Here is a 40745-nt window from a genome sequence, read left to right on the forward strand (position 1 = left end):
GCAGCCTTCAGCAGGGCGGTCTGCCGATTGACGTGGCAGAGACCATTTCCTTCCTGGCCTCGGACGCCGCCGCGGGTATCAACGGACAGGTAGTCCGGGTTTGCGGACAGAACATGGTGGGAGCATGACCGACACCCAGCTCAGCGAGATCCCGGCGCTCGGAAAGCTCTACGTGGGCGCGGTGGGCTCAGCCGCCAGGGCGAGGCTTTCCTCGGCGCAGGCGCCGCAGACGCTGCCTACCGACAGGCACACCGTCCGCGGCGCACGGGTGGACCTGGAACGGCTGGCGGACTTTCAGCGGCTTGTGCTGCACAGTGCGTCGGATTACCTGCCGTCGGGCTACGTTCACACCTTCGCGTTTCCGGTGGCCATGAGCCTGATGGCACGGGAGGACTTCCCGCTGCCGCTGCTGGGCATGGTCCACCTGAGCAACCATGTGCAGCATCTGCGGCCGATCCACTACAGTGAGCCGCTGACGGTTACCGCGTGGGCTGAAAACCTTGCCGGGCACCGTGCCGGAACGCAGGTGGAGCTGATCGCCGAGGTCCGCGCGACCGAGTCCGGGGACGTTGTGTGGCTCGGCCGGTCCACCTACCTGGCCAAGGGTGTTTTCCTGCACCGCTTTGACCGTCCGGGACCGCGGGCCGCGCACCCGGATTTTGTTCCGCCGCAGCCCACGGCCCAGTGGCGGCTGGGTGCCGACGCTGGCCGCAACTACGCCATGGTGTCCGGCGATTTCAACCCCATTCACCTCAGCCGGCTTTCGGCGAAGGCGCTGGGCATGAAGAAGTCACTGGCGCACGGCATGTATCTTGCGTCCCGCGCGGTGGGCGACATCGTGGCAAACCGCCCGGAGCCGTACGAGTGGACCATCGACTTTGAGTCTCCGGTCTTCCTGCCGGGCACAGTTTCGCTGTCGATCTCAGATACGGATGGCGACGGCGGATACACCGGCTCCACCTTCGTGGCCTGGAACAGCCGGTCCAGGCGGCGGCACTTCGGCGGAACAGTACTGCCGCTGGCGGACGCAGCGGCAGCAGGCGATGCGGAGCAGGCCCGGCCGGCGGCGCCGAACCGGCTCTCACCCAATACCTAGACTGCTAATGTTCCCTCATGACTGAAGCTGACCTGTTGCTCGTTGCTGCCAAGGAACTGGATGCGGCGGATCCGCTGGCCGGTTTCCGGGACAGCTTCCTGGAGGCCGATGGCGTCCACTCCTATCTGGACGGAAATTCGCTGGGACGGCCCCTGCGCGCCACTTCAGATCGGCTGCAGGACTTTGTCCGGCACCAGTGGGGCGGCAGGCTTATCCGCGGCTGGGATGAGCAGTGGCTCGATCTGCCCCAGCGCATCGGTGACGCGCTCGGTGCGGCGGCGCTCGGGGCCGCGCCCGGCCAGTGCACCGTGGCGGATTCCACCACGGTGCTGCTCTACAAGCTGGCGCGGGCGGCCGTCGCTGCCCGTCCGGGCCGGACGGAGATCGTGCTGGATGCGGACAACTTTCCCACTGACCGGTACGTCATGGAGGGTATCGCGCGTGAGTGCGGGCTAACCCTGCGCTGGGTTCCCACGGCTTACGACGGCGGCGTCACGGCTGAGGCGGTGGCGGCGGCGGTGGGGCCGCAAACCGCCCTGGCCGTCTTCAGTCATGTGGCCTACCGGTCCGGGTACCTTGCGGATGCCCAGGCGATTACGGCCGTGGTCCAAGCAGCCGGTGGGCTGGTCCTGTGGGACCTGTGCCATTCGGCGGGTGCCGTGCCGGCGCAGCTGGATGGCTGGAACGTGGACTACGCCGTGGGCTGCAGCTACAAATACCTCAACGGCGGTCCCGGCGCTCCGGCCTGGGCCTACGTGGCGGCCCGGCACCAGGAGGAGTTCAGTCAACCGATCCAGGGATGGTTGGGCAGCGCGGATCCCTTTGGCATGGCGCAGGGATACGTGCCGGCCCCCGGCATCCGGCGGCTGGTCTCCGGAACGCCGCCGGTGCTGGGCATGCTCCCCATGCAGGACATGATCGCCCTCGTTGCCGAAGCGGGAATCGACGCCATTCGGGCAAAATCGGTGGCCCTAACCGAGTATGCGCTGACGGCTGTGGATAAGCTGCTGGCGCCGCACGGCGTCGTTGTTGCCTCGCCGCGGGAAGCGGAACGGCGGGGCAGCCACGTCACCATTGACCATCCGGCGTTCAAAGCCGTCACGGCCGCCCTCTGGGAACAGGGCATCATTCCCGACTACCGCAATCCCTCGGGCATCCGATTGGGGCTCTCACCGCTGTCCACATCCTTCGAAGAAACTTATCTGGGGATTGCGGCCATCACCGCCGAGCTGGCCCGGTAACGGATCCGTAGCGCCCGGCCACTCAAGGAATCAGAGCCCTGATGAGCCGGCGCTCTTCCGTGGCCGCCCGGCCCTGCAGCTGGGGGCTTGCAGCTGTATCTCTGATCAATCTGGCCTCCCTCGTGTGGCCGCGGAACGGCTAAGGGGCACGGCGTGTTCCGGAGGGAATTGACAACAGGGGCCTGCCGGGAGCCATAATGTTAGCGCTCACGCTGATATGTGATCCACTTCTCATTTTTTACCGGCCCAGGCCGCGGTGAGAAAGAAAAGCCGCTTCGAAGATCCGGCAGCTTCCCCGTTAGACAGAGACGTCCATCGAAAGGGCTCCTTCGTGAAAATCCGTAAACTCCTCCTTAGCCTGACGGCCGGCATTCTTGCCGTCTCCGTTGCCGGCTGCGGCTCCGGATCAGGCCGCGGCGGCGCTGATTCCGATGCCGCCGATTCCGGCGACAACGCCGGCGCGCTGGTGGGCATCGCGATGCCCACCAAGACCTCCGAACGCTGGATCAAGGACGGCGACTCCATCAAGGCCTCCCTTGAAGACCTGGGCTACGAAACGACGCTGGAATACGCCGACGACGACATCCCCACCCAGGTCCAGCAGGTTTCGAACATGATCACCAAGGGCGCCAAGGTGCTGGTGATCGCCGCCATCGACGGCACCGCGCTCAGCGATCAGCTGGACAATGCCGCAGCCGCCGGTATCAAGGTCATCGCCTATGACCGCCTGATCACGGGCAACAAGAACGTGGACTTCTACACCACGTTCGACAACTACACCGTGGGAGTCCAGCAGGCCACATCGCTGCTGACGGGACTGGGAATCCTGGATGCCGACGGCAAGGACACCGGCGCATCGGAGCCCAAGAACATTGAGCTCTTCGCCGGCAGCCCGGATGACAACAACGCCAACTTCTTTTACGACGGCGCCATGGACACCCTCCAGCCCTACATCGACAAGGGCACGCTGGTAGTCAAGAGCGGACAGACCGGCTTCACCCAGATCGCCACGCTGCGCTGGGATCCCGCCACTGCCCAGAAGCGCATGCAGAACCTGATCGCCAGCACCTACTCCGGCGGCGAGAAAGTAGACGGCGTGCTGTCCCCGTACGACGGCATTTCGCTGGGCATCATTTCAGCCCTGACCGGATCCGGCTACGCGCCGGATGCCCTGCCGGTCATCACGGGCCAGGACGCCGAAGCAGCCTCGGTGAAGTCGATCATGGACAACCAGCAGTACTCCACGATCTTCAAGGACACCCGCGCCCTCGGCGAGCAGGCAGTTGCCATGGTTGATGACGTGCTCAAGGGCGAAGAGCCCGAGGTCAACGACACCGATACCTACGACAACAAGGTCAAGATTGTTCCGACCTTCCTGCTGGATCCGATGGTGGTCACCAAGGACAACTACGAGGAAGTTCTCGTGGACAGCGGCTACTACCAAGCCTCAGACCTGTCATAACGCCGACCACCGCGGAATCCGGGGGCGGGAGCAGATGCTGCCGCCCCCGGGGTCCGCCGGTAAGGACACGAACGTGAACGAAAACATTCTTTCCATGCGGGGAATCACCAAGACCTTCCCCGGCGTCAAGGCACTGCAGGATGTCTCCCTGGATGTGCGTCAGGGGCAGGTGCATGCTATCTGCGGTGAAAACGGTGCCGGCAAGTCCACCCTGATGAAGGTGCTCTCCGGTGTCTACCCCGCAGGTACCTACGAGGGCGAAATCCTGCTGGAGGGCGAGCTGCAGGAGTACCGGGACATCAAGGATTCTGAAGCAGCGGGGGTGGTGATCATCCACCAGGAGCTGGCGCTCAGCCCGTTTCTGTCCATTGCGGAGAACATCTACCTGGGCAACGAGCAGTCCAAGGGCGGATTCATCGACTGGCATCGCACCAATCTGGAAGCCGCCAAGCTCCTGGAGCGTGTGGGCCTCACCGAGAACCCCGCGACCCGGATCCAGGACATCGGCGTAGGCAAACAGCAGCTGGTCGAAATCGCCAAAGCCCTCTCCAAGCGGGTCAAGCTCCTGATTCTGGATGAACCTACCGCAGCGTTGAACGATGAAGATTCCGAGCACCTGCTGGGCCTGATCAAGGACCTGCGCTCAGACGGAATTACCTGCATCATCATCAGCCACAAGCTCAACGAGATTAAGGCCATTGCCGACGCCGTCACCATCATCCGTGACGGCCGCACCATCGAGACCCTGAACATGCACGACGACGACGTCTCCGAGGAGCGCATCATCCGCGGCATGGTGGGCCGGGACCTGGACAGCAGGTATCCGGAGCATGTTTCGACCATCGGCGATGAAGTCCTTCGGGTGGAGGACTGGACCGTGCACCACCCGCTGGACCGTTCCCGCCGGGTGGTGTCCGAAGCCAACCTTTACGTTCGGGCGGGCGAGATTGTGGGCATTGCCGGTCTGATGGGCGCGGGCCGCACCGAACTGGCCATGAGCATCTTCGGCCACAGCTACGGACACAACATCACCGGACGGGTCTTCAAGAACGGCCGCAAAGTCACCATGAAAAACGTGGGCCAGGCCATCCGCCACGGACTGGCCTATGCCACCGAGGACCGCAAACGGTACGGGCTGAATCTGATCGAGGACATCAAGCGCAACATTTCCGTGTCAGGGCTGAATAAACTCTCGGTCCGCGGCTGGGTGGACCCCTACCGGGAGCACCTGATGGCGGAGAAGTACCGCACCAGCATGAACATCAAGGCGCCCTCGGTCACTGCACTGACCGGAAAACTCTCCGGCGGAAACCAGCAAAAAGTGGTGCTGTCCAAATGGATCCACACCAACCCGGACGTGCTGATCCTCGACGAACCCACCCGAGGCATCGATGTGGGGGCAAAGTATGAGATTTACACCATCATTAACGAGCTGGCAGACCAGGGGAAGGCCATCATCGTCATTTCCTCGGAGTTGCCCGAACTGCTGGGAATCTGCGACCGCATCTATACCCTCGCCGAGGGCCGCATCACCGCTGATGTCCCGCGCGAAAAGGCGAGTGCCGAATACCTCATGCAGTACATGACCCGCGACGCCAGGACTCCTGTCGCCGCGACAGAGAAGGAAAGCCAATGAGCACTCTCACCGATCAGGGATCGTCCACCGGCGCTCCCGCCTCGAAGGACCGGCCACAGGGAATTGTCGGCTCGGCCCTGAACTACCTGACCGGGCAGCTGCGCCAGGTGGGGCTGTTCATCGCACTGATCGCCATCATCATCTTCTTCCAGATCACCACCAACGGGATCACGCTGGCGCCGATCAACGTCTCCAACCTGATTATCCAGAACAGTTACATCCTGATCCTCGCCGTGGGCATGGTGCTTGTCATCATTGCCGGGCACATCGATCTCTCGGTGGGCTCCGTGGTGGCGTTCACCGGTGCCGCAGCCGGCGTCATGATCACCCAGTGGGGACTTCCCTGGTGGCTGGCGGCGGTTCTGTGCCTGGTCCTCGGAGCCGCCGTCGGCGCCTGGCAGGGCTTCTGGATTGCGTACTTTGGCATACCGGCCTTCATTGTGACCCTGGCCGGCATGCTGACGTTCCGCGGCTTGACGCAGATTGTGCTGCAGAACAAGCAGATTTCACCGTTCCCGGACCAGTTCCGCGATCTGGGCAGCGGATTCCTTCCCGATCTGGGCGGCGGCACCACCTTCCTGGAGCCGCTGACCGTCATCATCGGCGTGCTCTCGGCCGCCGCGCTGGTGGGCTCGGGCATCCGCCAGCGGATGATCCGCCGCCGCCACCAGCTGGTGGATGAACCGATGCTCTGGTTCGCCGCCAAACTGGTTCTGACCGCCGGGCTGATTCTCTTCATCACCTACCTGCTGGCCAGCTACCGCGGAACGCCCATTGTGCTGGTCATCCTGGGCGTGCTCACAGTCGGCTACTCGGCGGTCATGAACCGCAGCGTGTGGGGCCGCCACATCTATGCCATGGGCGGAAACCTGCACGCTGCTGAGCTCTCGGGCATCAACACCAAGCGGACCACATTCACCGTGTTCATCAACATGGGTGTCCTGGCCGCACTGGCGGGACTCGTGTTCACCGCGCAGCTGAACCTGGCCAGCCCGAAAGCGGGCGAAGGGTTTGAGCTGGATGCCATCGCCGCCGTCTTCATTGGCGGGGCGGCCGTCACCGGCGGCATCGGGCGGGTCACCGGAGCCATTATCGGCGGCCTGATTATCGGCATCCTGAACAACGGCATGTCCATCATGGGCGTTGGCACCGAGTACCAGCAGCTCATCAAGGGTCTGGTCCTGCTCGCCGCCGTAGCCTTTGACGTCTTCAACAAGCGCCGCGGTTCCGCCTCCATTACGTAGCGCTGACCCGGTACCACTCCAGGCACAGCTGTGGCCGGCACCCGATCCGATCGGGTGCCGGCCACAGGCATGTTCTTCCGCGGGGGCACGCGGTACGACGGCGGTGAAGGCTAGGAGTTAGCCTTCACCGCAAGGACGGGGCAGTCCGACTGCAGCAGCACCCGCTGTGCCGTGCTGCCCAGGAGCATCTTGCCCACCGGTGTGCGGCGGCGCAGGCCCAGGACAATCAGCTGAACCTGCGGATCTTCGGCAGCCTTGAGGATCTCCTCGGCCGGATCATAGTCTCCTACCGGGTGGATGAGCACAAACTCCGTCCCCGCAGCGCGCAGCTCCTTTTCCAGGTTCTCCACCGCTGCCTGATTGGCTTCTTCCTGCTGCTGGTGGTGGAGTCCGTGGCGCGGGGACCCCACATTCACGATCACCAGGGTGGTGGACTGGGCAGCGGCTTCCCGGCGGGCAGCCTCCAGGGCTGCTCCGCCCTCCGGAGTGGGAAGAAAACCGACGACGATACTCATGGTGCTCCTGACATAGGAAAGGGAAACGGGTGGGAGGCTTTAGCCCCGGAGTTCTTCGGCATCCGTAAACCGGGTTTTCTTGGCGCGCACGGCCCGGTTCCAGAACCAGGTCAGGACCCACAGCAGCAGGCCCAGGACCAGCAACAGTCCGGCGATCTGATACTCGATCGGATCCTGCGCCCAGGGACCCAGAAGGAACGCGCAGCTGAAGACGCCAACGTAGGGAAGGAAGCCGGGAGAACGGAAGTGCTTGCCTTCATGCGGAGTGCGGCGCAGGACCAGGCAGGCAATGTTCACCACAGTAAACACGGCCAGCAGCAGCAGGGCGGTGGTGCCGCCCAGCGCGGTCACAGTTTCCTTACCCATGAAGTTGGTGACAAGGATGATCAGACCCACCGCGATCGCGGTGGTGAACAGGATTGAAGCCCACGGTGTGCGGCGGCCCGGAAGCACCTTGGAGAGCGAGCGGGGGAGCACATCCTGTTTGGCCATGCCGTACAGCAGCCGGCTGGCCATCAGCATGTTGATGAGAGCAGTATTGGCCACAGCGAAGATGGACAGGAACGGATAGATGACGTCCACCGGGAGGTTAGGCGCACCGGCGCGGACCACCTCCAGCAGCGGTGTTGCGCTGGCGGACAGCTGGCCCACAGGGACAATGGCTACGGCCGCAATGGACACCAGCAGGTAAACAATCAAGGTGATGCTCAGGCCCGTCAGCATGACCTTCGGAAAAATCTTTGCCGGGTCCCGGGTTTCCTCGGCCATATTCACCGAGTCTTCAAAGCCCACCATGGAAAAGAATGCCAGCGAGGTGGCCGCGGTCAGCGCCAGGAAGACACTCTTGTTCCCTTCAGTTTCAAAGACCATCACACGAGAGAAATCAACATTGCCCTGCGCCATTGCCCAGAAACCAATCAGGATGACGATCAGCAGGCCGGTGAGCTCAATAATCGTGAGGACCACGTTGAACTTTATGCTCTCACCCACTCCGCGCAGGTTAATCGCCGCAAGCATCAGCATGAAGATAACCGCCACCCAGGTCACCCCGGTCTGTCCCCACTCCAGGTTGAATCCCACAATGAAGTTCTCGGCCAGGAATTTCGCGGCCGTTGACGCCGAGGTGATGCCGGAGCTGAGCACAGCGAACGTGACGATGAAGGTCAGGAAATGGATTCCAAAGGCCTTGTGCGCGTAAAGCGCGGCCCCCGCAGCCTGCGGGAATTTGGTCACGAGCTCCAGATAGGACAGGGCCGTGATCGTGGCGACGGCGAAGGCCACCAGGATGGGCGCCCAGGCGGCACCGCCAATCTCGCCGGCAACCTGGCCGGTCAGGGCGTAAACACCGGTTCCAAGAATGTCACCGACGATGAAGAGTAGAAGGAGTTTGGTCCCCATCACCCGCTTGAGTTCGGGCTCGCCCGCGTTGGTCTGTGTTTCGGCCATAACGGCTTTCCTGCTTTCTGGATATCTTTCATGCGGTCCGGGTGGGACCGCAAAAGGGCCTGCGGCCCGTGTCCGGTATTCTCTTCGCTGCGAAGCGGCAAAGCAATGTTACGGGAATCGACGGCACGGCTGGTAAGCGAAGCAGGCTTATGCCGGCCCGGGGTTTCGATGCTTGGGACTCCCTTTGCCGGGGCCACCCGGACGGGACATTACCCGTACCCCGGCAATGCGGCGGCGCTGAAGGCTAAGAACCTCAAGCTCAGCGCCCGGAGCCTGGACCACGTCGCCGGGCCGGGCAATCCGCCCCAGCCTTTCCATAATGAATCCGCCAACCGTTTCATACGGTCCTTCCGGAAGGGAAATGCCGGTGAGGCGTTCAAATTCCTGCAGGATGAGGGCTCCGTCAACCACCAGGTCACCACGTATCCGGCGGTGCCGGTCTTCGGGCTCCCGCGAGGTGTCATACTCGTCGTAAATCTCGCCCACCAGTTCTTCTACCAGATCCTCCAGCGTCACAATGCCGTCCGTTCCGCCGTATTCGTCCGCCACCACTGCAATGTGGCTGCCGCCCCGGCGCATTCTGGACAGCGACGGGACAACCGCGGCAGTGCCCGGAAGAAAGAGGATGGGGCGGGCAATGTCTCCCAGAGTCCGCGCCGGCTCGCCACCCGCACCATCGCGTCCGCCGCCGCCGTTCCGGTCACTGCCTCCCCGCAGCAGGTCACGGACATGCACAAAGCCGATGACGTCGTCGGGGGAGTCCCTGATCACCGGGTATCTGGAGTAGGGCAGTTGATGCACAGCTGTCCGCGCCTGCGCCACCGTGAGGTCCGCTGCGAGGAACTGAACCTCGGGCCGCGGACGCATCACTTCCTGCAAGAGTCGGTTGCCGGCACCGAAGACATCCGAGAGGATCCGGCGGCTGTCCTCGGCCAGGACCGGACTCGCAGCCACCATGTCCCACAGCTCCTGTGACGACACCGGCGGGGTTTTGACGTTCGGATCTCCGCCCAGCAGCCGGACCACGGCATCCGTGGACACCGACAGCAGTTTGATGACGGGGCGCATCACCACGGCGAACACGTTCAGGGGAGGCGCAAGGAGCCTGGTGAAACGCTCTGCATTCTGCATGGCCAAACGCTTGGGAACCAGCTCACCGAAGACCAGGGACAGGTAGGCAACGGCCAGGGTGAGGAGAATGAAGGCGGTTGCATTCGCCGCGGCGGAAGGAAACCCGAGTCCACGCAGCGCGGGCGTCAGCGCGGGCGCCAGCGCCGAGGCGCCGTAGGCAGCGGAGAAAAACCCCGAAAGCGTGACTCCGATCTGGATGGAGGAGAGGAAGAGGTTTGGATTGCGGGCCAGCTCCGCGATTTTCCTGCCGCCGGGTCCGGATGCCTCTATCCGGCTGATCTGGCTTTCCCGCAACGACACCAGGGCCATTTCCGTCCCGGCGAAGACGCCCCCCAGCAGGACAAAAAACACTACGAGAAGCGCATTGATGAGCGTGCTGTCATCCATGTTCAGAGCGTACCGGCGGCCGGCGCCTGTTGACACGGCAGAGCGCCGGCTACGGCCCGTTTCCGCTAAGCCGGGACCGAACGCTGAGGTGCGGCAACAGGCGTCAACGATTGACCAGTTTCTGAGGCGGGGATGACAATTGATACCAGTACGCGTTTCCCGACACAGCTGCAGCCGGTCACCGTACCGGCGCAGCGCGTCCTACCGAAAGTGGTCGGCATCATGAGTACTGTCCAGCAGCCAGTTGCATCCTCCGGCGCGACCGATTGGGTTCGTTTTGCCGGCGTCATCCTGCTCGTCAACGGCATTTTCAGTGTTGTCCAGGCACTTGTGGCACTGATCGGCTCCAACGTCTACTACACGGTGGTGGACGGGACGTTGTTCCTCTTCGACACCACCGGGTGGGGCTGGTGGAACCTGTTCATTGGAGCCCTCCTTATCGTGACGGCATTCGGACTGTTTGCTTCGGCAACCTGGGCCCGCATGGCCGGCGTAGTTCTTGCCGTGGTCAGTGCAGTGGTCCAGCTGCTGCTGGTCCCGGTGCAGCCCTGGTGGTCGCTGATTGTCATAGCCGTTGACGTGCTGATCATTTACGCCATTGTTGCCCATGGTCATGAAAAGGTCCGGGCCGCGCATTAATCCAGCTGCAGCAGGTTGAAGCCCACAAGAAACACACCGACGGCCAGCGCAACGCCAGCGGTGACGGTACGCCCGTTGCGCTGCATCCAGGCATGCAGCGCCGCGAGCTGGTCCTGCGCCCGGTCGGGGGACCGCAGCCACACCAGAATGGGCCCGACGACGGCGGATTGGGCCACCGCAGCATAGGCAAGGACCAGCAGGGTTGCCTCCACCGGAGACAGGTTCCGAACACCGATCAGCCCGCCGGCAGCCACCGCCAGGAGAATCGCTTTGGGACGCAGATTCAGGCCCACGCCCAAGGCCGCGAACTGCCAGACCCGGGCGGAGTCAAACCGGGTCCGCAGATTTTCCAGTCTCCTGCCCGCGCTCACCGGCGGCTTCCGCCGGAACAGATACACGGCATAGACGGCGAGCCCGGCGCCGATCAGGACGCCCAGAAAAGCCGGGACCGTAATCTGGTCCAGACGTGGACGCCCCGGAAGGAACCGAAGCCCAAGCGCTGACAGGCCCACCACAATGATGGAGCCGGCGAGGCTGCCGAACAGGAACGGCAGCGCGCCGTGCCTGGGCCTTGGCGAGAGCAGGATCATGATGGTGATGCTCACCGGCACCGAACTCACAGCGCCCGCAACAGCAAATGAGGCCAGGGACATGATCAGGGTCAGCATGGCTGCCCGGACGGCGTCATGTTGCGGGGGAAGCGCCGGGACGCGCGCGCCGGACCCTGCGCCTGCTGCGCCGCCCCGAGCGGGAGCGGTGCGCACGGATGGCTGCATCCTCCTCTTCCAGCAACCGTTCAAGGTCTTTCCGGTCGTCCGTCATTGGGCGCCACCAGCTCAGTGAGGGGTCGGAGTCCAAGAGAAGCGTTCGGGCCAGCAGTGTGAGCGGCACCGCCAGGATGGCGCCGACCGGGCCCAGGACCACAGCCCAGAAAAGCACCGAAAGAAAAGTCAGTGTTTCGCTGAGGTTCACTGCGTTGCCGATGAACTTCGGCTGCACTATGGATTGGACTACGGCATTGATTCCGCCAAAGAGAACCACCACGGCAACAACCGTGGGCCAGCCTCCGGTGAGGAAGCCGAAAAACAGCGGAGGAATAAGGGCTATGAAGTAGCCCACATTGGGAATGAAGCTGCAGACAAAGGACAGCAACCCCCAAAGCAGGGCGCCGGGGACGTGGAGGATCAGCAGCACCAGCCAATTGAACAATCCCTGCGCCAGTCCCAGGACGGTGGTAGCAACCATGTACCGCCGGACTCCTGAGGCGAAACCGTCCAAGGCTGAGACAAGAGCCGGACGGTGCACTTTCAGGTGGGACAGCAGCGCCGGTGCACGCGAGCCGTCCAAGGCCATGAGGATGAGCAGCGTGAGGATTATCACCAGGATGCCTGCCAGGTTGGTGATACTACCCAGGAGCCCACCGAGAAATCCGATGATGCGTCCCGGGTTAAACCCGGCCTCAACGGCTTGCACCTGCTCGGGACCAAACCCGGCCGCGGTAAGCCAGCCGGAGATGGAAGCGCCGGCCTGCGTGATCTGGGGCGCGAACTGCGGCAGCAGCGCGGAGAACTGTGCGAGGGCCGCGATAAGGGCGCCGGCAAAACCGGCCAGCAGCACAAACACTGCAGCGATGCTGGACCCCGTCGCGATCCCCCGCGGAATTCCGTGGTGCTGGAGCCACTGCCGCAGCGGATGCACGCACAGCGTCAGGACGAACGCCAGGAAAGCCGGGGTGAAGATGGCGCTGATCGCGGCCAGACCAAAGGCGGCAAGCGCTGCACAACCCAGCATGACCAGGATCACGGCGCTGCGTGGGAAGACTGGTCCGGCTGGACCAATTCCCGCTGGATCCGCTGCCATGGGCTCCTCCTTCTATCTGGAGGTAGTCTAGGCAGCCCTGTGCCCGGCCTGAAGGGAAGGAGGCATTTTCTGCTGCCGGACGGACCAGAGAGGATCGCTCCGGAGCCTGCGCAGGGGCCGGATACAAAAATACCCCTCGGAATCCAGGGATTCCGAGGGGTAGATATTGTGCGCGGAGGGGGACTTGAACCCCCACCCTCGTTAGAGGACTAGCACCTCAAGCTAGCGCGTCTGCCATTCCGCCACCCGCGCTTGGGTGTTCGCCGCAAGCTCTTTAGTCGTTCAAAAGCTGCGGAAGCAACGGGAAAAACTCTAACACGGTTTTGGTCGGAACCGTAAATCGGTGCTGGTCAGCACTCCGGTGGCTAGGCTGGCAGCAATAACTTCGAAGGAGAACTATGTCTAAGTCCACTGCGTCTGTGCCCACCGCGCCCCAGCGAACTGCCGAAGATGAAGTCACCCGGATCTGCCAGGACCTCATCCGGTTTGACACCTCCAACTTCGGCGATGGATCCGGGCCGGGGGAGCGCGCGGCCGCCGAGTACACGGCCGGGCTCATTGAGGAAGCCGGCCTGCAGGCCGATCTCTTTGAATCTGCTCCCGGCCGCGCGTCGGTGGTCACCCGAATGGAAGGCAGCGATTCCTCCCTTCCAGCTCTTGTGGTGCACGGCCACCTGGACGTGGTGCCCGCCCAGAAGCAGGACTGGTCCGTGGATCCGTTCAGCGGCGAGGAACGCGACGGTCTGATCTGGGGGCGCGGCGCCGTGGATATGAAGGACATGGATGCCATGATCCTGTCGGTGCTGCGCGACATGGCGCGCACCGGTACCAAACCCCGCCGGGACCTCATTTTTGCTTTCTTCGCAGACGAGGAAGCCGGCGGCGAACACGGTGCCGGCTGGGCGGTGGAGAACCGCCGTGAACTGTTCGACGGCGCCACCGAAGCCATCTCGGAGGTGGGAGGTTTTTCCGCCACCATCGGCGGCAAACGCACCTACCTTCTGCAGACCGCGGAAAAGGGAATTTCCTGGCTGCGTCTGGTTGCCCACGGCCGGGCCGGACACGGCTCCCAGATCAACACCAACAACGCCGTCACCCGGCTGGCCCGCGCAGTCGCCACCATCGGCGAACACCCGTGGCCGATCGAACTCACCGACACCACCCGTGCCTTCCTGGACGGGGTCACCGAGCTCACCGGCGTCGAATTCGACCCGCAGAACCCCGAGCGCCTGCTGTCGGAGCTGGGCACCGTGGCCCGATTTGTGGGCGCCACCCTGCAGAACACCTCCAACCCCTCGGTGCTGAAGGCCGGCTACAAGCACAACGTCATTCCGGGGACCGCCGAGGCACTGATCGATGTGCGTACCCTCCCCGGACAGGAGGAACAGGTCCTTGCCATCATCAAGGACCTGGCCGGCCCTGGAATCGATGTGAGCTATGAGCACAAGGATGTGTCCCTGGAAGTTCCCTTCAAGGGGAACCTCGTGGATTCCATGATCGGCGCGCTCCAGGCGGAGGACCCCGGCGCACCGGTGCTGCCGTACACGCTCTCCGGCGGCACCGACAACAAGTCGCTGAGCCGGCTCGGGATCACCGGGTACGGGTTTGCCCCGCTGCGGCTCCCCGAGGACCTGGACTTTACCGGGATGTTCCACGGCGTGGACGAGCGGGTTCCTGTTGATTCCCTGAAATTCGGCACCCGGGTCCTTTCCCGCCTGCTGACCGGTTACTAAAACCTGAAGTTATCCCAGCCTCAAAAGACCTGCACAAGGAAAGACCGCCGCATGAACGTCACCGACATCCTCTCCTCCGAACTCCTGGAACGCCTGCGCGGACGGGCTGCAGGCTACGACCGCGACAACCGCTTCTTCACTGAAGATCTGGAGGACCTGCGCAGCGCAGGTTACCTGGCCATGTTCGCCCCGCAGGCAGCGGGCGGCGCCGGTTTCACCATTTTGCAGGTGGTCCAGGCCCAGCGCCTGCTGGCCATGGCCGCGCCCGCCACCGCATTGGCCATCAACATGCACCACGTCTGGTGCGGGGTGGCCCACCTGCTGGCACTGCGCGGAGATCATTCCCTGGATTTCATCCTCAACGACGCAGTTAAGGGCGAGGTGTACGCCTTCGGCGTTTCGGAACCGGGCAATCCCGCCGTGCTCTTTGATTCGAAGACGGCGGCAGTGCCGCAGGGAAACGGCTCCTATGCGTTCACCGGCACAAAGATCTTCACCAGCCTTTCTCCGGCGTGGACCCGGCTGGGGATTTTTGGACGCGACGATTCCGAGCCCGACGAACCGCGGCTGGTCTTTGGCTTCGCGCCGCGGGGGACCGCAGGGATCACCAGCAAGGATGACTGGAACACCATGGGCATGAGGGCCAGCCAGTCCTGCACCACCGTCCTGGACCATGCTGTCCTCTCGGCCGGCCAGCTGGTCCGCAAAACTCCGGTGGGCCCGCACTCCGATGCCTTTGTGTTCGGCATCTTTGCGCTCTTCGAAACCCTGCTCTCGGCCGTGTACACGGGGGTGGGGGACCGCGCCGTCGAGCTGGCGGTTCAGGCGGCGCAACAGCGTACGACGGCGGCCGGCGGCAGCGGCGCCCACGATCCCCACACGCGCTGGAAGGTCGCCGATGCGGCCATCCGGATGGACGGGATCCATCCGCAGCTCGAAGCCATAGCCCGCGACCTGGAAGAGGGCGCGGACCACGGCAGCCTGTGGTTTCCGCGGCTGTCCGCACTAAAGTACCGGACCACTGAAACTGCGCGTGCCGTCGTGGAAACCGCGGTGCGGGTGGCCGGCGGCCGGAGCTATTCCAAGGGGGCTGAACTGGAACGGCTCTACCGCGACGTGCTCGCCGGGATCTTCCATCCCTCCAGCGAGGACGCGGTGCACGCCTCGGTTGCCAACGTCTGGCTGGGGCCGCTGCCGGAACAGGCCGGCTGATACAAATACGGCCGGTTGCCGCCGGGTCCCGGATCAGGCAGTGCGGCGGACCCGCATGATGCGCCTGCGCAGCCAGAACCTGCGCGCTCCGCCGCGGTAGATGCAGCTGCGCTGCAGCTCCCACTTGCCGTATTCAGCGTGTTCGGTGATGATCCTGCGGGCCTCGGAGATTGAATCTGAGGGGTTCACAGATACCACCAGGTACTCGTAGTCCCGGACGTTTTCGTCTGGCCGGCGCACGCCTGGCCGAAGAATTTGTTCTCGCATTTCCCTCCAATTTTGCTCACTTTACCGCTAACGTCTAGGGCATGAGCATAGATCCGCACGTGGCGCTCCAATCCCTTGTGGCCGCACTTGAAGAGCACTTGACGGCGTCCTCGCAGCGCCGCGGGGACAAGGACCCGATGGTGGAAGCGGCGTATCTGGCCGTTGCGGATGCCTTTGAGGTTTACGAAGAAGTCCTCTATGACGCCTACGGCGAGGTCACCCCGCTGGAGATCTACGAAGACGATGATGACGAGTTCGACGTCGGATTCGAGGACAACGGCGAGGGGGCCAGTGAGCCTTCCTCGGGTATGCAGCCGGGGTCCTAGAAAACCCCTGAGCGCCGCCGCGCCGGAAGCGATGGCGCAGTCCCTGTCACGGCCCGTCTCCTGAGCCGGCGCACAGGGAGTCTTCGCCGGTGGCCTAGAGTAATTCCTTGTGAATTGGTTTGAAGCGCTCTTCCTCGGTCTCATTCAAGGCCTGACTGAATTTCTTCCCATCTCCTCCAGCGCGCATCTGCGGATTGTGGGTGAGCTGCTGCCCGGTGCCCAGGATCCGGGAGCGGCCTTCACCGCCATTACGCAGCTTGGCACGGAGACGGCTGTGGCTGTCTATTTCTGGAAGGACATCGTCCGGATTGTGAAGGCCTGGTTCGCCTCACTGAGCGGGCGTGTGCCGCGCAATGATCCGGACGCCCGCATGGGCTGGCTGATCATTATCGGCACGCTGCCGATTGTGATTCTTGGCCTGCTCTTCCAGGACCAGATTGAAAGCACCTTCCGCAGTCTGTGGGTTGTTGCCACCATGCTGATTGTCTTCGGCGTCATCCTTGCCATTGCAGACGCGGTGGGGAAGCAGCAGCGCCGCCTGGACCAGCTCACCTACAAGCACGGGATCCTCTACGGGCTTGCCCAGGCCCTGGCCCTGATCCCCGGGGTCAGCCGTTCCGGCGGAACCATCACTGCGGGCCTGTTCATGGGCTACACCAGGGAGGCTGCAGCCCGCTACGCCTTCCTCCTGGCGATTCCCGCGGTCTTTGGCAGTGGGATTTTCCAGCTGCTCAAGTCGCTGAACGAGGATGAACCCATGGTCTACGGCGGCCTGGAGACGGCCGGTGCCACCCTGGTTGCCTTCGTTGTGGGGTTTGTCATCATTGGCTGGTTCCTGCGCTACATTTCCAGCCGCAGCTACAGCCTTTTTGTCTGGTACCGGATCCTTCTCGGCGTCGTGATCTACATCCTGCTCGGCCTGGATGTGCTGAGCGCCTAAAACGGAACGTAGAGTTGAGCCTGTGATTGCGTGGAAAAACTCCCCCCTGCCCGTCCTTCCCGGAAACTCGCCTGATGTGGTTCTCTATGACACGGCCCGGCGCCGCACCGTTCCGGTGCGAACCGGCGGTGAGGCGAGCATTTACGTCTGCGGAATCACCCCCTATGACGCCACCCACATGGGGCATGCCTCCACCTATGTGGCCTTTGACCTGTTGAACCGGCAGTGGCGGGACGCCGGGAACACGGTCCGCTACGTGCAGAACGTCACGGACGTCGACGATCCGCTGCTCGAACGCGCCAATGCCAGAGGCCTGGACTGGCGGACGCTTGCCCTGGAACAGACCCAGCTTTTCCGTGACGACATGGAAGCCCTCAACGTCCTCGCTCCGGATCACTACATCGGCGCAGTGGAATCCGTTGAATGGATTGTGCCCGTGGTGGAGGATCTCCTGCGCCGCGGCATTGCGTACCGGGTTCCGGGGGAGGGCTCCGAGCCCGACGGCGACGTTTACTTTTCCGTTGATGCGGCCGCCGAGCTTGATCCGGAGGATGCCGATGCCTGGCGGCTTGGCAGCGTTTCCGGGCTGAGCCCCGAACAGATGCTGCCGGTGTTCGCCGAACGGGGCGGAGATCCGCAGCGTCCGGGCAAGCGCAATGCACTGGATCCGCTGCTGTGGCGCGTTCAGCGTACCGGTGAGCCGTTCTGGGACGGGGCGTCCCTGGGGGCGGGCCGACCGGGGTGGCACATCGAATGTTCGGTGATCGCCCAGCGCTTCCTGCCGGCTCCGTTTACGGTCCAGGCCGGCGGCTCGGACCTGGTCTTTCCGCACCATGAAATGAGCGCGGGGCACGCCTACGCCTGCAGCGGGACTCCGCTGGCGCGCCATTACGCCCACGCCGGGATGGTTGGACTGGACGGTGAGAAGATGAGCAAGTCCCTCGGCAATCTGGTCCTGGTCTCCGCGCTGCGCAGCCAGGGCACCGACCCGGCCGCCATCCGCGCCGTCCTGCTCAGCCACCACTACCGCACCGACTGGTTCTGGACCGCTGAGCAGCTGACCTCCGCGGAAGAGCGCCTCTGCCGCTGGCGCCGCGCACTGCCGCTGACTGGTCTGTCCCAGGCGAAGCAGATGCTGGCCGAAGTACGCACCGCCCTGGCCGATGACCTTGATGCGCCGGCCGCACTGGCGGCAGTGGACGCCTGGGCGCGCTCAGCTGCGGAACAGCCCGCCGCGGGCACCTCGGCCACGGATCAGGACGCCGACGGCGCAGCCCTGGCAGCGTTGGCGGTCGACGCCCTGCTGGGAATCAGGCTTTAATCCGCGGAATCCTGCACCACGTGCCGCCGGCGGGTTAGTCGCGTCGGCGGCGTTTGAGGTAGCGCTCAAACTCGCGGGCTATCGACTCTCCGCTGGCCTCAGGCAGCTCAGCCGTGTCCTTGGCTTCTTCAAGCTGGCGCACGTATGCGGCGATCTCGGGGTCATCGGTGGCGAGCTCATCAACACCGCGCTCCCAGGCATCGGCTTCATCCGTGAGCAGCGCTGTGTCCAGCGGTGCCTGGAGCAGTTCCTCGATCCGGTGCAGCAGGGACAGCTGGGCCTTGGGAGAGGGGGAGTGCCCCACGTAGTGCGGCACCGCCGCCCACAGGGAAACAGTGGGAATATCGGCCAGACCGGCCATCTCCGCCAGCACCCCCACAATGCCGATGGGACCCTCATAATGTGAGGACTCCACCTTCAGTTCCTCGCGCAGATCGCTGTCCTCGCAGGTTGCTGTCACGGGAATAGGGCGGGTGTGCGGCACATCGGCCAGCAGTGCGCCGGCGAGGACAATACAGTCCACTTCCAGTTCCTTGGCCAGCGCAATCAGCTCGGCGGTGTACGCGCGCCATTTATAGGAGGGTTCAACTCCGGATACAAAGATCACATCCAGGTTGCTGTGGGGGACCTCGGCGCGGGAAATACGGGTGGTGGGCCACTTGATGCGCTTCTCTCCCGACGCCAGCCGTTCAATGACCGGGCGGGTGAACTGGAAATCGTAGTATTCATCCGCGTTCAGGCTGGCGATTTTCTCGCTTTCCCAAAACATGCTCAGGAATTTGATCGCGTCGCTGGCCGCTTCGCCGGCGTCGTTCCAGCCTTCAAAGGCCGCCAGCATGACAGTGGTGCGCTCGGAGGAAGCGCCAAAAAAATCCTGGAGGCCCACTGGAGGGGTTTCGTCGGTATTGCTCACAGATTCACCCTATGTCCAGCACGCGGAGTTGTCAGGACCGCGGGCAGCCCTATGCTCAGAGCAAAGCAAACCCGGGCGCCGCTGCCCAGTAGACTGGAACACATGTCTTCTTCTGTCCCGAATGCCCAGCAGATCTGCCCAGCACCCGGCCCGCTTCAAGCGGTGTTGTGGGACATGGACGGAACGATCGTGGACACGGAACCATACTGGATTCAGGCGGAGAAAGACCTGGTGCGCAGCTACGGCGGCACGTGGACTGATTCCGACGCCGAGGCCATGGTGGGCCAGGCCCTGACCCATGGTGCCGGCCTGCTGCAGAACGCGGGCGTGCCCCTGACGGTCCGGGAAATTATTGATCGGCTGATCGGCGAAGTAACGGCCAAGGTCCGCATCCAGGTTCCCTGGCGTCCCGGAGCACGCGAGCTGCTCGCCGAATTGGGCGAAACCGGTGTTCCCTGCGTCATGGTCACCATGTCCGAACCTGTGCTTGCCAAGGAAGTCTGCGGCCAGCTGCCGGCCGGAACCTTCACTTTCGTGGTCACCGGAGACATGGTCCGGCAGGGCAAGCCCCATCCCGAGCCCTACCAGCTGGCGTTTGACCGGCTCTCGGAGCTGGTTCCGGATCTGTCCAAGGACCGGGTTGTAGCGATCGAGGATTCCTTTCCCGGGGTCACTTCGGCCCGGGCGGCCGGTCTGGTGACCCTAGCTGTGCCGCATTTCCTCCCGCTGCCCCCGGATGAAGGCAGGCACGACTGGGATACCCTGGCCGGAAGGACCGCTGCGGATCTGACCTTTCTGGTCTCCGCCGCGTCAGCCGGAGCCTCGCGTTGAGTGCAGGCCCGGGCGCCGGAACCCCGGCACCGGTCCGCGACGGGATACCACTGGGCCGGATCGCCGGGGTACCCATCTATCTGGCGTATTCCTGGTTCATTATCGCCGCGTTCATTGTGGTGTTCTTCGGTCCGCTGGTTCGGCGCAACTTTCCCTACCTTGGTTCAGGTGCTTACGCCGTGGCTTTGGGGTACGCGCTCCTGCTCCTGGTATCGGTACTGGTCCACGAACTCGCCCACGCGCTGACCGCCAGGGGATACCGCTGGCCGACGGCGAAAATCGTCCTCACGCTGTGGGGCGGACACACCCAGTTCGGCGCTGTCCATTCGACCCCCGGACGCTCCCTGCTGGTGGCCCTGGCCGGGCCGGCGGCCAACTTTGTCCTTGCCGGTGCGGGGTGGCTTGTGCTCGCCGGCGCCCCGCTGAACCCCGTGGCGACTCTCCTCGCGGAGATTTTCGTCTGGGCCAACCTGCTGGTGGCGATTTTCAACATCCTTCCGGGACTGCCCCTGGACGGCGGCCGAATCGTTGAATCAGCGGTGTGGAAGGCAACCGGCTCCCAGGACAAGGGCACGGTGGCGGCCGGTTATGCCGGACGCATCATCGCCGCCGCCCTTGCAGCCGCCGTCGTGATACCCCCGTATCTCAGGGGGAATGCCCCTGATCTGCAGGTGATCCTGCTTACCGCACTTGTTTCCGGATTCCTCTGGATGGGGGCCGGGGCCAGCATCCAGAATGCCCGCATGCGCCTCAGGCTTCCGCAAATCACCGCCGCCGCCCTGATGCGGCCGGCAGTCTCAGTACCCTCCGGGTCCACAGTGTCAAGCGCCAGGGAACTGCTCGCAGTTCCTGCCGATCCGGCTCTCGTCATCACCGCGCCCACCGGCCAGCCCTGGGCCATTGCTGACACCGGCGCGCTGGCGCTGGTCCCGGATCATCTTGCCGACTTAACCCCGGTGGACGCCGCGGCCCGGACTCTGGCCCCCGGTGCCTACGTCCCTGTGGCCGCTGCAGGTTCAGAACTGGTGGACTATCTCGCTAAACTTCAGGGCAGCGAGTATGCGGTGATTGACCGCGACGGTGCTGTGGTGGGGCTTCTGACCCAGGGCATTGTCCTGGACGCCATCTCGGCCAGGCCGGCAAGGCCCCGGCCGCCCAAATCCTAAGGCCGGATCCCTTTCCCGGAGCCGACTTTTCCCTTAATACCAGCTCCACTCGATCCAAAGGAACGTTACCCATGAACTCGGAGACTCCGGGCCAGACTGCCGCTACAGCTCCCCACGGCGCCGAACACCGCCGGGGCCCGCTGCGTCCGGGGGAGCGCGTCCAGCTCACCGACGAAAAAGGCCGCCGCAACACGATCACCCTGACCGAGGGCGGTGCCTTCCACACGCACCGCGGGTTCCTTCCGCACGAGACGATCATCGGAAAGCCTGAGGGCACCATCGTGGCAAACACGACGGGCCACCAGTACCAGGTCCTGCGGCCCCTGCTCTCCGATTTTGTGCTCTCGATGCCGCGCGGTGCCGCCGTCGTTTACCCGAAGGATGCCGGCCAGATTGTCACGATGGCAGATATCTATCCCGGTGCACGCGTGGTGGAAGCCGGCGTTGGATCCGGAGCCCTGAGCATCTCGCTGCTTCGTGCGGTGGGGGATCATGGGTCGTTGCATTCCTTCGAGCGGCGCGAAGAATTCGCGGACATCGCCCGGGGTAACGTGGAGACCTTCTTTGGCGGGCCTCACCCCGCCTGGAACATCACTCTTGGCGACTTCCAGGAACAGGTTGTCCGCACGGAAGAGCCGGGCAGCGTGGACCGGGTGGTCCTGGACATGCTGGCGCCCTGGGAATGCACCGATGCTGTTGCTACTGTGCTGGCCCCCGGCGGCGTCTGGATCTCCTACGTGGCGACCGTCACCCAGCTCTCCCGCACTGCTGAGGCCATCCGCGCCGACGGTCGGTTTACCGAGCCGGACGGCTGGGAGTCCATGGTCCGCGGCTGGCATCTTGAGGGCCTGGCTGTCCGCCCGGACCACCGCATGGTGGCCCACACCGGTTTCCTGTTGACCGCCCGCCGACTGGCCGAAGGTGCCACCGGCCTGGTGCCCAAGCGGCGTGCCTCGAAGACCAATTTCAGCGAGGAGGACCTCAACGCCTGGACTCCGGCAGCCGTGGGGGAGCGCGAAGTGTCAGCGCATAAGCTACGTCGTGCCGCCCGCGATGCCAGCTCCAAGGTGCAGCGCGGTGCACTGGAAAACGCAGAAAAGTACAACGCGGATCAGGACGTTACGCCGGAAAACCCCTAGCCGCAATCGGGTCGGTGGATAAGTGCCGATCCGGCAAACACAAGAGGTTGCATCCGGTGTATTGGCCGCGTTGCTGGGTTATCGTCGAAGCTAGAGACCCTGCGCAACGTGAAGGTGGTCGCAACCATGGCTGAAGCAGAGAACACCGTCGATTCCGGGGCCGAAGATCCGCGCGAATACATCCGCGGCTCGGGAGTTCCGGGCACAGATTCTCCGCAAGTGAACGTGCTGCGGGACAAGCTACGGAACGTGGACCGGCAGTTAGCGGCCCTGACCCACAACAATGCACGTTTGGTGGCGATGCTGGAGACGGCGAAGGCGGAGATTGTCCGTCTGAAGGACGCCCTCGATAAGGAGGGCGCCACGCCCTTCAGCTTCGCCACGGTGATCGCTGTCAACCACCGGTCCCCGGCCAGCCGGGGCAGGACAACAACCGCGTCCGTGCAGGACAGCCTGGACATCATCCAGTCGGGGCGGAAGCTCCGTGTTTCCGTCAGCCCCCTGCTGGATATGCACCAGATTGTTCCGGGCCAGGAAGTGCTCCTGAACGAATCGCTGGTTGCCGTTGCCTCGCTGGGCTTCGAACGCAGCGGTGAACTGTTCACTGTGAAGGAACTCCTTGGCCGGGACCGGTGCCTGGTGATCGGCCGTGCCGACGACGAGCGGGTGGTCCGCCTCAACGGTCCGTTGGAAGCCGAGAAGGTACGGGTGGGAGACGCCCTTACGGTGGACACCCGGATCGGATATGCGTTGGAGAAGGTTCCGCGCAGCGAGGTGGAGAACCTGGTCCTGGAAGAAGTTCCGGACATCTCCTACTCGGACATTGGCGGCCTGGGCCCCCAGATAGAGCAGATCAGGGACGCCGTGGAGCTGCCGTTCCTGCACCCTGACCTTTACCGGGAGCACGGACTCAAGGCGCCCAAAGGAATCCTGCTGTACGGCCCTCCCGGCTGCGGCAAGACCCTGATCGCCAAGGCGGTGGCCCACTCGCTGGCCGCCCGGGTCATGGAGCAGACCGGATCCCTGGGAACCCGCAGCTATTTCCTGAACATCAAAGGCCCCGAGCTGCTGGACAAGTACGTGGGGGAGACTGAGCGGCACATCCGGCTCATCTTCGCCCGCGCCCGCGAAAAGGCCTCCGGCGGCAGCCCCGTGGTGGTCTTCTTCGACGAAATGGACTCACTCTTCCGTACCCGCGGCACCGGCATTTCCTCGGACGTCGAAACCACCATTGTTCCCCAGCTGCTCTCGGAAATCGACGGCGTCGAGAAGCTGGAGAACGTCATTGTCATCGGTGCCTCCAACCGCGAGGACATGATAGATCCGGCTATCCTGCGGCCGGGCCGGCTGGACGTGAAGATCAAAATCCTGCGCCCGGACGCTGAGGGTGCCGCGGAAATCTTTGCCAAATACCTCACTCCCGATCTGCCGCTGCACCGCGACGACCTGGCGGAGAACGGCTATGACCCTCAGATGACCGTCCGGGAGATGATCCGCCGGACCGTGGAAAAGATGTACGCCGAGGACAAGTCCAACGAATACCTGGAAGTCACCTATGCCAACGGTGACACCGAGATGCTGTACTTCAAGGACTTCAACTCCGGGGCCGTCATCCAGAACGTGGTGGACCGGGCCAAGAAGTACGCCATCAAGGACCTGTTGACCCTGCATCAGCGGGGCCTGCGGATCGATCATCTGATGCGGGCGGTAGTGGATGAATTCCGCGAGCATGAGGACATGCCCAACACCACCAACCCGGACGATTGGGCACGTATTTCCGGCAAGAAGGGCGAGCGCATCACCTACATCCGCACCATCATCCAGGGCAAGGCCGGGCAGGAACCCGGACGCACCATCGAAACCGCCGCCAACCCCGGGCAGTATCTGTGAGTGTGCGCCGTGTCATGGGTACGGAGACCGAGTACGGAGTCCTCGCCCCGGCCCTGCCCGCAGCAAACGCGACCGTCCTGTCCAGCCAGATCATCAACGCCTATGCCGCCTCGCGGCGCAGCGGCATGGGAAATTTTTCCGGAACCCGCTGGGATTACACGGACGAAGCACCGCTGAATGACGCCAGGGGCTTTGCCGTGCCCCGCACCGCAGCCGACCCGACCCAGCTGACTGATGCACCGCCGGTACTGGACGCGGAGCAAATCGCCCTGGAGGGAGGCGGCCCGGCCGCCCTCTACGGCGAGCAGACCAGCGACAACCCTGTGCTGATGAACATGGTGCTCTCCAATGGTGCCCGGCTTTACGTGGACCACGCCCATCCAGAGTATTCCTCACCTGAAGTCACCACACCGCGCGATGCGGTGCTGTGGGACAAAGCCGGGGACGCCGTCGTACTGGCGGCGATGCGGCACATCGCCGCCGCCCCGGGTTTTTCGCCGGTGAATCTTTATAAGAACAACACCGACAGCAAGGGGGCATCGTACGGATCCCACGAGAACTACCTCGTGCCGCGCAGCGTCCCGTTTACGGATCTGGTACGGGGACTGGTGCCGTTCTTCGTCAGCAGGCAGGTGATTGTAGGCTCCGGCCGGGTGGGCATCGGAACCAACAACCAGCGCCAGGGCTACCAGCTGAGCCAGCGGGCCGATTTCTTTGAAGCGGAGGTGGGGCTGGAAACCACCATCCGCCGTCCCATCGTCAATACCCGCGACGAGCCCCACGCCGTGGCGGAAAAATACCGCCGGCTGCACGTCATCATCGGGGACGCAAACCTGAGCGAGGTGTCTGCGCTGCTCAAGGTGGGCACCACGTCCATTGTGTTGTCCATGATCGAGGAGGGCACCGCCCCGGAGGTGGAACTGCGGGATCCGGTGGGTTCCCTCCGGGCCATCAGTCACGACCCCGCCCTGCAGCAGCTGGTGGAACTCAAGGACGGCCGCATGGTGTCCGGGCTGGACCTGCAGGAAATCTACCTGGAGGCTGCGGCGAGGCACTGCCGCAGCCGCGGAGCGGACGCAGAAACGGAGGACATCCTCACTCGCTGGACCTCCCTGGTTGGCACGCTCAAACGGGACCCCCTGGAAGCGGCCGCCTCAGTGGACTGGGTCGCCAAGCTGAAACTGATGCAGGCCTACCGGGACCGCGATTCTTTGGCCTGGTCTGATGCCCGCCTGCACCTGGTGGATCTGCAGTATTCGGACATGCGGCCTGAGAAGGGCCTCTACTACCGGCTGGCGGCGCGGGGACAGATGGAACGGATTCTCACTGATCAGGAGATCGCGCGCGCCGTAACGGAGCCCCCGGATGACACCCGCGCCTACTTCCGCGGCAGATGTGTCAGCCGCTTTCCCCACCAGGTGGTCGGTGCCAGCTGGGACTCGATTATCTTCGAACTGCCTTCGCACCGACGCCTGCAGCGGATTCCCACCCGTGAACCGCTGAAGGGAACACGGGCCCTGACCGAGGAGTTATTCGAAGTATCCACCGATGCGGAGGATTTTGTCACCCGACTCCTGTCCGGTCCCGAACATAGCGTGGCACCATAGGCACTAGCAGTTCGGGTCAGGACCAGTCAGGACCCGTCACAGGGCCGAATGCCGGCCAAGGAAGGCAGTCATCATGGCAACCCAGGACCGCAGGAACACCGGAGCCCACAGCGAGGAGGAGGAGCTGGAGGAGACCTCGCCTCCCACAGCCGATCCCGAAGCCGGAGCCTCCGCACAAACCGAGGGCGTGGACGACCTCCTGGATGAAATCGACGGCGTCCTGGAAAACAATGCCGAGGAATTTGTCCGGGGCTTCATTCAAAAGGGCGGACAGTAACGGATGACCCATTGGGACCCCGCAGAAGCGGTTAACGGAGCAGCTCCACCGTCCTTCAGCGACCATCTTGCCCGCCATCACCCTCAGCTTCTGCCTTCGTCCCGCCGGCTGGGCACCGCCCCGGCCGGTTCGGCATCGGCGGCGGCGCCGCAGGCCACCACCATTGTTGCCCTGACGTACGCCGGCGGAGTTCTGATGGCCGGGGACCGGCGGGCAACCATGGGCAACCTGATCGCCAGCCGACACATCAAGAAGGTCTTTCCGGCGGACAGCTACTCGGTGGTGGGCATTGCCGGCACCGCCGGACTGGCGATCGACATGATTCGGCTGTTCCAGGTTGAACTGGAGCACTACGACAAGATCGAGGGGACCCCCATGAGCCTGGACGGCAAGTCCAACCGGCTCGCGGCGATGGTTCGCTCTAACCTTCCGTTGGCCCTGCAGGGGCTTGCGGTGGTTCCGCTGTTTGCCGGTTACGACACGGAACGCCATCTTGGCCGGCTGTTCTCTTACGACGTGACAGGCGGCCGCTATGAGGAGTACGAATTCCACAGCGTGGGCTCCGGGTCTGCCTTTGCCCGCGGAGCGCTCAAGAAACTGTGGCGGCCGGGACTTGACGAGGAGCAGGCCGTAGCCGTCGCCGTCGAAGCGCTGTACGACGCTGCCGACGACGACTCCGCCACCGGGGGACCGGACCTGGTCCGCAAGCTGTGGCCGGTGGTCTACGTGGTCAATAGCGCCGGGAACCGGGAGATCCCGGAGCGTGAACTGCACATCAGGGCGCAGGAACTGGTCAACCGCCGTTCCGCAGCTGGACTGGAGGGATGACCATGACGCAGCAATTCTATGTGTCCCCCGAACAGCTGATGAAGGACCGGGCGGACTTTGCCCGGAAAGGCATCGCCAGGGGACGTTCCGTTGTGGTTCTTACCTGCCGGGACGGCATCGCGCTGGTGGCGGAGAACCCCTCGCCGTCGCTGCATAAACTCGGCGAGATCTATGACCGGATCGGGTTTGCGGCCGTCGGCAAGTACAACGAGTTCGAGAGCCTGCGCCAGGCCGGTGTCCGCTATGCCGATGTCCGCGGATACTCCTACTCCCGCGACGATGTCTCAGCCCGCGGGCTGGCAAGCGTCTACGCGCAAAGTCTTGGCTCCGTCTTCACAACGGAGGGGAAACCGTTCGAGGTGGAGCTGGCTGTGGCCGAGGTGGGGGCCGAGCCCTACGCCGACCACCTTTACCGCCTTACCTTCGACGGCTCGATCGCCGATGAAAGCAACTACGTGGTCATGGGCGGGCAGGCGGACGTGGTCAACGAGGCCCTGGCCCGAAGCTGGAACCAGGACACCGGGTTTCCCGAAGCCATCCGCACTGCGGTTGCCGCCCTGTCCGCCACCCGGGCTCCGGCAGAGCCGGCATCAGCCAACGGTTCCTCCGGTTACGGCACCACCGGCGATAGTGCCCGGGCGGAGCCTCAACAGCTGGGCGCCGGTCTGCTGGAAGTGGCAGTCCTGGACCGGAACCCCCTGTCGTCCCGGGGTACGGTGCGGGCGTTCCGAAGGATCAATACGGTGGAGCTGGACCGCTTGCTGTCCGGCCCGGAGGGAGACTGATGGACCGCAGGATCTTTGGAATCGAAACAGAGTTCGGGATCGCCTATTCGGGCCCGGATTCCCGCCCCCTATCGCCCGAGGAAGTGGCCCGTTACCTGTTTCGGAAGGTGGTCAGCTGGGGCCGGTCCTCCAACGTCTTTTTGACCAATGGCTCCCGCTTGTACCTTGATGTGGGGTCCCATCCGGAATACGCCACCGCCGAATGCGATGACCTGGCGCAGCTCGTTGCCCACGATCGCGCCGGCGAACTGATTCTTGACGACCTCGTTGAGGAGGCGGAGGACCGTTTGCGGGCTGAAGGATTCAACGGCAGCGTTTACCTGTTCAAGAACAATACTGATTCCGCCGGGAACTCCTACGGAAGCCACGAAAACTACCTTATTCCCCGGCGTCTGGAGTTCTCCCGCCTGGCGGACATCCTGATTCCATTCCTCGTCACCCGGCAGCTGCTGGTTGGTGCGGGCAAGGTACTGAAGACCCAATCCGGATCCCTCTATGCCTTCTCCCAGCGGGCAGACCACATTTGGGAAGGCGTCTCCTCCGCAACCACCCGGTCACGTCCCATCATCAACACCCGCGACGAACCGCACGCCGACGCTGAGCATTACCGACGCCTGCACGTCATCGCCGGGGACTCCAACATGTCCGAGACCACTACGCTGCTCAAGGTCGGTTCCGTGGACCTGATGCTCCGCGTCATTGAAGCGGGTGGGATCCTTCGGGACCTCCGGCTGGAGAACCCCATCCGGAGCATCCGCGAGATCTCCCACGATCTCACGGGCCAAATGCCGTTGAAGCTGGCCAACGGCACCACCATGACCGCACTTGAGCTGCAGCGTGTCTATCTGGCCCGGGTCCAGGACTTTGTGGCAGCCAACGGCGCCCACAACCGCCACGTTCCCCGGGTGCTTGACTTGTGGGAACGCACCTTGGATGCGATCGAGTCCCAGGACACCTCGGGAATTGACACTGAAATTGACTGGGCAATCAAGAAGAAGCTCGTTGACCGATATGCGGATCGTAATTCCCTTGATCTGACGTCGCCACGGCTGGCGCAGCTGGACCTGACCTACCATGACATTTCCCGGCGGCGCGGGCTCTTCTATCTGCTGCAGTCCCGCGGAGAAACGGCGCGGGTGGTTGAGGACAGCCACGTCAAGGAGGCCGTGGATGTCCCGCCGCAGAGCACCCGGGCGAAGCTGCGCGGGGATTTTGTCCGCAGGGCCAAGGCAGCCAACCGTGATTTCACGGTGGACTGGGTTCACCTTAAACTCAACGACCGGGCGCAGCAGACGGTCCTGTGCAAGGACCCGTTCGCCGCAGTGGACGAGCGGGTGGAGGCCCTCCTGGCGACACTGTAGAGGCGCCCGCTACGGGCGGATTTCCCGCTTATCACTGTGCCCGGCTGCCGCTAAGGCAGCACTCAGGCAGAAACGATACGCTTGAGGGAACTGTCCGCGCCCTGAACCCGGCTGAACCGGGTTGACTGCGGACCCATCTGTCCACCACTGAAAGAAGTAGTGTGCGAAAAGTATTAGCCATAAGTTTGTCCGCCCTGCTCTTCCTGTCTGCCTGCTCCGGCGCGGAAGAGGGCAAGTCTGCGGGCCAGGCCGGAGTCTTTGACTCCGTGAAGGTCAAGATCGAAGACCAGGAGACCGCTCCCGAGGTGGAGTTTGATGCCCCGCTGGACATCACGGAAAGTGCCGCCAAGATCGTGCATACGGGCGACGGCGACACGATTGCCGAAGGGCAGAGCATCACCTTCAAGTTCGTGGCGTTGAACGCCGATGACGCGAGCGTCCTTGGCGACACGTACACGCAGGGCGCCTCGGCCCTACCGGTCAACGATCAGCTCAAGGAACAAGACCCGGTCCTGTACGAGGTCCTGCTTGGGGCCAAGGTCGGCTCACAGATCGCTTATGCCTATCCTGATGCGCAGGCGCAGGCGACCGATTCAGAGACCGCCGAGAAGCAGCCCACTCAGGTAATGGTGCTTAACGTACTGAGCGCCCAGGACACGGTGCCGATGCTGGACAAGGATGAGGCAGCTGCCCGCAATGCTGACGGCACCCTGCTGATGAGCCAGGACGACGTGGCAGCCCTGGACGAAGAAGGCAAGCTCCCCAAGGTGACCTTTGGTGAAGACGGCGTTCCTGCAGTGGAAATTCCCGAAGGCGCGGAAGAGCCCGGGAAACTCATTGTGAAGGTCCTCGAAGAGGGCGACGGCGCTGCCCTGACAGAGACCAGCACCGTCAAGGCAAACTACCTGGGCGTCAGTTTCCGCGACGGCTCGTCCTTCGATTCCAGCTACGACCGGGGCGAGGCCTCGGAATTCCCGCTTGACGGCGTTATTTCCGGCTGGACCTACGGTCTGAACGGTCAGAAGGCCGGCTCCAAGGTTCTGCTGGTTCTTCCGACCGAGCTGGCGTACGGTGATCCCGCCGGAAACAGTGCGCAGCCGTCCGGTCCGCTGGTGTTTGTCGTGGACATCCAGGAAGTCAAGTAGCGTAAGAGCTGAACACAGCATCAACGCGGGAAACCGCCGCAGCGAGGAGCACCATGTCATTTGGTAAGCGTGAATATGACCGACAGAAGCCGGAAATCGATTTTCCGGACCACGAGGCCCCCACGGACCTCGTGATCGAAGACCTTGTGGTGGGTGACGGACCGGAGGCCAAGGCCGGGAATACCGTTTCAACCCACTACGTCGGAGTTGCTTTTTCCACAGGCGAAGAGTTCGACGCATCGTGGAACCGCGGCACCCCGCTGGACTTCAAGGTTGGAGTCGGCCAGGTTATCCAGGGCTGGGACCAGGGCCTGCTGGGTATGAAGGTGGGCGGGCGACGCCGGCTGGAGATTCCCGCACACATGGCGTACGGCGACCGCGGCGCGGGTTCGGCCGTTGCCCCCGGTGAATCGCTGATCTTCGTGGTTGATCTGCTGGGCGTCCGCTAGTCCGGACCTCCCGCGAACCAGGGCCGGCCCGCAGTAGCGGGCCGGCCTTTTTCGTGCCCGGAATCCCGGCTTCCGCCATCCCCGGCGGTCCGCACGTGCGCCGGAGCGCGGTAGATTGGCTTCCGTGTCCGCCAACAGAACCGAACGCCTCCTGAACCTTGTGATTGCGCTGCTGTCCACCCGCAGGGGTTTCACAAAACACGAACTTTTCGAAGAGATCGAGCTGTACGGAGAGGCACCCACCACTGCTTCCCGGGAAAAGCTCTTCGACCGGGACAAGGCCTTCCTGCGCGAGCAGGGAATTCCCGTGGAGTCCTACAGTGAGGAAACTCTCTATGACCAGGACAATTCGGTTCGCCGCTACCGCATCCGGGCGGATCAGTACCGTCTGCCCGGAGTGCGCTTCACTCCTGAAGAGTCGGCCGTCCTGGCGCTGGCCGCCAGCATGTGGGAACAAGCCGCGCTGGGATCTGCGGCGGCACGGGCCCTGCGCAAGCTCCAGGCCCGCGGCGTAGTAGCCGAGGACGCCGCAGCCAGCCCCCTCCAGCCGCGCATCCGCACCAACGATCCCAATTTCGAGGCCGTCTGGAAAGCCACGACCACTCGCACCCCCATTTCCTTCGGCTACCGTCCGGCTGTCCGCAGCGGCAGCGCCGGTTCGGGCGCCGCAAAACCGGCCCGACGGCGGCGCAGCACCGTGCGCCACCTGCAACCGTGGGGCATGGGCAGCAGATTTGGCCACTGGTACGTCGTGGGATGGGACACGGACCGCCGGGCCGAGCGTTTCTTCCGACTCTCACGGATGACGACGCCGGTGAGCTTCGGCGAGGGCAGCTATGAGCTGCCGGAGGCCTTCAGCATTGAAGCCTCGCTGGCTTCCCTGGACCAGGTCTTTGCTCCGGTCACGGCGGTGGTGCGGGTGCAGGAAGGCGCTGCAGCGGAACTGCGGCTGCGCGCTGATGCGGCACCGGTTCCCGCAGAGGCCGCCGGCTGGGAGGAGCTGACGCTCACCGTTCCGGACCTGGACGCCCTGGCCGCGGACACGGCTGCCCTGGGACCCCGGGCCGTTGCCGTCCACCCGCCGGAATACCGTTCGGCCGTTGCCGACCTGCTCCGGGGCGCCTATGAAGCGCAGGACAAACCCGTGCCCGCATTTAGCCTGGTCCGCCGGGGTGAAGCGCCGGCGGCCAGTTCCACCGCCGCGCAGAGCCACCTCACGCGTCTGTTGGATCTGGTGCCATACGTCCTGGGCAACCAGGGAGCGGATCTGGAGCAGACAGCACGCCGCTTCGGCGTGAGCGTTGCCCAGCTGGCCAGCGACCTGAACCTGCTGTTCGTGAGCGGCCCCCGCCACTATCCCAACGGGCTGATGGACGTGAACTTTGAGAACGGTCAGATTTACATTGACAATGCCGAAGACCTCTCCGAGCCGGTCCGGCTGGGAATGGACGAAGCCGCCGCGCTGATTGTGGGGCTACAGACGCTGTCCTCCCTGCCGGGTGTCGGCAATGCGCCGGGGCTGGCCAGCGCGCTGGAGAAACTCAGCGAAGCCGCCGGGGAAGCCAGCGGGGTGGGTGCCGCGGTCGCAGCCCGGCTGGCGGAACCCCGGGGAAACTCCGGCGTCCTGGATACGCTGCAGCAAGCCGTCACCGGCCGCCGCCAGCTGACCCTAAAGTATCTGGTGGCCAGCCGCGACGAGGTGACGGAGCGCACCGTGGATCCGCGCAGGCTTTTCTCCGTCGATGACCGCTGGTACCTCGAAGCCTGGTGCCACCGTTCCGAGGGGGTGCGGAACTTTCGGGTGGACCGCATCCACGATGTCACTGATTCCGGTCCGGCGTCCTGGCAGGGGCCCGACCCGGATGCTGCCTTTCCCTCCAGCCTTTTCCGGCCCGGCTCGGAGGATGTCCTGGTGACTCTCGTGCTCGAGCCTTCCGCCAGCTGGGTGGAAAGCGCGTACGACGCCGTTCGCCGCGCCGAGCTGTCCCGTGGCCGTATTGCCGTGGAGCTGCGGGTGGGAAACACCCGTTGGATTCCGGGCTTCATGGCCCGCCAAGGCGGGTCTGCCGCCGTCGCCGAACCGGCGGATGTGCGCGCGGAAGCCGCGCAGTGGCTGCGGGAGGCCCTGGCCAACTATCCGCCGGAGGCGCAGCAGGGCTGACGCGCTGCGCCGCCGCTTTGGACTGCCGGTTCTGCCCGATGGGAGGGGCGATGCCGGGCCTGCGCATTCCCCGCACTATGCTGGAACTATGCCTTGGTGGTCCTGGATTTTGATATGGGCGGCGCTTATTGTCGCCGCTGCAGCCTTTTATGCCCTGGTTGGCTGGCGGATCTTCCGCAAGCTGATGGCCGCTCTGCGTGAAGCGGAGAGCGCTGTATCCGCTCTGGGTGTTTCGGTCCCGGCAACGGTTGGGCCCATGGCGGGAACGCCGGAGCAGGAACTCGGAATCTTCGAGGATCCCATCCTGGTCAGGGCCCGCTACGAAGAAGGAAAAGAGACACGGAAGGACCGGCGCCGGGAGCGGCGGATCGACCGACGCCTGGCCAACGGCCAACCCCGGGCCCTGCGGGACTTCCCAGATCTCTAAAGTAGACTGTGTCAAAACGAAAGGACACCGGCATGTTCAACGGCATTCAAGGCTGGCACATTGTAATTCTGGTCATTCTGGCTCTTCTGCTCTTCGGCGCTCCCAAGCTGCCCGGCCTCGCCCGCAGCGTTGGACAGTCCCTGCGCATCTTCAAGTCCGAGGTGCGGCAGATGCAGGATGAAAACAAGCCGGCAGCCACTGATGAAGACCCGGTGGAGGGACGCATCGTCAATAACCCGTCGGCCACCGGGACTCCGGCGAACCCGACGCCTCCGTCATCTCCGGGAACCCCCGGAACGGACCACCGCCCCGCGGGTAACCCGCCCACCAGCCTGTAACGGCCGTGGCGCTGACCCAAGGGCGCAAATCCAACCCTGAAGGGCGGATGGCCCTCAAGGAACACCTGCGGGAAGCCCGCAACCGACTGGTCAAGGCCGGCATAGCCGTGATCCTGGGAACGGTGGCGGGCTTCTTCCTGTACATGCCGGTCTTCAATGCGCTGACACGTCCGGTCCTTGACGTAGGCAATCAGGACGGCAGGTTTGCCACGATCAACTTCGAGGGCGTGGCAACGCCCTTTGACCAGATGATCCAGGTGTCCGTGTTCATCGGACTGCTGCTTTCCTGCCCCGTTTGGCTGTACCAGTTGTGGGCCTTCATCACGCCCGGCCTGAAGACGAAAGAACGTCGCATGGCCCTCGGGTTCATGGCGGCATCGGTGCCGCTGTTTTTGGGTGGTGTTGCACTGGCCTGGATCCTTCTGCCCAGTGCCATCGACGTACTCACCGGCTTTACGCCGGAAGGCAGCGCCAACGTTATTACCGCCAGCGTTTACCTGGCATTTGTGCTCCGTCTCCTGCTCGCCTTCGGCATCGCGTTCCTGATTCCCGTGGTGCTGGTGGGACTGAACATGATCGGAATCCTGCCGGGAAAAATGATCATCAAGTACTGGCGGATCACCCTCTTCATGATTTGTGTGTTCGCCGCCATGGCGGCACCGGGCGGCGACGCGCTCACCATGTTCTACATGGCGGCCCCGCTGCTGCTGCTCTTCGGTGTGGCCGTGGGAGTATGTCTGCTCAACGATAAGCGCCGGGACCGCAGGAAAGCCGCCCGGGAGGCTGCGGTCAGCCAGAACGCCAATTCGGCAACGCCGCTCGAAAATCTGTAGCAACTCCGGCGCTGCAACGGGCGGCAAGGAACGGATGGGCCAGCGCCCCGGCGGGCAGCACTTCGGGTTCAGCCCAAGGCGGAGCAACACCCTCAAAGGCGCGGTGCGGCCCCCACAGAGTCTAGGCTGGGAAGATGACTTCCCCGTCGGAGCGGTACCTGGCCGCGAAAGAACGTGCCGAGCACTCCAAGACCCACCTGGCAGTCTTTGAGCAGCAACTGGGCTTTGACCTTGATCCCTTCCAATCAGAGGCTTGCCGGTCCGTCGAAGCCGGCCGCGGCGTCCTCGTGGCCGCCCCGACCGGGGCCGGGAAGACGGTGGTGGGGGAGTTTGCCGTCTACATGGCCCTGGAACGCGGCCTGAAGGCGTTTTACACAACTCCCATCAAGGCCCTCAGTAACCAGAAGTATCTTGAACTGTCCGCCTCCTACGGATCCGAGCGGGTGGGTCTGCTCACAGGAGACACCAGCATCAATCCGGACGCGGACGTGGTGGTCATGACCACTGAAGTCCTGCGTAACATGCTGTACTCGAACTCCTCCACCCTGGACGAGCTGGGCTACGTAGTGATGGATGAAGTGCACTACCTGGCGGACCGGTTCCGCGGGGCAGTCTGGGAGGAAGTCATCATCCACCTGCGCTCAGACGTGCAGTTGGTTTCCCTCAGTGCCACCGTCTCCAACGCTGAGGAGTTTGGCGCGTGGCTGGACACCGTCCGGGGCGACACGGACGTGGTGGTGTCCGAACACCGGCCCGTGCCGCTGTGGCAGCACGTCATGGTGGGCCGGGACATCATGGACCTTTTCGAGTCCGATGTGTCCTTTGACGAAGCAGCGGAACCGGCGCAGCCTGCCGGCGTCCAGGAACGCTACCGGGTGAACCCTGAGCTCATGGAGCTGGCGCGCGCCGAATCGCGGATCAACCAGCGCGGCCACGGCGGTCATTGGGGCGGCTCCCGCGGATCCTCGCACAGCAGCCGCCGCGACACCTCCCGCCGCGGACATTCCGGCCCGCCCATCAGCAGGATTCCGAAGGCATCCCGCCCGGCCGTCATTGCCCAGCTGGAGAAGCGCGGCCTGCTTCCGGCCATCACTTTCATTTTTTCGCGCAACGGCTGTGACGGCGCCGTGCGCCAGTGTGTGGACTCGGGCCTCTGGCTGACCAGCGAATCCGAACGCACCGCCATTGCCCGCATTGTTGATGAAGCCAGCCAGGATATTCCGGAGGAGGACCTGGAGGTGCTGGGCTTCTGGACCTGGCGTGAGGGACTGATCCGCGGGTTTGCAGCCCACCACGCCGGCATGCTGCCTACCTTCAAGGAAGTAGTGGAACGGCTCTTCACCGCCGGCCTGGTCCGCGCAGTCTTCGCCACGGAAACCCTGGCCCTGGGTATCAATATGCCGGCGCGCACCGTAGTTCTGGAGAAGCTGGATAAGTTCAACGGCGAAGCCCACGTGGACATCACAGCGGGGGAGTACACCCAGCTCACCGGACGCGCCGGACGACGCGGCATCGACGTCGAGGGGCATGCGGTGGTCCTGTGGCAGCCAGGCACCGACCCTGCCGCTGTTGCCGGACTTGCCTCCCGGCGGACCTATCCGCTGAACTCCAGCTTCCGTCCCACCTACAACATGAGCATTAACCTGATGGCCCAGTTTGGCCGCGAGCGGTCGCGGGAAATCCTGGAGTCCTCTTTTGCCCAGTTCCAGGCCGACCGCTCGGTGGTTGGGCTGGCGAAGCAGGTCCGGTCGCGGGAGGAATCCCTGGCCGGCTACGAAAAGGCCATGACCTGCCATCTGGGGGATTTCACCGAGTATTCAGCACTTCGCAGGGAACTGTCCGACCTCGAGGCACAGGCATCGAAATCGCACGCACGGGACCGCCGTTCCGCCGTCGCCGCCTCATTGGATGGCCTGGTCCAAGGGGACGTGATTCTCATTCCGGGCGGCCGCAATTCGGGTTATGCAGTGGTGCTGCCGCAGGATGCCCAGCCCGGCAGAGAGGCGAAGACCACAGTACTGACCGAAGACAAGCAGATTCGCCGCATCACCGCCTCCGAACTGGATGGTGCCGTGGAGACTGTCTCGCACATCCGGATCCCCAAGTCCTTCAATTCCCGGGCCGCCAAGGACCGCCGCGACCTGGCCTCATCGGTCCGCAACGCCCTGCACGACCACCGGCCCCCGCGGGCGGCTGCGGCGCGTGGCGGCGCCCTGCATATTGGCGGCAGCGACCGGCAGGAGCGTGCGATCACCGAGTTGCGCCGGAAAATGCGCGCACACCCCTGCCACGGCTGCAGCGACCGGGAGAACCACGCGCGGTGGGCGGAGCGCTGGTGGAAGCTGCGCCGGGAGACGGATACTCTAGCGGCGCAGATCCGCGGGCGCACCAACACCATCGCCAAGACATTCGACCGGGTGTGCGACGTCCTGGGCCGCTACGGATACGTGGCCCCGGACGACGCCGGGCGGGTGGTCGTGACCCCGCGCGGCCAGAAGCTGCGCCGTATCTACGGAGAAAAGGACCTGCTGATAGCTCTGTCGCTGCAGAACGGTGCCTTCAACGACGTCGATCCCGCCGAACTGGCTGCGCTGGCCACCGTCCTGGTGTACCAGGCGAAACGAGAGGAACGCGGACTGCGACCGAAGCTGCCCAGCGTTTCCCTTGAGGTGGCCACGGACATCATCATCCGGCAGTGGTCCGAGCTGACCGACCTTGAAGAGTCCGAACGGCTGCCGCAGACCGGCGAGCCGGAGCTGGGCCTGGTGTGGCCCATGTACAAGTGGGCCAAGGGCAAGCACCTCCAGCTGGCCCTGAACGGCACCGAACTGGCAGCCGGAGACTTTGTGCGGTGGACCAAACAGGTCATTGACCTCCTGGACCAGCTGGCCAAGGTGCCGGATCTGCCCGGCGGACTGCGTCGGCGGTGCCTCGACGCCATTGGGCTGATCCGCCGCGGCGTCGTTGCCTATTCGGCAGTCAGCGAGTAACCCCGGTCCGTTGTCCCGCCGGCCCTGATGCCGGCGTCCTTTCCCGAACCGTGCCCTGACCGGCTGCGGCAGTATCGTCCAGCACTACAGAAAACAGGTGAGTCCTTGAACGCCAACCCCACTCCAACCAGCTCCAAGCTGACGCTTTACCGCAATGGTTCCGTCTACAGTGCGGCAGATCCGTTTGCCACGGCAATGCTGGTGGAGGGGGACACGATCGCGTGGGTTGGCTCGGAGCATGCCGCAACGTCGCTGCAGGATGCCAGAATGACCGTGGTTGACCTCCAGGGTGCCCTCATCACTCCCGGTTTTGTTGACTCGCATGCCCACATCACCGAGACCGGCGCTGCGCTCTCGTCCCTGAACCTCACGGAGGCCGCCTCACTGGCCGAGCTCCTGGACCTGGTGGCCAAGGCGGCCGCCGGAACCGACGGGCTCATTGTGGGCTACGGATGGGACGAGTCTTCCTGGCCCGAACGCCGGGTACCCACGGCAGCGGAACTCGACGCCGCCTCGGGGTTCCGCCCCGTCTATCTGGCCAGGACTGACGTGCACTGTGCCGTGGTGTCAGGGACCCTCGCTGCAGAGCTGAAGCTTGCAGAGCATGACGGTTGGGACAACGGTTTTGTGGTGCGTGCCGCCCATACCCTGGCACGCACAGCGTCCCGTTCCCTGGACCTGGTGCAGCGCTCCCGCTACCAGCAGGCCGCGCTGAAGCATGCCGCCGCGCAGGGCATCATTGCCGTGACCGAAATGGCTGCCCCGCACATTTCCCCCGTCGAGGACCTGCGCCAGCTTATGGGTCTGGAAGGTTCCCTTGGCACAGATCCGCTGCCGCAAGTGCTGCCTTACTGGGGACAGCTCGTGGAGTCTGAAACGGAGCTGGCCGAGATTACGGCGCCCTTTGAAGGCAGGCTCCGCGGGCTGGCCGGGGACCTGAACATGGATGGCTCCATTGGCGCCCGGACTGCTGCCCTCCGCGCGCCCTACGCGGATGCGCCCGAGACCGCCGGCACCCTGTATCTGACCCCTGAGCAGGCCGGAAGGCATCTGGAGCTTGCCACCCGCGCCGGGCTCCAGGGCGGTTTCCATGTGATCGGCGACGCCGGGCTGGATACGGTCCTTGCCGGACTGCGTCTTGCAGCCGAGGCCGTGGGAGAGGAACGGATCCGCGCCTCGCACCACCGCCTGGAACACGTGGAGATGGCCGATGACGCTGCCATTGCCGAGCTGGTGCGCTATGGAGCGGTGGCGAGTATGCAGCCGGGCTTCGACGCCGTCTGGGGTGCCAGCGGAGGCCTCTATGAGCAGCGGCTGGGTGACCGCAGCCGCTCCATGAACCGCATGGCATCCCTGTTGTCGGCCGGGGTCATGGTGGCACTGGGGTCCGACGCTCCAGTAATGCCCCTGGACCCCTGGGCCGCGGTCCGCGCAGCAGTGTCCCACTCGAATCCCGCGGAGCGGATTTCCGCACGGGCGGCTTTCATTGGCCACACCCGTGCCGGATGGCGTGCGGCAAGTTCGGGGAACTTTATGCTGGGCCAGCTGGCACCGGGAGCGCCGGCGTCCTACGCGGTGTGGGAGGTCGAAGAACTGATGGTCCAGACGCCTGAGGCGAAGGGGGCTGCGTGGAGCACCGATCCCCGGGCAGGGACTCCGCTGCTTCCCGCCCTCGACACGGCTCATCAGCCGCGCTGCCTGCTGACCGTCCACGACGGCAGCGAACTCTACCGAGCAGTAGGTTTCTGACCGTCGCTGGAGATAAAGATGGGGCGGCACGCCCGTCTGACCTGCGCTGACAGATGAGAGGCCTAGTCAGAGGCTTGTTGACACATCCGCACCAGCACGTAGGCTAGGGGAATCGCAGCGGGCCTTCAGGAAACTGAGCCCGCCGTGTGCCGGGAAATAGCCAGCACGGCAAACCGCTGTGTATGCCGGTGCGGAGTACCACTAGGTATTTTGCACCGCGGATACTAAGTGCAGGGCCGGTACAAAGTGCGCACCAGGGGCAGGTTCAGCCGTCAGTAGAAAACAGTTCCGGTTTCGGCCGGTTCTGGCCCGAAGGCGGAAGGACCTGCCCCGACGTGTGCCCGGTGTGCCCTGCAGTGTGATGTGACCGGCACGGCACACGACACTGCGCGGTAGAGCACAGGGGCTCCCATATACTGGGAAGTCCTGTCGGGGTATGAACCCCACCGGCTGCGTCCCCGCGGCCTCTCCCCAATGAAAGGCATTCTGCGTGCGCGTCCTGACCATCATCCCGACCTACAACGAGATTGAATCCCTGCCCAAGACGCTGCAGCGGCTGCGCCTGGCGGTTCCGGATTCGGACGTGCTGATCGCGGACGATAACAGCCCAGACGGCACCGGCGCCTACGCGGATGAAATAGCTGCCAAAGACCCGCAGGTGCATGTGCTGCACCGCAAGGGAAAAGAAGGACTCGGCGCAGCCTACATTGCCGGCTTCCGCTGGGGCCTGGAGCGGGACTACGACATCCTTGTGGAGATGGACGCGGACGGCTCGCATAAGCCCGAGCAGCTGCCGCTGCTGCTGGAAGCCGCGGAGAACGGTGCCGATCTGGTGATCGGCTCGCGCTGGGTGCCGGGCGGTTCCGTGGTCAACTGGCCGCTCCACCGCAAGATCCTGTCCCGCGGCGGCAGCACTTACTCCCGCCTCATGCTCGGCATCGGAGTCCGGGACATCACTGCAGGGTTCCGCGCATTCCGCCGCACCACGCTGGAAAAGCTGGATCTCAGCGCCGTGGAATCGGTGGGCTATGGCTTCCAGGTGGACATGACCTTCCGTGTGGCACGCTTGGGCCTGCGTATCCATGAAGTCCCCATCACGTTCGTGGAGCGTGAGTTTGGCGCTTCCAAGATGAGCGGAAACATTGTCTTTGAAGCAATGGCCAACGTCACCAAGTGGGGCCTGAGCGCTCGTTGGAACAAGCTGACGCACCGGGGCTAGCTCCGCCTGCAGGGTAAGCAATAGGGAGGGGGGGGGGCCCCGGGGGCCCCCCCCCCCCCCCGGGGGGGGGGGGGGGGGGGTGGGGGGGGGGGGGGGGGGGGGGGGGGGGGGGGTGGGGGGGGGGGGGGGGGGGGGGGGGGGGGGGGGGGGGGGGGGGGGGGGGGGTGGGGGGGGGGGGGGG

37 protein-coding genes and 1 tRNA gene (1 of these 38 running past the window's edge) are annotated in these 40745 nt (G+C 64.2%); 30 read left to right on the top strand and 8 right to left on the bottom strand.

Features of this window, described 5'->3' with window-relative positions; genetic code table 11:
• The 6 genes from ABIB35_RS14850 to mmsB all read left to right on the top strand — a co-directional run.
• Nucleotides 1–128, top strand: partial view of a 3-oxoacyl-ACP reductase gene (locus ABIB35_RS14850; RefSeq protein ID WP_354182500.1) — the end only. It extends 1213 nt beyond the left edge of the window; 128 of the gene's 1341 nt are visible here — the last part of the coding sequence; its start codon lies off the left edge, out of view; its stop codon occupies nt 126–128.
• A complete protein-coding gene (locus tag ABIB35_RS14855; protein WP_354182501.1) occupies nt 125–1096 on the top strand; it encodes a MaoC/PaaZ C-terminal domain-containing protein in 972 nt (323 codons plus the stop codon). The genes ABIB35_RS14850 and ABIB35_RS14855 overlap by 4 nt, the downstream gene beginning before the upstream one ends.
• 17 nt (nt 1097–1113) lie before the next feature.
• Nucleotides 1114–2337 carry a kynureninase gene (locus ABIB35_RS14860; protein WP_354182502.1) on the top strand — a complete coding sequence of 408 codons (1224 nt, stop codon included), beginning with the start codon at nt 1114–1116 and terminating at the stop codon, nt 2335–2337.
• Between the two features lie 331 nt (nt 2338–2668).
• Complete coding sequence (chvE, locus tag ABIB35_RS14865) at nt 2669–3799, top strand: multiple monosaccharide ABC transporter substrate-binding protein (RefSeq protein WP_354182503.1); 1131 nt, start codon at nt 2669–2671, stop codon at nt 3797–3799.
• A gap of 34 nt (nt 3800–3833) precedes the next feature.
• On the top strand, nt 3834–5435 hold the full coding sequence (gene mmsA / locus ABIB35_RS14870) for a multiple monosaccharide ABC transporter ATP-binding protein (RefSeq protein WP_502915800.1): 1602 nt from the start codon (nt 3834–3836) through the stop codon (nt 5433–5435).
• Nucleotides 5432–6679, top strand: a complete 1248-nt coding sequence (gene mmsB / locus ABIB35_RS14875) for a multiple monosaccharide ABC transporter permease (RefSeq protein WP_354182505.1) — start codon at nt 5432–5434, stop codon at nt 6677–6679. Before mmsA ends, mmsB begins: the two co-directional genes overlap by 4 nt.
• Before the next feature lie 110 nt (nt 6680–6789).
• On the opposite strand, the gene ABIB35_RS14880 is transcribed toward mmsB, so the two are convergent.
• The 3 genes from ABIB35_RS14880 to ABIB35_RS14890 form a co-directional block, all read right to left on the bottom strand.
• A complete protein-coding gene (locus ABIB35_RS14880) occupies nt 6790–7194 on the bottom strand; it encodes a universal stress protein (RefSeq protein ID WP_354182506.1) in 405 nt (134 codons plus the stop codon).
• A 39-nt stretch (nt 7195–7233) separates the two neighbouring features.
• On the bottom strand, nt 7234–8640 hold the full coding sequence (locus ABIB35_RS14885) for an APC family permease (protein WP_354182507.1): 1407 nt from the start codon (nt 8638–8640) through the stop codon (nt 7234–7236).
• A gap of 147 nt (nt 8641–8787) precedes the next feature.
• Nucleotides 8788–10158: a hemolysin family protein gene (locus ABIB35_RS14890; RefSeq protein WP_354182508.1), complete on the bottom strand. Its 1371-nt coding sequence runs from the start codon at nt 10156–10158 to the stop codon at nt 8788–8790.
• Nucleotides 10159–10380: 222 nt separating this feature from the next.
• On the opposite strand from ABIB35_RS14890, the gene ABIB35_RS14895 reads away from it, so the two are divergent.
• Nucleotides 10381–10797 carry a DUF7144 family membrane protein gene (locus ABIB35_RS14895; RefSeq protein WP_354182509.1) on the top strand — a complete coding sequence of 139 codons (417 nt, stop codon included), beginning with the start codon at nt 10381–10383 and terminating at the stop codon, nt 10795–10797.
• Here the strand turns inward: ABIB35_RS14895 and ABIB35_RS14900 are convergent.
• The 3 genes from ABIB35_RS14900 to ABIB35_RS14910 form a co-directional block, all read right to left on the bottom strand.
• A complete protein-coding gene (locus ABIB35_RS14900; RefSeq protein WP_354182510.1) occupies nt 10794–11561 on the bottom strand; it encodes a GAP family protein in 768 nt (255 codons plus the stop codon). The genes ABIB35_RS14895 and ABIB35_RS14900 overlap by 4 nt on opposite strands.
• On the bottom strand, nt 11482–12657 hold the full coding sequence (locus tag ABIB35_RS14905; protein ID WP_354182511.1) for an AI-2E family transporter: 1176 nt from the start codon (nt 12655–12657) through the stop codon (nt 11482–11484). The genes ABIB35_RS14900 and ABIB35_RS14905 overlap by 80 nt, the downstream gene beginning before the upstream one ends.
• 169 nt (nt 12658–12826) lie before the next feature.
• Nucleotides 12827–12909 (bottom strand) — tRNA-Leu (locus ABIB35_RS14910).
• Between the two features lie 146 nt (nt 12910–13055).
• On the opposite strand from ABIB35_RS14910, the gene ABIB35_RS14915 reads away from it, so the two are divergent.
• A complete protein-coding gene (locus tag ABIB35_RS14915) occupies nt 13056–14390 on the top strand; it encodes a M20/M25/M40 family metallo-hydrolase (RefSeq protein ID WP_354182512.1) in 1335 nt (444 codons plus the stop codon).
• Nucleotides 14391–14441: 51 nt separating this feature from the next.
• Nucleotides 14442–15602, top strand: a complete 1161-nt coding sequence (locus ABIB35_RS14920; protein WP_354182513.1) for an acyl-CoA dehydrogenase family protein — start codon at nt 14442–14444, stop codon at nt 15600–15602.
• Nucleotides 15603–15635: 33 nt separating this feature from the next.
• Here the strand turns inward: ABIB35_RS14920 and ABIB35_RS14925 are convergent, their stop codons facing one another.
• Nucleotides 15636–15869, bottom strand: coding sequence for a DUF5703 family protein (locus tag ABIB35_RS14925; protein ID WP_354182514.1), 234 nt, complete (start codon nt 15867–15869; stop codon nt 15636–15638).
• A gap of 41 nt (nt 15870–15910) precedes the next feature.
• On the opposite strand from ABIB35_RS14925, the gene ABIB35_RS14930 reads away from it, so the two are divergent.
• The 3 genes from ABIB35_RS14930 to mshC all read left to right on the top strand — a co-directional run bounded on the left by ABIB35_RS14930 (nt 15911) and on the right by mshC (nt 18456).
• On the top strand, nt 15911–16195 hold the full coding sequence (locus tag ABIB35_RS14930) for a hypothetical protein (RefSeq protein ID WP_354182515.1): 285 nt from the start codon (nt 15911–15913) through the stop codon (nt 16193–16195).
• A gap of 109 nt (nt 16196–16304) precedes the next feature.
• On the top strand, nt 16305–17135 hold the full coding sequence (locus tag ABIB35_RS14935) for an undecaprenyl-diphosphate phosphatase (RefSeq protein ID WP_354182516.1): 831 nt from the start codon (nt 16305–16307) through the stop codon (nt 17133–17135).
• Nucleotides 17136–17157: 22 nt separating this feature from the next.
• The gene (gene mshC, locus ABIB35_RS14940) at nt 17158–18456 is read left to right on the top strand and encodes a cysteine--1-D-myo-inosityl 2-amino-2-deoxy-alpha-D-glucopyranoside ligase (protein WP_354182517.1); all 1299 of its coding nucleotides are present in this window, start codon (nt 17158–17160) and stop codon (nt 18454–18456) included.
• A gap of 34 nt (nt 18457–18490) precedes the next feature.
• Here mshC and ABIB35_RS14945 read toward each other — a convergent pair whose 3' ends face one another.
• Nucleotides 18491–19369: a PAC2 family protein gene (locus ABIB35_RS14945; RefSeq protein ID WP_502915801.1), complete on the bottom strand. Its 879-nt coding sequence runs from the start codon at nt 19367–19369 to the stop codon at nt 18491–18493.
• Between the two features lie 102 nt (nt 19370–19471).
• Between ABIB35_RS14945 and ABIB35_RS14950 the strand changes: the two genes are divergently transcribed.
• From ABIB35_RS14950 to ABIB35_RS15035, 18 genes are all read left to right on the top strand, one after another.
• Complete coding sequence (locus ABIB35_RS14950) at nt 19472–20200, top strand: HAD family hydrolase (RefSeq protein ID WP_354182518.1); 729 nt, start codon at nt 19472–19474, stop codon at nt 20198–20200.
• Nucleotides 20197–21366: a site-2 protease family protein gene (locus ABIB35_RS14955; protein ID WP_354182519.1), complete on the top strand. Its 1170-nt coding sequence runs from the start codon at nt 20197–20199 to the stop codon at nt 21364–21366. The genes ABIB35_RS14950 and ABIB35_RS14955 overlap by 4 nt, the downstream gene beginning before the upstream one ends.
• Nucleotides 21367–21437: 71 nt before the next feature.
• Complete coding sequence (locus tag ABIB35_RS14960) at nt 21438–22505, top strand: tRNA (adenine-N1)-methyltransferase (protein WP_354182520.1); 1068 nt, start codon at nt 21438–21440, stop codon at nt 22503–22505.
• 126 nt (nt 22506–22631) lie between these two features.
• Nucleotides 22632–24395 carry a proteasome ATPase gene (gene arc / locus ABIB35_RS14965; protein WP_502915802.1) on the top strand — a complete coding sequence of 588 codons (1764 nt, stop codon included), beginning with the start codon at nt 22632–22634 and terminating at the stop codon, nt 24393–24395.
• Nucleotides 24396–24409: 14 nt separating this feature from the next.
• On the top strand, nt 24410–26002 hold the full coding sequence (gene dop / locus ABIB35_RS14970; RefSeq protein WP_354182537.1) for a depupylase/deamidase Dop: 1593 nt from the start codon (nt 24410–24412) through the stop codon (nt 26000–26002).
• Nucleotides 26003–26075: 73 nt separating this feature from the next.
• Nucleotides 26076–26279, top strand: a complete 204-nt coding sequence (locus ABIB35_RS14975; RefSeq protein ID WP_354182521.1) for a ubiquitin-like protein Pup — start codon at nt 26076–26078, stop codon at nt 26277–26279.
• A gap of 3 nt (nt 26280–26282) precedes the next feature.
• Entirely contained in the window at nt 26283–27107 is an 825-nt protein-coding gene (prcB, locus tag ABIB35_RS14980) for a proteasome subunit beta (protein ID WP_354182522.1), read from the top strand.
• A gap of 2 nt (nt 27108–27109) precedes the next feature.
• Nucleotides 27110–27892 (top strand): proteasome subunit alpha, encoded by a 783-nt coding sequence (gene prcA, locus ABIB35_RS14985; protein WP_354182523.1) that lies wholly within the window; start codon nt 27110–27112, stop codon nt 27890–27892.
• Nucleotides 27892–29253, top strand: a complete 1362-nt coding sequence (pafA, locus tag ABIB35_RS14990) for a Pup--protein ligase (protein WP_354182524.1) — start codon at nt 27892–27894, stop codon at nt 29251–29253. Before prcA ends, pafA begins: the two co-directional genes overlap by 1 nt.
• A gap of 161 nt (nt 29254–29414) precedes the next feature.
• Entirely contained in the window at nt 29415–30398 is a 984-nt protein-coding gene (locus tag ABIB35_RS14995) for an FKBP-type peptidyl-prolyl cis-trans isomerase (protein ID WP_354182525.1), read from the top strand.
• A gap of 53 nt (nt 30399–30451) precedes the next feature.
• Nucleotides 30452–30847 (top strand): FKBP-type peptidyl-prolyl cis-trans isomerase, encoded by a 396-nt coding sequence (locus ABIB35_RS15000; RefSeq protein WP_354182526.1) that lies wholly within the window; start codon nt 30452–30454, stop codon nt 30845–30847.
• 124 nt (nt 30848–30971) lie between these two features.
• Nucleotides 30972–33008, top strand: coding sequence for a helix-turn-helix transcriptional regulator (locus tag ABIB35_RS15005; RefSeq protein WP_354182527.1), 2037 nt, complete (start codon nt 30972–30974; stop codon nt 33006–33008).
• A gap of 88 nt (nt 33009–33096) precedes the next feature.
• Nucleotides 33097–33435 (top strand): hypothetical protein, encoded by a 339-nt coding sequence (locus ABIB35_RS15010; RefSeq protein ID WP_354182528.1) that lies wholly within the window; start codon nt 33097–33099, stop codon nt 33433–33435.
• A 32-nt stretch (nt 33436–33467) separates the two neighbouring features.
• On the top strand, nt 33468–33773 hold the full coding sequence (tatA, locus tag ABIB35_RS15015; protein WP_354182529.1) for a Sec-independent protein translocase subunit TatA: 306 nt from the start codon (nt 33468–33470) through the stop codon (nt 33771–33773).
• 5 nt (nt 33774–33778) lie between these two features.
• The gene (gene tatC / locus ABIB35_RS15020; RefSeq protein WP_354182530.1) at nt 33779–34606 is read left to right on the top strand and encodes a twin-arginine translocase subunit TatC; all 828 of its coding nucleotides are present in this window, start codon (nt 33779–33781) and stop codon (nt 34604–34606) included.
• 134 nt (nt 34607–34740) lie between these two features.
• Nucleotides 34741–37596 (top strand): DEAD/DEAH box helicase, encoded by a 2856-nt coding sequence (locus ABIB35_RS15025; protein ID WP_354182531.1) that lies wholly within the window; start codon nt 34741–34743, stop codon nt 37594–37596.
• 27 nt (nt 37597–37623) lie between these two features.
• Nucleotides 37624–39345, top strand: a complete 1722-nt coding sequence (locus tag ABIB35_RS15030) for an amidohydrolase (RefSeq protein WP_502915803.1) — start codon at nt 37624–37626, stop codon at nt 39343–39345.
• Nucleotides 39346–39835: 490 nt separating this feature from the next.
• Nucleotides 39836–40564 carry a polyprenol monophosphomannose synthase gene (locus ABIB35_RS15035; RefSeq protein WP_354182533.1) on the top strand — a complete coding sequence of 243 codons (729 nt, stop codon included), beginning with the start codon at nt 39836–39838 and terminating at the stop codon, nt 40562–40564.
• The last annotated feature ends 181 nt before the right edge of the window (nt 40565–40745 follow it).

The organism is Arthrobacter sp. UYP6 (assembly GCF_040547315.1).
Taxonomy (GTDB): domain Bacteria; phylum Actinomycetota; class Actinomycetes; order Actinomycetales; family Micrococcaceae; genus Arthrobacter_B.

Coding starts and splice junctions, on each gene's coding strand:
- ABIB35_RS14855 (WP_354182501.1), top strand. CDS start 125: ATGACCGACACCCAGCTCAGCGAGATCCCGGCGCTCGGAAAGCTCTAC.
- ABIB35_RS14860 (WP_354182502.1), top strand. CDS start 1,114: ATGACTGAAGCTGACCTGTTGCTCGTTGCTGCCAAGGAACTGGATGCG.
- mmsA (WP_502915800.1), top strand. CDS start 3,834: ATGCTGCCGCCCCCGGGGTCCGCCGGTAAGGACACGAACGTGAACGAA.
- mmsB (WP_354182505.1), top strand. CDS start 5,432: ATGAGCACTCTCACCGATCAGGGATCGTCCACCGGCGCTCCCGCCTCG.
- ABIB35_RS14880 (WP_354182506.1), bottom strand. CDS start 7,194: ATGAGTATCGTCGTCGGTTTTCTTCCCACTCCGGAGGGCGGAGCAGCC.
- ABIB35_RS14885 (WP_354182507.1), bottom strand. CDS start 8,640: ATGGCCGAAACACAGACCAACGCGGGCGAGCCCGAACTCAAGCGGGTG.
- ABIB35_RS14890 (WP_354182508.1), bottom strand. CDS start 10,158: ATGGATGACAGCACGCTCATCAATGCGCTTCTCGTAGTGTTTTTTGTC.
- ABIB35_RS14895 (WP_354182509.1), top strand. CDS start 10,381: ATGAGTACTGTCCAGCAGCCAGTTGCATCCTCCGGCGCGACCGATTGG.
- ABIB35_RS14905 (WP_354182511.1), bottom strand. CDS start 12,657: ATGGCAGCGGATCCAGCGGGAATTGGTCCAGCCGGACCAGTCTTCCCA.
- ABIB35_RS14915 (WP_354182512.1), top strand. CDS start 13,056: ATGTCTAAGTCCACTGCGTCTGTGCCCACCGCGCCCCAGCGAACTGCC.
- ABIB35_RS14920 (WP_354182513.1), top strand. CDS start 14,442: ATGAACGTCACCGACATCCTCTCCTCCGAACTCCTGGAACGCCTGCGC.
- ABIB35_RS14925 (WP_354182514.1), bottom strand. CDS start 15,869: ATGCGAGAACAAATTCTTCGGCCAGGCGTGCGCCGGCCAGACGAAAAC.
- ABIB35_RS14930 (WP_354182515.1), top strand. CDS start 15,911: ATGAGCATAGATCCGCACGTGGCGCTCCAATCCCTTGTGGCCGCACTT.
- ABIB35_RS14950 (WP_354182518.1), top strand. CDS start 19,472: ATGTCTTCTTCTGTCCCGAATGCCCAGCAGATCTGCCCAGCACCCGGC.
- ABIB35_RS14960 (WP_354182520.1), top strand. CDS start 21,438: ATGAACTCGGAGACTCCGGGCCAGACTGCCGCTACAGCTCCCCACGGC.
- arc (WP_502915802.1), top strand. CDS start 22,632: ATGGCTGAAGCAGAGAACACCGTCGATTCCGGGGCCGAAGATCCGCGC.
- dop (WP_354182537.1), top strand. CDS start 24,410: ATGGGTACGGAGACCGAGTACGGAGTCCTCGCCCCGGCCCTGCCCGCA.
- ABIB35_RS14975 (WP_354182521.1), top strand. CDS start 26,076: ATGGCAACCCAGGACCGCAGGAACACCGGAGCCCACAGCGAGGAGGAG.
- prcB (WP_354182522.1), top strand. CDS start 26,283: ATGACCCATTGGGACCCCGCAGAAGCGGTTAACGGAGCAGCTCCACCG.
- prcA (WP_354182523.1), top strand. CDS start 27,110: ATGACGCAGCAATTCTATGTGTCCCCCGAACAGCTGATGAAGGACCGG.
- pafA (WP_354182524.1), top strand. CDS start 27,892: ATGGACCGCAGGATCTTTGGAATCGAAACAGAGTTCGGGATCGCCTAT.
- ABIB35_RS15000 (WP_354182526.1), top strand. CDS start 30,452: ATGTCATTTGGTAAGCGTGAATATGACCGACAGAAGCCGGAAATCGAT.
- ABIB35_RS15010 (WP_354182528.1), top strand. CDS start 33,097: ATGCCTTGGTGGTCCTGGATTTTGATATGGGCGGCGCTTATTGTCGCC.
- tatA (WP_354182529.1), top strand. CDS start 33,468: ATGTTCAACGGCATTCAAGGCTGGCACATTGTAATTCTGGTCATTCTG.
- ABIB35_RS15025 (WP_354182531.1), top strand. CDS start 34,741: ATGACTTCCCCGTCGGAGCGGTACCTGGCCGCGAAAGAACGTGCCGAG.
- ABIB35_RS15030 (WP_502915803.1), top strand. CDS start 37,624: ATGCCGGCGTCCTTTCCCGAACCGTGCCCTGACCGGCTGCGGCAGTAT.